54 protein-coding genes (1 of these 54 running past the window's edge) are annotated in these 57,671 nt (G+C 42.3%); 6 read left to right on the top strand and 48 right to left on the bottom strand.

Annotated features, from left to right (window positions below; all coding sequences use genetic code 11):
• Nucleotides 1-173, bottom strand: the 5' portion of a protein-coding gene (locus tag LFUMFP_RS03655) for a PTS sugar transporter subunit IIC (RefSeq protein WP_025083421.1). The gene continues 1,147 nt to the left of window position 1, outside the view; only the first 173 of its 1,320 coding nucleotides appear in the window; the start codon lies at nt 171-173; its stop codon lies beyond the left edge, outside the window.
• 148 nt (nt 174-321) lie between these two features.
• Here LFUMFP_RS03655 and LFUMFP_RS03650 point away from each other — a divergent pair, with 148 nt between their 5' ends.
• The 3 genes from LFUMFP_RS03650 to LFUMFP_RS03640 all read left to right on the top strand — a co-directional run bounded on the left by LFUMFP_RS03650 (nt 322) and on the right by LFUMFP_RS03640 (nt 3,034).
• A complete protein-coding gene (locus LFUMFP_RS03650) occupies nt 322-732 on the top strand; it encodes a peptide deformylase (protein WP_106483081.1) in 411 nt (136 codons plus the stop codon).
• A gap of 1,086 nt (nt 733-1,818) precedes the next feature.
• On the top strand, nt 1,819-2,403 hold the full coding sequence (gene clpP, locus LFUMFP_RS03645) for an ATP-dependent Clp endopeptidase proteolytic subunit ClpP (RefSeq protein WP_025083419.1): 585 nt from the start codon (nt 1,819-1,821) through the stop codon (nt 2,401-2,403).
• Between the two features lie 109 nt (nt 2,404-2,512).
• Nucleotides 2,513-3,034: a DsbA family protein gene (locus LFUMFP_RS03640; protein ID WP_025083418.1), complete on the top strand. Its 522-nt coding sequence runs from the start codon at nt 2,513-2,515 to the stop codon at nt 3,032-3,034.
• A gap of 68 nt (nt 3,035-3,102) precedes the next feature.
• On the opposite strand, the gene LFUMFP_RS03635 is transcribed toward LFUMFP_RS03640, so the two are convergent.
• The 35 genes from LFUMFP_RS03635 to LFUMFP_RS03465 form a co-directional block, all read right to left on the bottom strand.
• Entirely contained in the window at nt 3,103-3,555 is a 453-nt protein-coding gene (locus LFUMFP_RS03635; RefSeq protein ID WP_106483080.1) for a MarR family winged helix-turn-helix transcriptional regulator, read from the bottom strand.
• A gap of 95 nt (nt 3,556-3,650) precedes the next feature.
• Nucleotides 3,651-4,595 carry a DNA-binding protein WhiA gene (whiA, locus tag LFUMFP_RS03630; protein ID WP_025083416.1) on the bottom strand — a complete coding sequence of 315 codons (945 nt, stop codon included), beginning with the start codon at nt 4,593-4,595 and terminating at the stop codon, nt 3,651-3,653.
• A gap of 2 nt (nt 4,596-4,597) precedes the next feature.
• Nucleotides 4,598-5,632, bottom strand: coding sequence for a gluconeogenesis morphogenetic factor MgfK (locus LFUMFP_RS03625; protein ID WP_025083415.1), 1,035 nt, complete (start codon nt 5,630-5,632; stop codon nt 4,598-4,600).
• Complete coding sequence (gene rapZ / locus LFUMFP_RS03620) at nt 5,629-6,513, bottom strand: RNase adapter RapZ (RefSeq protein ID WP_025083414.1); 885 nt, start codon at nt 6,511-6,513, stop codon at nt 5,629-5,631. The genes LFUMFP_RS03625 and rapZ overlap by 4 nt, the downstream gene beginning before the upstream one ends.
• A gap of 132 nt (nt 6,514-6,645) precedes the next feature.
• Nucleotides 6,646-7,203, bottom strand: a complete 558-nt coding sequence (locus LFUMFP_RS03615; RefSeq protein ID WP_025083413.1) for a GNAT family N-acetyltransferase — start codon at nt 7,201-7,203, stop codon at nt 6,646-6,648.
• Nucleotides 7,204-7,303: 100 nt separating this feature from the next.
• A complete protein-coding gene (locus LFUMFP_RS03610) occupies nt 7,304-7,840 on the bottom strand; it encodes an HdeD family acid-resistance protein (RefSeq protein WP_025083412.1) in 537 nt (178 codons plus the stop codon).
• Between the two features lie 73 nt (nt 7,841-7,913).
• Nucleotides 7,914-10,763 (bottom strand): excinuclease ABC subunit UvrA, encoded by a 2,850-nt coding sequence (uvrA, locus tag LFUMFP_RS03605; protein ID WP_025083411.1) that lies wholly within the window; start codon nt 10,761-10,763, stop codon nt 7,914-7,916.
• Between the two features lie 12 nt (nt 10,764-10,775).
• A complete protein-coding gene (uvrB, locus tag LFUMFP_RS03600) occupies nt 10,776-12,779 on the bottom strand; it encodes an excinuclease ABC subunit UvrB (RefSeq protein WP_025083410.1) in 2,004 nt (667 codons plus the stop codon).
• Between the two features lie 138 nt (nt 12,780-12,917).
• Complete coding sequence (locus tag LFUMFP_RS03595; protein ID WP_025083409.1) at nt 12,918-13,556, bottom strand: YfbR-like 5'-deoxynucleotidase; 639 nt, start codon at nt 13,554-13,556, stop codon at nt 12,918-12,920.
• Nucleotides 13,557-13,662: 106 nt separating this feature from the next.
• Nucleotides 13,663-15,387, bottom strand: a complete 1,725-nt coding sequence (locus tag LFUMFP_RS03590; protein WP_025083408.1) for a phospho-sugar mutase — start codon at nt 15,385-15,387, stop codon at nt 13,663-13,665.
• Between the two features lie 327 nt (nt 15,388-15,714).
• Entirely contained in the window at nt 15,715-16,635 is a 921-nt protein-coding gene (gene trxB, locus LFUMFP_RS03585) for a thioredoxin-disulfide reductase (protein ID WP_025083407.1), read from the bottom strand.
• Between the two features lie 85 nt (nt 16,636-16,720).
• The gene (locus tag LFUMFP_RS03580; protein ID WP_025083406.1) at nt 16,721-17,131 is read right to left on the bottom strand and encodes a tetratricopeptide repeat protein; all 411 of its coding nucleotides are present in this window, start codon (nt 17,129-17,131) and stop codon (nt 16,721-16,723) included.
• 365 nt (nt 17,132-17,496) lie between these two features.
• Nucleotides 17,497-18,519: an NAD(P)H-dependent glycerol-3-phosphate dehydrogenase gene (locus tag LFUMFP_RS03575; RefSeq protein ID WP_025083405.1), complete on the bottom strand. Its 1,023-nt coding sequence runs from the start codon at nt 18,517-18,519 to the stop codon at nt 17,497-17,499.
• 18 nt (nt 18,520-18,537) lie between these two features.
• Nucleotides 18,538-19,368 carry a prolipoprotein diacylglyceryl transferase gene (gene lgt / locus LFUMFP_RS03570; RefSeq protein WP_025083404.1) on the bottom strand — a complete coding sequence of 277 codons (831 nt, stop codon included), beginning with the start codon at nt 19,366-19,368 and terminating at the stop codon, nt 18,538-18,540.
• Between the two features lie 116 nt (nt 19,369-19,484).
• Nucleotides 19,485-20,423: an HPr(Ser) kinase/phosphatase gene (gene hprK, locus LFUMFP_RS03565; RefSeq protein ID WP_025083403.1), complete on the bottom strand. Its 939-nt coding sequence runs from the start codon at nt 20,421-20,423 to the stop codon at nt 19,485-19,487.
• Between the two features lie 663 nt (nt 20,424-21,086).
• Nucleotides 21,087-21,437 carry a phage holin family protein gene (locus tag LFUMFP_RS03560; RefSeq protein WP_025083402.1) on the bottom strand — a complete coding sequence of 117 codons (351 nt, stop codon included), beginning with the start codon at nt 21,435-21,437 and terminating at the stop codon, nt 21,087-21,089.
• Nucleotides 21,437-21,727, bottom strand: coding sequence for an SND2/TMEM208 family protein (locus LFUMFP_RS03555; RefSeq protein WP_025083401.1), 291 nt, complete (start codon nt 21,725-21,727; stop codon nt 21,437-21,439). The genes LFUMFP_RS03560 and LFUMFP_RS03555 overlap by 1 nt, the downstream gene beginning before the upstream one ends.
• Complete coding sequence (locus tag LFUMFP_RS03550) at nt 21,727-21,963, bottom strand: PspC domain-containing protein (RefSeq protein ID WP_025083400.1); 237 nt, start codon at nt 21,961-21,963, stop codon at nt 21,727-21,729. Before LFUMFP_RS03550 ends, LFUMFP_RS03555 begins: the two co-directional genes overlap by 1 nt.
• A 25-nt stretch (nt 21,964-21,988) precedes the next feature.
• Nucleotides 21,989-23,473, bottom strand: coding sequence for a daptomycin-sensing surface protein LiaX (gene liaX / locus LFUMFP_RS03545; RefSeq protein ID WP_025083399.1), 1,485 nt, complete (start codon nt 23,471-23,473; stop codon nt 21,989-21,991).
• A gap of 224 nt (nt 23,474-23,697) precedes the next feature.
• Nucleotides 23,698-24,375, bottom strand: a complete 678-nt coding sequence (phoU, locus tag LFUMFP_RS03540) for a phosphate signaling complex protein PhoU (protein WP_035439089.1) — start codon at nt 24,373-24,375, stop codon at nt 23,698-23,700.
• Nucleotides 24,376-24,392: 17 nt separating this feature from the next.
• Entirely contained in the window at nt 24,393-25,151 is a 759-nt protein-coding gene (gene pstB, locus LFUMFP_RS03535; protein WP_025083397.1) for a phosphate ABC transporter ATP-binding protein PstB, read from the bottom strand.
• Between the two features lie 20 nt (nt 25,152-25,171).
• Nucleotides 25,172-25,981 (bottom strand): phosphate ABC transporter ATP-binding protein PstB, encoded by an 810-nt coding sequence (gene pstB, locus LFUMFP_RS03530; protein WP_025083396.1) that lies wholly within the window; start codon nt 25,979-25,981, stop codon nt 25,172-25,174.
• Between the two features lie 9 nt (nt 25,982-25,990).
• Nucleotides 25,991-26,875, bottom strand: coding sequence for a phosphate ABC transporter permease PstA (gene pstA, locus LFUMFP_RS03525; protein ID WP_025083395.1), 885 nt, complete (start codon nt 26,873-26,875; stop codon nt 25,991-25,993).
• On the bottom strand, nt 26,875-27,798 hold the full coding sequence (gene pstC, locus LFUMFP_RS03520; RefSeq protein WP_025083394.1) for a phosphate ABC transporter permease subunit PstC: 924 nt from the start codon (nt 27,796-27,798) through the stop codon (nt 26,875-26,877). The genes pstA and pstC overlap by 1 nt, the downstream gene beginning before the upstream one ends.
• 10 nt (nt 27,799-27,808) lie before the next feature.
• A complete protein-coding gene (locus LFUMFP_RS03515; protein WP_056950083.1) occupies nt 27,809-28,669 on the bottom strand; it encodes a phosphate ABC transporter substrate-binding protein PstS family protein in 861 nt (286 codons plus the stop codon).
• Nucleotides 28,670-28,765: 96 nt separating this feature from the next.
• The gene (gene pnpS / locus LFUMFP_RS03510; protein WP_106483079.1) at nt 28,766-30,430 is read right to left on the bottom strand and encodes a two-component system histidine kinase PnpS; all 1,665 of its coding nucleotides are present in this window, start codon (nt 30,428-30,430) and stop codon (nt 28,766-28,768) included.
• Nucleotides 30,423-31,130, bottom strand: coding sequence for a response regulator transcription factor (locus LFUMFP_RS03505; RefSeq protein WP_025083392.1), 708 nt, complete (start codon nt 31,128-31,130; stop codon nt 30,423-30,425). Before LFUMFP_RS03505 ends, pnpS begins: the two co-directional genes overlap by 8 nt.
• A 20-nt stretch (nt 31,131-31,150) precedes the next feature.
• Nucleotides 31,151-32,287, bottom strand: coding sequence for a PDZ domain-containing protein (locus LFUMFP_RS03500; protein WP_025083391.1), 1,137 nt, complete (start codon nt 32,285-32,287; stop codon nt 31,151-31,153).
• Between the two features lie 169 nt (nt 32,288-32,456).
• Nucleotides 32,457-33,344 (bottom strand): permease-like cell division protein FtsX, encoded by an 888-nt coding sequence (ftsX, locus tag LFUMFP_RS03495; protein ID WP_025083390.1) that lies wholly within the window; start codon nt 33,342-33,344, stop codon nt 32,457-32,459.
• Nucleotides 33,334-34,011 (bottom strand): cell division ATP-binding protein FtsE, encoded by a 678-nt coding sequence (ftsE, locus tag LFUMFP_RS03490; protein ID WP_408609870.1) that lies wholly within the window; start codon nt 34,009-34,011, stop codon nt 33,334-33,336. Before ftsE ends, ftsX begins: the two co-directional genes overlap by 11 nt.
• Nucleotides 34,012-34,147: 136 nt before the next feature.
• Nucleotides 34,148-35,264, bottom strand: a protein-coding gene (prfB, locus tag LFUMFP_RS03485) for a peptide chain release factor 2 (protein ID WP_106483077.1) whose coding sequence is annotated in 2 segments (ribosomal slippage) — nt 34,148-35,191 and nt 35,193-35,264 — 1,116 coding nt in all. Because the reading frame shifts where the segments join, the coding sequence is not laid out codon by codon here.
• 75 nt (nt 35,265-35,339) lie between these two features.
• Complete coding sequence (secA, locus tag LFUMFP_RS03480) at nt 35,340-37,703, bottom strand: preprotein translocase subunit SecA (protein ID WP_106483076.1); 2,364 nt, start codon at nt 37,701-37,703, stop codon at nt 35,340-35,342.
• Nucleotides 37,704-37,934: 231 nt separating this feature from the next.
• On the bottom strand, nt 37,935-38,480 hold the full coding sequence (gene hpf, locus LFUMFP_RS03475; protein WP_025083386.1) for a ribosome hibernation-promoting factor, HPF/YfiA family: 546 nt from the start codon (nt 38,478-38,480) through the stop codon (nt 37,935-37,937).
• Nucleotides 38,481-38,605: 125 nt separating this feature from the next.
• On the bottom strand, nt 38,606-39,289 hold the full coding sequence (locus tag LFUMFP_RS03470; protein WP_158697719.1) for a ComFC family protein: 684 nt from the start codon (nt 39,287-39,289) through the stop codon (nt 38,606-38,608).
• Nucleotides 39,277-40,611, bottom strand: coding sequence for an ATP-dependent helicase ComFA (locus LFUMFP_RS03465; protein WP_106483075.1), 1,335 nt, complete (start codon nt 40,609-40,611; stop codon nt 39,277-39,279). Before LFUMFP_RS03465 ends, LFUMFP_RS03470 begins: the two co-directional genes overlap by 13 nt.
• 57 nt (nt 40,612-40,668) lie before the next feature.
• Here LFUMFP_RS03465 and LFUMFP_RS03460 point away from each other — a divergent pair, with 57 nt between their 5' ends.
• Nucleotides 40,669-41,328, top strand: coding sequence for a YigZ family protein (locus tag LFUMFP_RS03460; protein ID WP_025084004.1), 660 nt, complete (start codon nt 40,669-40,671; stop codon nt 41,326-41,328).
• 17 nt (nt 41,329-41,345) lie between these two features.
• Here LFUMFP_RS03460 and LFUMFP_RS03455 read toward each other — a convergent pair whose 3' ends face one another.
• From LFUMFP_RS03455 to LFUMFP_RS03400, 12 genes are all read right to left on the bottom strand, one after another.
• Nucleotides 41,346-42,440 (bottom strand): glycosyltransferase family 4 protein, encoded by a 1,095-nt coding sequence (locus LFUMFP_RS03455; protein ID WP_025084003.1) that lies wholly within the window; start codon nt 42,438-42,440, stop codon nt 41,346-41,348.
• A gap of 150 nt (nt 42,441-42,590) precedes the next feature.
• Nucleotides 42,591-44,153 (bottom strand): ribonuclease Y, encoded by a 1,563-nt coding sequence (rny, locus tag LFUMFP_RS03450; RefSeq protein WP_025084002.1) that lies wholly within the window; start codon nt 44,151-44,153, stop codon nt 42,591-42,593.
• Between the two features lie 284 nt (nt 44,154-44,437).
• The gene (gene recA, locus LFUMFP_RS03445) at nt 44,438-45,475 is read right to left on the bottom strand and encodes a recombinase RecA (RefSeq protein WP_025084001.1); all 1,038 of its coding nucleotides are present in this window, start codon (nt 45,473-45,475) and stop codon (nt 44,438-44,440) included.
• Nucleotides 45,476-45,726: 251 nt separating this feature from the next.
• Nucleotides 45,727-46,311, bottom strand: coding sequence for a CDP-diacylglycerol--glycerol-3-phosphate 3-phosphatidyltransferase (gene pgsA / locus LFUMFP_RS03440; protein ID WP_025083828.1), 585 nt, complete (start codon nt 46,309-46,311; stop codon nt 45,727-45,729).
• Between the two features lie 27 nt (nt 46,312-46,338).
• Complete coding sequence (locus LFUMFP_RS03435; protein ID WP_025083829.1) at nt 46,339-47,271, bottom strand: helix-turn-helix domain-containing protein; 933 nt, start codon at nt 47,269-47,271, stop codon at nt 46,339-46,341.
• A gap of 80 nt (nt 47,272-47,351) precedes the next feature.
• Nucleotides 47,352-48,083 (bottom strand): elongation factor P 5-aminopentanone reductase, encoded by a 732-nt coding sequence (ymfI, locus tag LFUMFP_RS03430; RefSeq protein WP_106483074.1) that lies wholly within the window; start codon nt 48,081-48,083, stop codon nt 47,352-47,354.
• Nucleotides 48,083-49,387 carry an EF-P 5-aminopentanol modification-associated protein YfmH gene (gene yfmH / locus LFUMFP_RS03425; RefSeq protein ID WP_106483073.1) on the bottom strand — a complete coding sequence of 435 codons (1,305 nt, stop codon included), beginning with the start codon at nt 49,385-49,387 and terminating at the stop codon, nt 48,083-48,085. The genes ymfI and yfmH overlap by 1 nt, the downstream gene beginning before the upstream one ends.
• Nucleotides 49,377-50,648, bottom strand: coding sequence for an EF-P 5-aminopentanol modification-associated protein YfmF (gene yfmF, locus LFUMFP_RS03420; RefSeq protein ID WP_106483072.1), 1,272 nt, complete (start codon nt 50,646-50,648; stop codon nt 49,377-49,379). The genes yfmH and yfmF overlap by 11 nt, the downstream gene beginning before the upstream one ends.
• A 175-nt stretch (nt 50,649-50,823) precedes the next feature.
• Nucleotides 50,824-53,175 (bottom strand): FtsK/SpoIIIE family DNA translocase, encoded by a 2,352-nt coding sequence (locus LFUMFP_RS03415; RefSeq protein ID WP_106483071.1) that lies wholly within the window; start codon nt 53,173-53,175, stop codon nt 50,824-50,826.
• A 155-nt stretch (nt 53,176-53,330) separates the two neighbouring features.
• Entirely contained in the window at nt 53,331-53,732 is a 402-nt protein-coding gene (locus tag LFUMFP_RS03410; protein ID WP_025083834.1) for a DUF1149 family protein, read from the bottom strand.
• A gap of 11 nt (nt 53,733-53,743) precedes the next feature.
• A complete protein-coding gene (gene trmL / locus LFUMFP_RS03405; RefSeq protein WP_025083835.1) occupies nt 53,744-54,253 on the bottom strand; it encodes a tRNA (uridine(34)/cytosine(34)/5-carboxymethylaminomethyluridine(34)-2'-O)-methyltransferase TrmL in 510 nt (169 codons plus the stop codon).
• Between the two features lie 252 nt (nt 54,254-54,505).
• Complete coding sequence (locus LFUMFP_RS03400; protein WP_106483070.1) at nt 54,506-55,342, bottom strand: methyltransferase domain-containing protein; 837 nt, start codon at nt 55,340-55,342, stop codon at nt 54,506-54,508.
• Between the two features lie 87 nt (nt 55,343-55,429).
• Between LFUMFP_RS03400 and LFUMFP_RS03395 the strand changes: the two genes are divergently transcribed.
• Both LFUMFP_RS03395 and LFUMFP_RS03390 read left to right on the top strand, forming a co-directional pair.
• Nucleotides 55,430-56,383, top strand: coding sequence for a magnesium transporter CorA family protein (locus LFUMFP_RS03395; protein ID WP_056950678.1), 954 nt, complete (start codon nt 55,430-55,432; stop codon nt 56,381-56,383).
• Nucleotides 56,384-56,526: 143 nt separating this feature from the next.
• Complete coding sequence (locus LFUMFP_RS03390; RefSeq protein ID WP_106483069.1) at nt 56,527-57,504, top strand: GMP reductase; 978 nt, start codon at nt 56,527-56,529, stop codon at nt 57,502-57,504.
• The last annotated feature ends 167 nt before the right edge of the window (nt 57,505-57,671 follow it).

Raw genomic sequence — 57,671 nt, 5'->3', positions numbered from 1 at the left:
TGAACAGCTGTATTGGAAAAAATAAGAGCATTCAGTAAAACCATCAATGACGCCGCCATCACAAGTGGCATGGTCACAATAAAACTATCTCGAATTGCGATTAAATGGCGCTGGTTATTAAGTTTTGATACAAGTGGTAATAATTTCTCCGATAATTGATCTACAACTTTCACAAAAACATCTCCCTAATGACTATAATTGAACCGATTCAATTTTATATATTAGCATGCTTAATTATAATTTGCAATAGCGCTTTCATTGACTTGTAATTTTATTTTTAATTCTGCATACTAATTATAATGACATTTAAAGGAGTTCCCCATGATTAAACCCATTATGCACGACCCGACTTTTCTCGCTCAAACAGCGACACTAGCGACTGTTGATGATAAACAAGTCATCACTGACCTACTCGATACATTAGCCGCTAATACTGAACGCTGTGTCGGGATGGCGGCCAATATGATTGGTGTCAACAAACGCATTATCGTTTGCCAAATGGGCCCGATTGCGCTGCCATTAGTCAATCCAACGATTATCAAAAAAAGCGCCCCCTACGAAACTGAAGAAGGTTGTCTCTCTTTAACGGGTCAACGCGCAACCACCCGCTACGATCAAATTACGGTTCGCTATCAAGATCGTCAGTTTAAAACGCAGGAACAGGCTTTTACCGGTTGGATCGCCCAAATTATCCAACACGAAGTCGATCATTGCGAGGGCATTTTGATTTAAATTAAAACAAAGCTGGTTAACCTAAAATCACCAATTATCTTAAAATCAAGATAACTGGTGATTTTCTGTTAATGCTCAGTTGCTGAACGCAACGCAACACACTTAGTTTTTTAACGTGCTTTTGAGTTGCAACAACTTCCGCTTAATCTAAAATAACCGATAATCTTAAGAACGAGATTACCGGTTATTTATAATTAATGCTCAGTTGCTAACCGCAACTCAACACACTTAGTTTTTTAACGTGCTTCTGAGCTAGCTTCTTCCGTCTAGCTACGATTAGCAAATCATGACCAAACTCCGGTCATAATTCACTAATCTAGGCTATACTCAGAAGCTGACCAGCTCAGTCAGCACTTCGATCTTAACGTGCTAACCCAAGCAGACATTTCCGCCTAACTACATAATTGCCCATACGATTAAACTTCAAATCGTATGGGCAATTCTTAGGTTATGCTCAGGGTCAAACCGCTTGTGTGAGCACTTCGACCTTAATGTGCTTCTCAGCCAACTTCCTCCGTCTAGCTACGAATCGCAAATTATGACTAAAACCAGTCATATTTCACAATTCTAGGCTATACTCAGAAGTTCCCGGCTGATCAGCACTCATTTTTTTGACGCTCTAATTGACGAAAGCCACCCATTACTGGGTGGCTTTCTAATTAATTTCGCATATTAAATTGTAACATAATATTCTGGGTATCAAGCTTGCTGATACCACCATTAAACACGTTGGTTTAATGTTCGGGGCAACTTCACTAGAGTTGCATGATTTTAATTTGATTCGATTATGTTTAATTCTTGTGGTTCTAAATATTTTCTCGTTTAAACAGCGTAAGCCGCCTCTTTACACTACTTGTAACTCCAGGGTTACTCCAGTTTGATTAAAGTCTTCAAATAATACTTGATTCTACAGTGATAAGTGCTGATTAACTGTTAACAGTATAACATATTTTAAAGTTTGACGCAAAATCACTAAATATTTTCAGAAAAGAGGCTTTCCATTTGACCAAAATTGACCTTTGCTGTAAAATTTGATTTATAGATTTCAGAGTGCTTAAACTCTGGTTCATATAAGGAGGCAATTCAATGTTAGTACCTACAGTTATTGAACAAACGTCACGTGGCGAACGTTCATACGATATTTATTCACGTCTATTAAAAGACCGGATTATTATGCTATCTGGTGAAGTCAACGATCAAATGGCGAACACCATTATTGCACAATTACTTTTCTTGGATGCCCAAGATTCTGACAAAGACATTTCAATTTACATCAACTCACCCGGTGGTTCTGTGACCGCTGGTTTAGCGATTATGGATACGATGAACTTCATCAAATCTGATGTTCAAACCATCGCAATGGGCATGGCTGCATCAATGGCGAGTGTCTTATTATCAGCTGGGACCAAAGGCAAACGTTTTGCCTTACCTAACTCAACCGTCTTGATTCACCAACCTTTAGGTGGCGCTCAAGGCCAACAAACTGAAATCGAAATTGCTGCTCGCGAAATTTTGAAAACTCGGAAACGTTTAAATCAAATTTTAGCCGACAATTCTGGTCAAACGTTTGAAAAACTACAACAAGATACTGATCGTGATAACTACATGACGGCTCAAGAAGCCAAAGATTATGGTTTGATTGACGATATCATGGTTAACCAACCTAAATAATCACTATAAAAAGTCAATTCTTCGCGGAATTGGCTTTTTTAGTTCATAATTTTTTAAGGCAATCCCCATTTTTGCTATACTTGGTTAAGAATCAAAGGAGGCTTTTAAGATGGATATTAGTGTCATTAAAGCAGACAAAGTCACGATCGACGGCGGCATTGTACTGGGGGCCGAATCAGCGCCGATTACGACCGTCGAATTTCTAAATTTAGCTTGTCCCTATTGTCGTAAATGGTTTTATCGTTCGGATCAACTCTTAACCCAAGCCGTTAAAGAAGGGCGCGTCCGGCGGATTATTAAACCCTTAAACAAGGATAAAGATGATTTACAACTGGGTAATTTAGCCCACACCTATTTACCGTTTGACCAACCGGAAACCGCCGTCAACGCGATTCGTTTTCTATACGCACACCAACCCACTTGGCGCCCCGACTTAGCGCCCAATGAACTTGATCTGTATCTCAAACAGAATCTAAAATTGACCCCTCAAAATAATCAAGCGGCCTTAGCTGCGATTGAACACGAAGCACAGACGGCCAATATTCAATTTGTCCCCACGATTATTCTCGGCCAACATATTTTTGATGAATCAATTGATCTGACCGAATTAGAACAATTAATTTCGCAATAAGCACCAAAAAAGGGTCTAACCAGAGTAGTCAACTACTGATCTGGTTAGACCCTTTTTATAGCGACCTATTAGAACTGGCCTTCTTCAACCTGAATCGCATTTAAATGACGTTCGACTTCGTTCATACTTTGCCGTAATTCATGATATTTATCGCTTGAAAAATCTAAATAGTTGGTACAACCGCCAACGCGTTCGTAGATTTCATCTTTTTGATCTTCAGCTTTTTGCGTTAATGAGACATCAACGCGGCGTTCATCATCAGCTGCTCGGTTACGATTAACCCAACCATCAGCTTCTAGACGTTTCAATAGCGGTGTTAAGGTGCCACTATCAAGTTCTAGATGATGTCCCAACTCTTTAACCGACATCGTGCCATGTTCCCATAACGCTAGCATCGCGATAAATTGTGGGTACGTTAAACTAAACGGTTTTAAAACCTTTCCGTAAAAGTGATTGTACGCCTTTTGCGCACGATAAATTGAAAAGCATAATTGTTCATCTAATAAAACTGGTTCAACCATATTTCTTCCTCCAATTAATAGTGTCCACTGGTAAGCATATCATATAGAATTAAATTGCATAAGTCAATCTGGACCAACAATTAAATTGTACACCTTTATATGACGCCTTGCTGATAATTTTCTGCTAATTGATTTAATTTTCTTAAGCGGTGATTAATGCCAGATTTAGAAATCGCCCCACTTGGCATCCGTTCGCCAAGTTCTTTGAGCGTAATATCTGGGAATTCCAAACGTAATAACGCAATCTCGCGGAGTTTAACCGGTAGATTGTCCAAACCGATAGTGTCTCTTAAATATTCGATATTTTCGATTTGTTTCGTCGCTGCATCGATTGTTTTATTTAAATTGGCCGTTTCACAATTAACTAAGCGATTCACCGAATTCCGCATATCTCGGACAATCCGGATATCTTCAAACTTCAACATTGCATTCGTCGCGCCCACTACCTGTAAGAAATCCGCAATTTTTTCGGCCTCTTTCAGATAAGTAATGTAACCACTCCGACGTTCCGTGGTTTTGGCGTTCAATCCAAAGCGATTCATCATCTGTGCAATATCTTGATTATGTTCTTCATATAAAGAATAAATTTCCAAATGATAACGGCTGGTTTCAGGATTATTGACCGAACCGCCTGCCAGAAATGCCCCTCTTAAATAAGAACGAACCCGTTGATCCTCGTTAATGACATCCTCCGAAACCTGAGTATGAATCGTAAAGCCATCAGCTTCAACAATGTTTAAATCGTTGAGCACTTTATTCGTTCCGTATTTCAATCGTACGATATATTGATTATTTTTCTTTAACTTCATCTTACGGCGCACTAATAGTTCTGATTCAATCTGATAATTCTGCCGTAATAAACTATAAATCCGGCGAGCGATCGCCGGATTTTCAGTCTGAACATTTAAAACAAATTGATGATTCATTAAACTTAACGAACCATTCATCCGAATCAAAGCCGCTAATTCTGCCCGTGCGTGTTCTGGATGTACTTCTAACTGAGTTAATTCCTTCTTTACTTCACTAGCGTAGGAAGCCATCCTTATTCACCTCGTTTAGCTGTATTCACCTGAAAAGCCAAGTTCATAATTTCTTGAACGACTTTTTGACCATTATGAAAAACGCCATGGTTGCGTAATTCCAAAAAATTATCGGAAATGACCCGACAACCCAATTGGCGTAATCCTTTAAAATCATGTTCAACCGGCCATAAAATTTCATCATATTTCTGATGATCTAAATAATTTTCTGGCACGCGGCCGGTATTGACTAACACGGTATCCACAAAATTCTGTTGCAAATGTTCATTTAATATCCGAACATGATCAGCATCCGTAAAACGTTCGGTTTCACCCTTTTGGGTCATGATATTACAAATATAGATCACTTCTGCCTTTGTTTGGGTAACGGCTTGTCCTAAGTTTTCAATCATCAAATTCGGCAAGATACTCGTAAACAAACTCCCCGGACCTAAAACAACCACATCAGCAGCCATGATCGATTCAATAACTTCGGGCATCGCCGTTGGTTGGCCTTCACCGTCATCAGCGGTCTTCGTCACCCAGACGTGTTCAATCTGTTTGCGCGCGGCTGAAATTTCGGATTCGCCCACTAATTGCGTGCCATCTGTAAACCGGGCATTCAACGATAATGCCACATTGGCGGCCGGATAAACGTGCCCATCAACTTCCATCATTTCAGATAACCGTTGTACCGCATCGAATATGCCGGATTCCATTTCGGATAACGCCGCAATAATCAGATTGCCAATCGCATGGCCCGAGAAAAAGGCATCGTGTGATTTAAACCGATATTGAAAGATATCCAAGGTTAATTGTGGTAAATCTGATAAAGCGACTAAGACATTCCGAATATCACCCGGTGGCACGACGTTGATGTAATCCCGAATGACGCCAGACGAACCGCCATCATCAGCGACCGTCACAATCGCAGTCGCATCCGCGTTTTGTTCCCGTAAACTCTTCAAGATAACGGGGAGTCCGGTCCCACCACCAATGACAACCACTTTAGGCTGACGACCTTTAATCACCCGAATAATGCGATTTGCGGCTGTCATGACCGATTCACCGTTTCCTTTCGTTTCTTCATATCCCGATGGGTCACATCAACTGGGTAGTCGACAGCTAAATCATCGGCCAACCGTTGTGCTAACGCGACAGAGCGGTGTTGCCCACCCGTACAACCAATCGCGATGGTCACACTGGTTTTACCCTCTTCTAAATAGCCGGGCATGATATCTTTCAACATCCCGCTCAGTTGTTGATAAAACTTCTCGGTTGCGGGTTGCGCCATCACATAATCACGCACTGGCGCATCTAAGCCGTTTAATTCTTTAAATTCAGGCACGTAATAGGGATTGGGTAAGAACCGGACATCCATCACAATATCGGCGTCAATCGGTAACCCATATTTAAAGCCAAACGACATGACTTCAATATGGAATGAGGGATTGTCACTGGTTTTAAAAACGTGAAAAATTTGTTCGCGTAATTGACGTGGTGACATCGCTGACGTATCGACCACCATCTGCGCACGGTTTCGAATTTCAGTCAATAGGGCGCGTTCTTTGCGAATTCCGTCCATTAACCGACCTTCCATCGCTAACGGATGAGACCGGCGCGTTTCTTTATACCGTGAGACCAATTCTTCGTCTGACGCATCTAAGAAAAGAATTTTAGTGGTGACAAACTGGGTATTGTCCAGATTAGCTAACATTTCAATAATTTCATCATAAAAAGCACGCGACCGTAAATCAATGACGAGCGCAATTTTAGTGACCTTACCCGATTCTTTAACCAGTTCCCAAAACTTGGGTAACAAGGTTGGTGGCATATTATCCACACAGAAATAACCTAAATCTTCAAAACTTTGCATGGCAACGGTTTTACCGGCGCCGCTCATTCCTGTAATCACGACTAAGTTCAATGTATCTGTCATCTTACCACTCCTCATTTATCGCTTTGCTCATTGTAACATTCCTGGTGTGTCTTTGAAAGCGAACACACCTTATTTAGCCATGTTAATCAATAAAAAAAGTTAGCCAACAGGTAGACCATTGACTAACTTTTTTTATTGATTTTTCTGTGTTAACCATTGTTTCTTGGTTAGTTTCGTAAAATGTTCCTGTCTGGTATCGTCCAAGATTGGATTATACATTTCATCAATCGTCAGGGCTGGTTGAAAGCCAAGTTTAGCTTGAGCCCGTTCTGATTGGTGATTACCGTCATAGTAACCACACCAAATATTAGCTAGGTTCAAAGTCTCGAAACCATGTTCAATTAAGGCCGCCATCGCTTCAGGGATTAACCCCTGACCCCAGAATGGCACGCCGATCCAATAACCAATCTCAGCATCATCGGCGCCCATAAAAGGTTGGCCATCGCCGGCGCTAATCAGTTCTAACCCGACACTGCCAATAGCTTCGGTTGGATTGGCTTTTAACGTAACAGCATAGACCTCTGGTTTCATTAGATATTGTTCAATCAACTGACGGCTATTGGCCACGCTGGTGTGCACCGGCCAACCCGCAATCGGCCCAATCTTAGGATCTTTCGCATATTGATAGATGGCTGACGCATCATCTGGGGTGAATGGTCTTAGTATTAACCGTTTAGTTTCAATGATCATGTTTGTTTTTCCTCCGTTTTAATGAGTTGTACGTTTTCAATTAAAAATCATTTAAAAAAATCGGTCTATCCCGCAACTTAGGGATAGACCGATTTTAAATTTACATCCGTCGCGCAAAAGCAATGACGATAGCGTTAACCCCTAGAATGGCAAAATAGAAACCAACTAAAGTCGCTAACGTGACCGCTGTCACAACTGGATTCATCAAGAGCAATAAGCCGACGACAATCCCTAAGATATCTAAGATTATTGAAACGACGTATAAAAACAGATTGAACTGTTTTAAATGACCAACGTTTAATAAACCAACAATCGCATCCACTAGGAACCAAGCCGCAAAGACGTAGCTAATACTAATAATGCCGACTGGCACGTTGAAGATGAATAGGAACCCTAGAATAATATCCAAAATGGCATTAATCAACATCAAGGTTGCCCGAATGCCGGTATCTTCACGTAAATGACGATACGCGCTCAACTTGGCAATCCCACGAATAATCGCAGCAAGTGCAATCACCATCACAAAACCAGATAGAGCAACGCCTGGTTTCTTAAATAAGAAATAAGCCACTACTAGAAAAATCACACCAGTCATCAGTTCTGACCAATCAAATTCCCAATCATTCTTTCTAAACATATGCTTCACCCCATACAAATTGATACCCTTATCATACTTTTTTTAACGCAAATGCTCAAGTCAGAGTGTTAAATTATTGATCTGCTAATGTTCGTTGCATGTCGCGTTTTAGAATTGGCTTTAAATATTGCCCTGTATAACTATCGGCTACTTCGGCAATTTCTTCCGGTGTCCCAGTCGCGACGATTGTCCCGCCTTTGTCGCCACCTTCAGGGCCTAAGTCAATCACATAATCGGCAGTCTTGATTACGTCTAGGTTATGTTCAATCACTAAAATCGTATTGCCTTCGTCAACTAACCGTTCCAAAACAACTAATAGGCGTTTGATATCATCGGTGTGCAAACCAGTGGTCGGTTCATCCAAGATGTATAAATTTTTACCTGTTGATTGTTTTTGGAGTTCCGCTGCTAACTTCATCCGTTGGGCTTCCCCACCGGAAAGTGTCGTGGCCGATTGACCTAACGTCACGTACCCTAAACCGACATCGACAATGGTTTGTAATTTACGCGCAATCTTCGGAATGTTTTCGAAGAAGGCCGTGGCTTCTTCAACTGTCATCGCTAAAATCTGCGCGATATTTTTACCTTTGTAAACGACTTCCAACGTTTCAGAATTATAACGGCTACCATGACAAACTTCACAAGGCACGTAGACGTCTGGCAAGAAATTCATCTCAATCTTAATAATCCCGTCACCCTTACAAGCTTCACAGCGACCGCCTTTAACGTTAAAACTAAAGCGGCCCTTCTTGTAACCGCGTAACTTTGCTTCATTAGTTTGGGCAAATAAGTCCCGCATGTTATCGAAGACACTCGTATAGGTTGCCGGATTACTCCGCGGTGTCCGACCGATTGGACTTTGATCGATATCAACCAATTTTTCAATATTTTGATAACCGGTCAGTGTTTTATATTGACCCGGTTTCGCCGAATTGCGGTTAATCTTTTGCGCCAATGCTTTCTTTAAAATCGTATTCACTAACGTTGATTTACCAGAACCGGAAACCCCCGTGACCGCAATAAAATCACCTAACGGAAAATCAACGGTTAAGTCTTTCAGGTTATTTTCAGCCGCACCGGTCACCCGCAATTTCTTCCCGTTGCCTTTACGGCGCTTCAACGGTACTGGCACGTATTCTTTACCCGCTAAATACCGACCCGTTAACGACTTCGGATTTTGTTCAACCTCGGTTGGGGTCCCCGCAGCCATCACGTGACCACCCAATTCACCGGCGCCGGGTCCGATATCAATCAGATAATCGGCTGCGCGCATCGTATCCTCATCATGTTCAACGACGATTAACGTATTCCCTAAATCACGCATCTTCTTTAATGAACCAATTAATCGGTCGTTGTCGCGTTGATGCAAACCAATCGACGGTTCATCTAAGATGTAGAGTACACCGGATAAGTTAGAACCGATTTGAGTCGCCAAACGAATCCGTTGAGCTTCCCCGCCGGATAACGTCCCAGCCGAACGACTAAGCGTTAAATAATCCAAACCAACATTCATCAAGAAGGTCAAGCGATCGTGGACTTCCTTCAAAATTGGTTTCGCAATCATACTATCTTTTTCAGATAATGTTAAAGCTTCAAAGAATGGTAACGCCTCTTTAATCGCATTCGCAGACACGGCCGCAATATCTTGACCACCAACCTTAACCGATAAGGCTTGGCGATTTAAACGCGCGCCATGACAAGTTTGGCAAGTTAATTCAGTCATGTAGGTCCGCATCTGAGTCCGCGTGAAATCACTGTTAGTTTCGCGATAACGCCGATTAATATTACTGATGACCCCTTCAAACGGCACATCCACATCGCGAACGCCACCAAAATCATTTTCATAATGGAAATGGAATTCTTTGCCTTGGGAGCCGTTTAAAATGAGCTCTTTTTGTTTGGGCGTTAACTTGCTAAATGGCCGATCCATATCGATTTTAAACGAGGTACACGCCTGTTCTAACATCTGTGGATAATATTGGGAACTAATCGGATTCCACGGTGCAATCGCGCCTTCTCGCAACGTCTTAGTGGTATCTGGAATCACTAAATCAGTATCAACTTCTAGCTTGAGGCCCAAACCATCACATTCAGGACACGCCCCAAACGGTGCGTTAAATGAGAAGAGTCTTGGTTCTAATTCACCCACCGTAAAGCCACAGACTGGACACGCATAATGTTCAGAGAAGAGTAGTTGTTCACCATCAATCACGTCCGCAGTCGCGTAACCTTCAGATAACCGTAAAGCCGCTTCGAACGAATCAAATAAACGAGAACGAATGCCCTCTTTAACGACAATCCGATCCACGACAATATTGATATCATGTTTTTTATTCTTATCCAATTCAATCTCGGTACTAACGTCCATGACTTCGCCGTCAACTTGAACCCGCACATACCCTTCACGTTGAATCTTTTCAAAAACTTTTTTATGTTGACCTTTTTTAGCGCGAATAATCGGCGACATAATCTGTAACTTCGTCCGTTCAGGCAATGCTAAAACCCGATCAACCATCTGTTCAACCGATTGACTGCTAATTTCAGTGCCATCGTTGGGACAGATTGGATGACCGACCCGCGCCCACAACAAACGCAGATAATCATTGATTTCGGTCACTGTGCCGACCGTTGAACGTGGATTTTTGGAGGTCGTTTTTTGATCAATTGAAATCGCTGGACTCAACCCATCAATCGAATCGACGTCCGGTTTATCCATCTGACCTAAAAATTGACGCGCATACGCTGATAAACTTTCAACGTAGCGCCGTTGTCCTTCCGCGTATAAGGTATCAAACGCCAAGGAACTCTTCCCTGAACCAGATAAACCGGTAATGACGACCAGTTTGTCCCGCGGAATCGTGACATCAATATCCTTTAAATTATGCGCCCGCGCGCCGTGAATAACGATCTTATCGTTTGCCATATTCTACCTCTTTTAATCAATTTCACTCTTTAATTCTAGAATCGTATCCCGCAAAGTAGCGGCTTGTTCAAAGTCGAGTTTCTTAGCAGCCGTTCTCATTTGTTCCGTTAAACGTTCAACCATTTCACGTTTTTCAGCCTTCGACATACTATCGAAATCAACCTCATTGGTCATCTTAATATCTTCAGGATGATCGACCGATTGCACAACTGAAATCGCATCACGAACCGGTTTAATGATCGTAGTTGGTGTCACGTCATGTTTTAGATTATAAGCTTCTTGAATTTCACGGCGCCGTTTGGTTTCACTAATCGCCCGTTTCATTGAATCTGTCACTTTATCCGCGTACATAATCACTTCACCATGCGCGTTTCGAGACGCCCGCCCAATGGTTTGAATCAAGGAACGATCACTGCGTAAGAAGCCTTCTTTATCCGCATCTAAAATCGCGACTAACGACACTTCAGGCACGTCAATCCCTTCACGCAACAAGTTAATCCCGATTAAGACGTCAAACTTGCCCAAACGTAAATCGCGGATAATTTCAGTTCGTTCTAAGGTTTTAATATCACTGTGTAGATAACGGACTTTAACGCCTAACTCTTTCAGATAATCGGTTAAATCTTCGGCCATCTTCTTGGTTAACGTCGTAATAAAGACCCGTTCATCTTTTTCAACTCGCTGATTAATCTCGCCGACTAAATCGTCAATCTGGCCCATAATTGGCCGGACCTCGATATTCGGATCTAATAAGCCGGTTGGTCGAATAATCTGATCGATTTGCAAATCGGTTTGTTCCGCTTCGTAAGGTCCTGGCGTTGCGGAAACGTACATAATCTGATTGACGTGTTTCTCAAATTCAGGCAAGGTTAATGGCCGATTATCCAACGCACTTGGCAAACGAAAACCGTAATCGATCAACATCTGTTTCCGCGCGCGATCGCCGTTATACATCCCACGAATCTGCGGCATCGTCACATGCGATTCATCAATCATCATGATGAAATCTTTGGGGAAGAAATCGATCAAGGTATAGGGTGGTTCGCCAGCTTGGCGGTCTTCCATATGGCGTGAATAATTTTCAATCCCGGAACAATAACCCATCTCTTGCATCATTTCTAAATCATAATTAGTGCGTTGTTCGAGTCGTTGGGCCTCCAGTAATTTATTTTCAGCATTCAACGCTTTCAAACGGTCAGCTAACTCCGCCTTAATACTCTCAATGGCTCGTTCCATTTTTTCATCATTAGTCATAAAATGGGTCGCTGGGAAAATCGCCACATGCTGGCGCTCCCCTAATACTTCACCGGTCAAGGCATCCACTTCAACGATCCGATCAATCTCATCGCCAAAGAATTCAACGCGCATGGCGTGATCATCACGCGATGCTGGGAAAATTTCAACAACATCACCACGGACCCGGAAGCGGCCCCGTTGGAAATCGATATCATTGCGTTCGAACTGAATATCGACTAATTGGCGCAATAAATCGTTACGTTCAATCGTCATCCCCGGCCGTATCGATAAAACATGATCTTGATATTCTTTAGGATCACCCAAACCAAAGATACATGAAACCGACGCAATCACAATCACATCGTTGCGTTCCAACAATGAACTCGTGGCTGAATGGCGCAATTTATCAATTTCATCATTGATGCTCGAATCCTTTTCAATATAGGTATCACTGGAAGGTACATAGGCTTCCGGTTGATAATAATCATAATAACTCACGAAATATTCGACGGCATTATCCGGGAAGAATTGTTTAAATTCACCGTATAGTTGGCCGGCCAAAGTTTTATTATGCGAGATAATTAGCGTTGGCTTATTTAAATTCTTAATCACGTTCGACATTGTAAAAGTCTTACCAGTCCCAGTTGCGCCCATCAACACTTGCGCCTTAGCACCCGCTTCAAAATTCTTAGTCAGGGTCTCAATGGCCGCCGGTTGGTCCCCAGCTGGCTCATAAGGGGCCACTAATTTAAATTGGTTATTCTCTTGTCGATCAATCATCAAAAGCCTCCAGTCCAATTATGCTCGCGACAAAAGAAGTTTGGACAATAAATTGCCCAAACTCTCCTTAAATCGTCTGATGTTCTTTAAGTCATTCACTATTCTAACATACCGAACATATTTTCGCCACACTTACGATTAAGCCTGGTTTGATAGGGTTTGACGGACCAATTGGGTTAACTTACCGCGGTCCGCAAAATCCTCACTCAAGAGATCAGGTAGCATTTCTTGAATGAAATAACGCGCGCTGGCGAGTTGTTGATAACGCATAATCGTTTTAAGACTTTCCGCAAAAATTTCGAGGAAGGCATTTTCTGGATTACCCTTTTCAATTTCGCCAAATGACTCGTATAAGAGATCAATTTTATCAGCGACTGATAGGAGTTGGCCTTCTAAAGTTTCATCTTTACCTTCGCTCAAACGTCGGCGATACCGTTCTTGTAAAAAATCTGGAATTTCATTATTGATAAAGTTATCGGTTAACGAACTTTCAACGTTCGCTAACATTTGTCGCAATTCTTGGGTCGCATATTTAACCGGCGTCTTAATGTCACCGATGAAGCGTTCCGTATAATCGTGATTCAAAGCCCGTTCGTACAACACTTGCCATTTCACTTCTTGGCCGCTTTCTTCTTCGATATCCCCTAAGAGTTGCGCAATTTCAGCGACTTTAAAAGAATGCGATGCAACCGAATGTTCTTGGTACTTAAACAACCCTGGTGCCCGTCTGATGGTCTCTAAACTATTTAACCCTTGTAAATACTGATGCATGCCCATTCTTAAATTCCTCCATTCTTACAAAAATAGACCGACTCATTATGCAGTCCGCCTATTCGTTGAATCTATTATAGATAATCTGACATTAAAAGTAAATCAGTAACCCTTATTTAACGAGTTTTTGAATCGCTTTTTCAAAGTTGGCTAATTTCAAATCGGCCGTTGCTTCATCATCCGCTTGTGTCCCGACATAGAACTTCACTTTAGGTTCAGTCCCACTAGGGCGAATCGCAATCCAAGTACCATCTTCAAGATGATATTTCAAAACGTTTGAACTTGGTAAGTTGATGACTTCACTGTGACCATCCGCAAACGTTTCGGTTTGTGCTTGGAAGTCTTCAGCAGAAGCCACTTTAATCCCAGCAAATTCAACCGGACTTTCTTGACGGCATTTAACCATCAAGTTGGCCATTTGTTGTGGGCCGTCAACGCCTTCAAAATCAATGGCAGTCGTTTGTTCAGCGTAGTAGCCATATTCAGCATATAATTCTTGAATACCGTCATACAACGTCTTACCGTTTGATTTATAGTAAGCGGCCACTTCAGCTAACAAGACCAACGTTTGAATCGCATCTTTATCACGTACGAATGGTTTAACTAAATAACCGTAACTTTCTTCAAAGCCAAACATGAACGTATTCTCGCTTGTCTCTTCAAAATGTTGAATTTGTTCAGCAATAAATTTGAAGCCCGTTAAGACATCAATCATCTTGACGTTGTAACTAGCGGCAATTTTAGTCGCTAATTCAGTTGAAACGATTGATTTAACAGCGGCCGCGTTAGCGGGTAGTGTCCCCGCATCTTTGCTGGCTTGTAAAATATAGCGCAACAGAACTGAGGCAATTTGGTTCCCCGTCATCAATTGATAACTACCGTCTGGTTGGCGCACAGCGGCCCCTAACCGGTCAGCATCGGGATCAGTGGCAATCAATAAATCGGCTTGTTGTTTCTGGCCAAGTTCAATCGCCATATCAAACGTTTGTGGAAATTCAGGATTAGGGAATGGCGTTGTTGAAAATTCAGGATCAGCAATCGCTTGTTCTGGCACCATCGTGAATTGTTCAAACCCAGCTTGGCGTAAGGCCCGTTCGCCTAAGACTTTCCCAGTCCCGTGGAGTGGTGTGTAAATTAAAGACATCGTTTTACCGACTGTATCGACTAATTCTTGGTTAATCGTGACTTTCTTGACTTCAGCTAAGTACGCTTGATCGACATTTTCACCGATTAACGTCATTAACCCGGCTTCGCGTAGTGGTGATTCATCCGCTACTTCAATCGCGAATAAATCGGTCACCTTACGGATATAATCCGTAATCATGTCGGATTCTTTAGGTGGCATTTGGGCGCCATCTTCGCCGTAAATCTTGTAACCATTATATTGTTTTGGGTTATGACTCGCCGTAATCATGATGCCGGCATAGGTGTTTAAATGCCGAACAGTAAATGATAGTTCTGGTGTTGGACGAAGCGCATCAAAGACAAACGAAGGAATTTGATGTTGGCCTAACACGCGAGCTGCTTCATGTGCAAAGGTTTCTGATTGGTAACGTGAATCGAAACTAATCGCCACCCCGCGTTTTTTAGTCGCATCAGGTAAAGTTTCCATAAACTGCGCTAAACCCTCAGTGGCTTGGCGGACAGTGTAGATGTTCATACAATTAATCCCAGGGCCTAAGAGTCCCCGCATGCCGGCTGTTCCGAATTCCATTGGCACACTAAAAGCACGTTCGAGCGCTTCTTGGTCGTTCGCCATTTCAGTTAATGTTTTTTGTAACGCTAAATCCATGACAGGTTGTTGCTGCCAAACTGCATAATTATCTTGCCAACTCATGTTGTAACCCCCGAATGTAATCTAAAATATCGAATTAATTATACCATAATCAACCGCTTTCCTCTGCCACTAGCCCTAATTTAATCGAACTTTTACTTTCTGAACACCTAGACCAATCAAAAAAAGCGGCAAGCCTCTTAATGTTAAGAGACTTGCTGCTTTTTGTTAAGAGACTTGCTGCTTTTTGTTAATGCTCAGTTGCTGATTGCAACCCAAGCTGACCTTTCCGCCTAACTACAAAATTGCCCACATGATTAAAATTCAAATCATATGGACAATTTTTAGGTTATGCTCAAGGTCAACCTGCTTGGGTGAGCACTTATTTTATTAGATACTTTGAATATATTTAAAGACTTCTTGGCCTGCTATGCCGCCGTCACCTACTGCTGTTGTGATTTGACGGAGGTCTTTTTCGCGGACATCACCAATTGCGTAAATGCCAGGGACTTTTGTGGCCATGTGGTCGTCCGTTTTAATCCAACCCGCATCCGTTAAAATACCTAAATCTTTAAAAGCGGACGTCATTGGTTCGATACCGACATAGATGAAAACGCCGCTAGCATCGATTTGACGCGCTTCGCCAGTTTCTTTATCAGTATAAGTCACGCCACTGACTTTCTTATCATCGCCCTCGATAGTTTGCATTTGAGCGTTCCAGATAAAATACATCTTATCATTATCAAAAGCACGTTGTTGCAGAATTTCTTGCGCGCGTAATTGATCACGACGGTGAATCACAGTGACTTTGCTTGCCAACTGCGTTAGGTAAATCCCTTCTTCAATGGCTGAATCCCCGCCACCAATGACAACGACTTCTTTATTCTTGAAAAAGGCACCATCACAAACCGCACAGTATGATACACCACGGCCACTATAAGTATCTTCACCAGTTGCCCCTAATTTTTTATGTTCAGAACCCGTTGCAATAATGATCGCACGGCCTTCAAAATCACCTTGATCAGTATGCACTAGTTTAGTCTCGCCTTGGTCTTCAATACTCGTGACCGTGCCGTAACCATATTCAGCACCAAATTGTGTTGCACTGGCGTACATTTTTTCGCCTAATTCGGGGCCTAAAATTGATTTAAAGCCAGGATAATTCTCAACCTCAGCGGTGTTATTCATTTGACCACCATAAATCCCGCGGTCTAACATCAATACTGATAAATTCGAACGTGACGCGTATAGCGCGGCAGTCATCCCACCAGGCCCTGCACCAATCACAATTACATCATAACTTTTAGTCATCTTAATAATCCCCTTACTTTTCAGAAGTGTTTATTTACTCTAAGCTAATCTTACCCGCTCTTAAAAAAAAAGTCCACCAAACTGTTTACCAGTTTGACGGACTCGTCTTTTTCAACTCTTGCAACAAGTCAGTTGCTTCAGTTGCAAAATCTAAATCACCACTCTGCAGATAGGCCGTTGCGAGTTGAAAACTAGCCTGCATCTGATCTAAAAATGCATAAGCCGTCGCCAGAAAATATTGAATCTCCGGATGACTTTGGTAATTGGCGACTGGAATTTCTTCCAGTGCCGCCACCGCATTCTGATACTGACCGACCGACTCCAAACAAATCGCTAGCTGACAAATAACAAAGATATAATCATCTTTCGTTTTTGCTAACGTTTTGGCTTGTTGCAAACAATTTAAGGCTTTCGTGTACTGAAACCGTTCAAAAGCTTGCATGCCACGGTCAAAATAAAATTCACAAGTTGGTCTGATTGTTACCAAATCACCCATAAAGTAATCGGTTCTCCTTTAGTCCATTTCGTTCAACTAAAGATTATAATAACACAGATTTTTAACGAGCGCGATACAGATTTAAGATGATTCCGGTTTCTATTTGCACGCACTTAAAAATAAACTGGGCATCGTGAGTAAAGAACACTCATAACACCCAGTTCAGAAGCTACCCGTGAACTCCAGCACTTCGATTTTAACGTGCTTCTCAGCCAACTTATTCCGTCTAGCTACAAATCGGGAACTATGACTAAAATCCGTCATACTTCCCGATTCTAGGCTATACTCAGAAGTTTAACGGCTGAGTTAGGCACTTCGATCTTAACGTGCTTTTGAGTTACAACAACTTCCGCAACTCAACACACTTAGTTAAAGTCTATTTCTGGTTTGCCTGAGCGTTGCATTAAATTGCCAATTTCAGTTTTAATATCACAATCACGATATAGGACATTATAAATCGCTGTCGTGATTGGCATTTCAACTGAACGTTGTTGGGCTAATTCGTAGGCCGCTTTACAGGTTGCAACCCCTTCGACGACCATGCCCATATTTTCAAGGACTTCTGGTAGTTTTTGGCCTTGGCCTAACGCGTTACCCGCACGCCAGTTACGGGAATGCACACTAGTCCCAGTGACGATTAAATCGCCAACACCTGATAACCCGATAAAGGTTAACGGGTTAGCGCCCATCGCGACACCAAGACGAGAAATTTCAGCTAAGCCCCGCGTCATTAGAGCGGCCTTCGTGTTGTCACCATAACCTAGGCCGTGTAACGCACCGGCGCCTAGCGCAATCACGTTCTTCAAAGCCGCACCCATTTCAACACCAACAACATCGGTATTGGTGTACAAGCGGAAATAATCGTTCATAAAAATTTCTTGAACCCATTCAGCTTGCGCAAGATCAGTTGAAGCGGCCGTTAACGTTGTAATATCTTTCATCGCAACGTCTTCCGCATGGCTAGGACCTGATAAAACGACAATTCCGTTACGAACGTCTACCGGAATCGTTTCCGTCAAGACTTCAGAAATCCGCTTATGCGTCCCTTGTTCTAGGCCTTTAGAGGCCGTGACAATCACTGGTTTAACTTGTTTAGCTGCTAAAACAGGTGCAATTTGTTCAGCTACTTGTCGGATTACTTGCGTTGGGATGACGAATAAAACAACGTCAACTTGTTCAAACGCTTCATCCAAATCTAAAGTAGCGTGTAGTTGTGGATTAATTTTAAAATCGGGTAAATAATGTTTATTCGTATGTTGCTCATTAATTTCAGCCACTTTTTCAGCGTCGTTGCCCCATAATTCAACGTGATGGCCATTTTCGACTAATAAATTGGCTAAGATTGTGCCCCATGAGCCGGCACCTAAAACTGCAATATTAACTGTCATAATTTAATTTTCTCCTCTTTAATATCTCTGCGTTAAATTGCCGGCTAAATAGTCAGGCACTTGTTTTTGACGGCGCCGCCAAATCCAAACCGCGATTGCGCCAATTAATAAGACAATCGACACAATTTGAGAAACTCTTAATGGTCCTAAGTATAAACTATCGGTCCGCATCCCTTCAACAAAGAAGCGACCAAACGCGTACCACATAATATAACTGAGTAAAATTTCACCTTGTTTAAACCAACCGGTCCGATGACGAATACTCATTAAAATCGCAAACCCAATGAGGTTCCAGACCGATTCGTATAAGAACGTTGGTTGTCGATAACTGCCATCAATTAACATCTGTTGAATCAACCAATTCGGTAAATGCAATTGTTGTAAGAAGTGTAATGACGTCACGCCACCATAGGCTTCTTGATTCATAAAATTACCCCAGCGTCCAATTGCTTGGGCCAACATAACCGTTGGTGCGGCGATATCTAAAATCAACCACGCCGACAACGCATGATTCCGACAATAAATAATGAAGACAATCGATGCCGCAATTAAACCACCATAAATCGCAATACCACCGTGCCAAATCTTAATAATTTCGCCCGGATTAGCTTGATAATAAGGCCATTCAAAAATAACGTAGTATAGACGCGCGCCAATTAATGAAAAGGGTAACGCCCATAAAATCAAATTTAAAATATCATCTTCACTCACTCGGCGACGCTTTGCTTCTTGCAAGGCTAATGCCACTGCCAAGACAACCGCAGTCGCAATAATCACGCCGTACCAATGAATCTCAAGTGGTCCCAACTGTAGCGCAATCGGATTCAATGCACCTACTAATAAATTCAAAGTCATCGCTCCTTAATCCACAAAAAAACTAGATTGATTACTGTTTCTTTTAACAGTATAGCTCAATCTAGCCAATTGACCTACCAAAATAGGTCATTTTTTCTATTTTTTAAAGTCTAATCTTCATCAGAATTGGATTCAATTAACTTCCCTAAATTCGCTTCAAAGGTCTTCGTCGCATCATAGCCCATTGAACGTGCCCGGAAGTTCATCGCAGCCACTTCAATGATGATTGCCAAGTTCCGACCCACTTTAACGGGAACGGTAATCTTAGGCACTGGGACATCGAAAATCAATTGTTCTTCGGTATCCGAACCTAAACGATCATATTTCTTATCTTGATCCCAGTTTTGAAGATTAACAATCAATGAAATGGACGTTTCGGCACGCACTGCACCGGCACCAAAGAGGTTCATGACATCGATAATTCCAATCCCACGAATCTCTAATAAGTGTCGTAAAATCGCAGGGGCTTCGCCGACGACCGTTTGTTCATCTTGTTGGTAAACATCAACACGATCATCAGCAATCAATCGGTGGCCCCGTTTAACGAGTTCCAAAGCGGTTTCACTCTTACCAACACCAGAGTCACCCGTAATCAAAACGCCAAGACCATAAATATCGACTAAAACACCGTGCATTGAGCGCCGTTCAGCCAATTGACCATCTAAATAATCCGTGATTAAACTCGATAACCGGGTGGTTGGTAATGACGACCCTAAAACTGGAATCCCAACTTCAGCCGCTGCTGTTAACATTTCAGCAGGCGCCTCTAAACCCCGAGAAATTAGAAAACAAGGCGTGTCTTCAACTGACATCCGCCGCATAATCATTAACCGCTCTTCCGGTGTCATATTCTTCGTAAATGAGACTTCAGTCCGGCCAAATAATTGCACCCGTTCATGTGGGTAATAATTGAAATAACCCGTTAATTCTAGCCCTGGACGCGAGATATCACTCAGAGTCACAACGCGGTCTTTTAAATGATCTTCACCTGAATAAACCTGCAGTTTAAGATCCTTTACTAATTTTTCAATTGAAACACTATCAGCCATGATGTACCGTCCTTCTCTTTCACTTATACCTACTATCATATTGCTTTTAGGTCCTTTTTTCAACATTAATGTAGGCGTTTTCTAAAAGTTATTTAAAAGTGTCTGTCTCATCTGGTATTAAATGCCAGTCCAATCTAAAATGTAATTGATAACGTGCTTCTCAAGTAACCTTTTCCGGTTAACTACAAAATCAGCGTTATGATTCAAAGTACAAATCATAATGCTGATTTCTAGGTTAATCCTCAGAGCCTGACCAACTTGAGTGAGTACTCAGACTATAACGTGCTTCTACCGATAAGTTTCTGTGCTTAGCTACGTCTGGCAAACAAAGTCCATAGTACGGCCTTTATTCACCAGACTAGGCTAATGCTCAAAACTTGAACATCGGTAGTTAGCACTCATTTTAAATAACGTGCTTTTGGGCTGCAACAACTTCCGCTTAACCTAAAATTCCCAATTATCTTAAAAACCAAGATAACTGGGAATTTTCTGTTAATGCTCAGTTGCTGACCGCAACTCAACGCACTTATTTTGTTTAACGTGCTTTTGATTGCAACAACTTCCGTCTAATCTAAAATTTCCAATTAATCTAAATTCTGATTAATTGGAAATTTTTATTAGTACTCAATTGCTAAACGCAATCAAGTCAGCACTTATTTGAACTTAATATCGTTCTCTTGAAAATTGATTGGTAATAATCGTATTCGCAAGTGATAAAATAATCGCCACGATAATCGACGCTCCGAAACTGGGGAAAACAAACCCAGTGACAAAAATCGATGTCAACTGAAGCATGATGCCATTAATCACAACGCTAAACAACCCAAGGGTTAAAAAGGTGATTGGAAATGACAACAAACTTAAAATCGGTTTAATTAAAACGTTTAAGACTGATAAGACGATACTCGCGATTAACGCGACCCAGATATTGCTAACAAAGAATAGGCTAGGCAATAATCCTGAAATCGCAATAAACAATAAGGTGTCAACTAAAACACGTGTCCAATAACGCACTAGAAATCACTCCAGTCATCATCATCCACCTTGACGTCGCGTGCTTCTTTACGCTGCCGACCACTGCTCGTTGGACGTGCTGCTGGTCGTTGCGTATGCGCATACCAATCACTTGATTGATCATGACGGTGGTGATGTCTTGGCCCCGCAATCACTCGGTAGATGACCCAGATGATTAACAAAGGCACGGCTAATTTAAAAACTAGAAAAACGGAACCGATTAATAAACCAATCAGGGCGATCCCGATTATCAGGATAATTAACGGCCATAGTAGTAATAGAAATGGCATTAGAACTCACTCCATTCATCATGAGAATCATAATCGGATCGACTTGGCTTTTCAGGAATGACTAACGCCAAGATAATGTACACAATAATCCCTGGGAATGCGGCTGAGAAAAATGAGAATAAGAAGTAAATCACCCGAACCAACGTTGGATCAACGTTGAAATATTCAGCAATCCCACCCATTACCCCAGAAATCATTCTGTTATTTTTGGATTTATATAGTCTTCTGTCTGCCATAATGTCACCATTCACTCTCTTTTAATTAATTATCGTTATCTTTTAATAAAATATTACCCGTCGTGGTACTTAAGGTCAATTGTGCAACTTCTGGCGCTTCAAAGCGCGTTAGTTGTAGCATCTGACTACCAGTACTTTGACGTTGATCAACCGTTTGAGTATTCGTCAAACGATTTTTAATCGCCCCAAACCGGGTCCGGGACTCAGCCGTTAAGCCGAGGGTTGCTGGTAAACCTAATTTAACATTACCATTAACCGACTTCGCCTTTAAATGTTGTAAACTATTTTCAGTTAATGTCGCCTTAACATCGCCATTAACAGTCGAGACACTCGCATTTAGAATTTGTGCTTTTAACACGATATTACCGTTAACAGTCGTTGCTAAGATGTCGTCATAACGGCCTTGGGTCATCGTAATGCCCCCGTTGACGTTCTCAGCTTCAACCATCGCCGCGTTGGTACTCATTAAGGTTAATTGTCCGTTAGTCGTCTTGACGTAGATGTCACGGCCTGTAAAGCCGTCTAATTCAATATCCCCGTTTAAAACCTTAACGTTGGTTTGTTGATAATTATTCGCTGGTAAGTAGAAAATTAAATCGGCTTGGATCCGTTTATTCGGCACTTGGAACACTAAGTCATCCTCAGTCACACTGATTTGGCTCCGTGCTTCAAAGGCGTCAATGGCCGTTTCTTCAGCCATCTTACCATATAGTTTGATTTGCGCCGTCACTTTAATTTCGGGTTGATCCCAAATTCTAAAGTTAACACTACCGTTAGCAACCTTGACGTTAATCATATCTGGGTGCACGTTGGGATAAACAAAATCATGTGTGAACTTTTCAGTTGCTAATCCCGGTACGCGGAAGTTAACGTCTTTCCAATCGACATTATCCATGACCGTTTTAGCGGTATTCTTCATGAATTTGCCGAATTGATTGCCGGCTTCGCCGAGTTTATCACTCAATTCATCAAACGTTTCACTGGCATTTTCTTTCCAGTCATCCGATAAGCCAAGCTTTTCGGACCATTGATTTTTAGCCATCTGGCGGCGTTCTTTTTCCAATTGATTCAATTCATCAGTCAACGTCTTGCGTTGTTCTTCTAATTCGTCAATCTGAACTTGTTTTTGTAGAATAGTGGCTTTTAAGGTTTGACGTTCGCCAGCTTTTTCGGCCGTTAAACTGTCTAAATCTTCCATCGTATCAAGTACAGTCACTTGTTCTTGATCGGCGTGCAGTCCTTGTTTTAAATCTTGCAATTGGCGGTTAACACCTGATAAAGCGACCGTTAATTCGTGCGCCTGTTCTTCAACCGCTTCTTTTTGTTTATCTTGTTTTTCTTGATTTTCTGCTGATGTTTCAGTTTCCGTTTCCGTTGGTTGGTCCTGCGTTACTGTACTTGTCGCTTGACCTTGATCGTTTTTGGCTAAATTTTCTAATAAAACTAACGCTTCTTCTGAAGTAATAATCCCTTGATTCACTAAGTCTAATATTCTTTGACGTTCATTCATTGTTTTGACCTCCATTGATCTAAAAACTGCCAACATTTTTGTTGCACTTGACTATGGTTCTATTATGCCCAGTTTCCAGTGAAATGTCATAGGTCCAAAGGTTGATTTTTAATTAGGTATCCAGCGGTATAAAAAGCCATCAAAAAAATCCGATTATCCCTAAATTCAGGATAATCGGATTTTTCTGTTAATGCTCAGTTGCTGCCCGCAACTCAACGCACTTCTTAAAAATCGTCTTCTTTAGCGTTTGAATTTAATTCGACCACTTTACCCGTTCGTAAGTAAATAATCCATTCACAGATGTTCGTCACGTAATCACCAATTCGTTCTAGATAACTAGCGACTAGCATGTAATCCATACTGCCGACGACCGTTTCTGAATCACGTTGCATTTCTTGAATACAATCATCATAGATATTATCTGAATAAGCATTGATGGCAACATCTTCTTTAGCAATCGTTAAAGCCCGTTTGCGGTCTTCTTTAACGTAAGCGTCCAATACTTCTTCAACCATCGTCTTCACTTTTTCAGCCATATCCGCGATATCTTTTTCAATATCTGGCACACGGGTATTGCCTTTGACCCGGATGGTTGATTTCGCGATGGATACCGCGTGATCGCCCATTCGTTCCAAATCAGAACTAGCCTTCATAATCGTCACAATAATCCGTAAATCGGTTGAAACCGGTTGTTGCAAAGCAATTAACTCAAAACTTTTACGTTCTAAATCCGTTTCACGTTCATTAATCTTGTAATCATCATCAATTACCTCATGGGCCAATTGCTTGTCATGATTAATAAACGCCTTAACGGATTTATAGATGGCTTCATTGACCATCATCCCCATTTCAGAAAAGCGGACATGGAGATCGTTTAGTTCATCTTCAAAAAGTCTTCTCATAATGTTTCCCTTCTTTCTTAGCCGAATCGGCCACTGATGTAATCTTCCGTTTGTTTTTCGGATGGGTTTAAGAAAATTTTCTTGGTTGGTGCGTATTCAATTAATTCACCTTGTAAAAAGAAAGCCGTCTTGTCCGAAATCCGGGAAGCCTGATGCATATTATGCGTCACCATTATAATGGTATACTGTTGGCGCAATTCTAGCAACATATTTTCAATTTTAGCACTCGAAATTGGATCTAATGCTGAAGTTGGTTCATCCATTAAGATCACTTTAGGTTTAACCGCCAAGACGCGCGCGATACACACCCGCTGTTGTTGACCACCTGAAAGTGATAATGCACTTTCGTGTAACTTATCCTTCACATCATCCCAAACAGCGGCTTGTTTCAAACTACTTTCGACCGCTTCGTCCAAGATGCGATGATCTTTAACACCGGCTAACCGCAACCCATACACGACGTTATCGTAGATTGAGAACGGAAAGGGATTGGGTTGTTGAAACACCATTCCAACCTCTTTACGTAGTTTAACGGTATCCATTTCTGGTGCGTAAATATCTTGACCGTTTAATAAAAATTTGCCAGTTACTTTGGCCGAATCAATCAAATCATTCATGCGATTTAAGCACCGCAAGTAAGTTGATTTACCGCAACCAGATGGGCCAATTAAAGCCGTAATCTCATTTTCATTAAAATCAATGTTAATGTCTTTAAGCGCCTCGTTCTTACCATAAAAAAGATGAACATCCGAGGATTCAATAATCTTATTTACCACTAGGTAAACCTCCCTAATTTCTAGCCGAAATGACCAGAAACGTAATCTTCTGCTGCTTTAATCTTAGGCCGCGTAAAGATCTTACGGGTTTCATCGAATTCCAATGCATGGCCAGAATGGAAAAAGGCCGTATAGTCACTAATCCGCGCTGCCTGTTGCATATTATGCGTGACAATGACGATTGTAAATTTTTCTTTCAATCGAATTAAGGTCTCTTCAACGGTATTCGTTGAAATGGGATCTAAAGCTGATGCGGGTTCATCCATTAACAGAATATCGGGTTTCATCGCAATTGCCCGGGCAATACAGAGCCGTTGTTGTTGGCCACCGGATAACGCCAAAGCACTCTTACCGAGCGAATCTTTGACCTGATCCCATAACGCTGCTTGTTTTAACGAGGTTTCCACAATTTCATCTAAGTATTTCTTATCCTTTTGACCGTGTTGCTTGAGGGCAAACGTGATGTTATCGTAAATTGATTTAGCGAACGGATTGGGGCGTTGGAAAACCATCCCGATATGTTCGCGCATTTTATAGACATCCACTTCGTCACTATTGATATCCACGTCACGATACATAATCTTTCCGGTCACTCTCGTGTTAGCAATATTATCATTCATGCGGTTCAAACTACGCAAGTAAGTCGACTTGCCCGAACCAGAAGCACCGATTAACGCTGTAATCCGGTAACGTTCGAATTGTAAAGATGCGTCAAACATCGCCTGTTTATCGCCATAGTAGACGTTTAAATTTTCAGTTGATAACGCAATTTCATGTTTCGTTTCCGAAAATTGTTTAATATGTGTTTTAGTTAAATCATAATCTGCCATTTATTTCTCCTATGATGCTGTCATTTTACGGTAAACATGTTTGCCAATCACACGGGCCAACCAATTGAAAAGGAGTACTGCGATGATTAAGACCGCTGAAGCGCCGGCTGAAACGGCCGAAGCATCGGGCATAATCCCTTCTGAATTAATCTTCCAGATATGGACCGCCAGGGTTTCAGCTGGTCGCATTGGATTCAGTGGACTCGAAATGTTCGCTGGATTCCAGTTCGTAAAATCTAAAACCGGGGCACTTTGACCAGCAGTATAGATCAAAGCGGCGGCTTCACCGAAAACCCGACCCGCACCCAGAATCATCCCGGTAATAATATTTGGTAAAGCTTCTGGAATAATGACGTGTTTCACCGTTTCGTAACGGGATAACCCTAAAGCAAGTCCCGCTTCTCGTTGTGTGAAATGAATTGATTTTAGGGCATCTTCGACGTTCCGGGTTAATAACGGTAAATTAAAGACCGTCAACACTAACGCCCCTGCTAAAATTGAAAAGCCAAATTTAAATTGGATGACAAAGACTAAGAAACCGAATAACCCAACCACGACCGATGGCAATGAGCTCAACACTTCAATTGCCGTCCGAATCACATTGGTGACCCAATTCTTAGGCGCGTATTCAGCCAAGTAAATACCGGCACCAATTGATAACGGTACTGAAATAATCATTGATAAGAGCAATAAATAAAATGAATTAAAGAGTTGAATCCCGATCCCACCGCCCTTTGTAAAGGTTTGCGATGGTTTAGTCAAAAAGCCCCAAGTCACGTGTGGCAAGCCTCGAACTAAGATATAGCCGAGCAGACTAGCCAATAATAAGACGATAAAGCCGGCAATTGCCGTTAATACGCCTGTTGCAATTTTATCCCATTTTTTAGCATCCATTAGCGACTAATTGCTCCCTTCCGACCGATTAAACGAACCAGTAAGTTAAACATGAGTGACATTAATAATAAGAGTAAAGCTAATGACCATAAAGCGTTATTAGCGAGTGAGCCCATAACCGTGTTCCCGATTCCCATGGTCAAGACACTGGTTAGCGTCGAGGCTGGTGTAATCAAGTTGTGCGGTAACAAGGCCGCATTCCCAATCACCATTTGAACCGCTAACGCTTCACCAAAGGCCCGCGCCATCCCGAAAACAACCCCGGTTAAAATACCAGGTGTCGCTGCACGTAAGACAACTTTCCACGTTGTTTGCCAACGCGTTGCCCCTAAGGCCAACGATGCTTCTCGATAATAACGTGGGACGCTCTTGAGCGCGTCGACCGTCATCGACGTCACCGTTGGTAAAATCATCACGAATAAGACGCAGGTTCCGGCTAAAATCCCAAAACCACTGCCCCCAAAAACCGTTCGGACAGCGGGAACAATCACTGATAACCCAATGAACCCGTAAACAACGGATGGAATGCCGACTAGCAATTCCATGACGGGTTGTAAGATTTTTTCGCCCCGTTTAGGTGAAATTTCAGTCATGAAGATTCCGGCACCAATCGCAAACGGTGTCGCTAATAATGCCGCTAAGAAGGTGACCCCAAATGAGCCTAAAATCATGGGTAATGCGCCAACTTCTGGCCGACCATGACTATCTTTCAGACTTGGATTCCAACTACTCTGTGTTAAGAATCGGCCTAGGTTGACCTTGTCATGAAAGAACGTTGCTAACCCTTTAGACGCCACAAAATAGAAAATGGCTAATACGATAAAGACAATCAAGCTAATGCAAAACAAACTCAATAGTTTCCCACGCGTTTCACTTTTAGCCGCTCTTGATTTTTTTAATAAACTTGCTTTAATTGGATCCATCTTCGACCACCTACTTAACCTTCGTAATTGTGCCAGTCACTGACCGTTCAACTTGCATCTGTGAAACAGGAATATAACCCATCTTACCGACTTGTTTGTTCTGCACTTCATCCGATAAAACGTATGCCAAGAATTTCTTCGTTAAACCAGTTGGTTGGCCCTTTGTATAAACATGTTCATACGACCAAATTGGCCAAGCATTCTTAACCACGTTGGCATCGGTTGGCGCGATGCCGTCTAACTTAAGAGTCGCGACCGTCTTATCCACGTAAGAAAAGGCTAAGTAACTGATTGCCCCTGGCGTATTGGCCACGATTGACCGCACCATCCCAGTTGAATCTTGTTCTTGAGCTGGTTTCGTTTTACGTTTTTTCATGACCCATTGTTCAAACGTCGTCCGCGTGCCGCTACCCTGTGCTCGGTTAATAATCACGACCGCTTGATTGGGGCCACCAACTTGTTTCCAGTTGGTAATTTCACCGCTAAAAATTTGGGCTAATTGTGTCAACGTTAAATTCTTAACCCCTAATTGTTTATTGACGACTGGTGTAATTCCCACAACCGCCACTTTATGATCGACTAATTGATCGGCCTTAATCCCGGCCTTTTCTTCTGCAAATAAATCTGAATTGCCCATTTGAACGGCGCCTTCTTGAATCTGGCTGAGGCCAGTGCCGGAACCGCCACCTTGGACGTTAATAAATTGACCTGAATGTTGCGCACTATATTCTTCAGCTAGCGCTTCAATTAAAGGCTGCAATGCTGACGAACCAACCGCCGTAACTGATTGGCCATTTTGTTTTGATTGGCATCCCGCCAGTAGCATCAAACTGCAAGCTACTAAAAATCCAATTACACCACGTTTGCGCATCATAAATCCTCCACGAATTCCATTTAAAACATCGATATCTTTATTATAAAAAATGATTGTAAAATCTAATACCGCTCAATGTAAATTTTGTGTAAATCACTGATTGGGTAACGTTAAAATAAATTCACTACCGACGCCTAGTTGGCTTTCAACCGTCAACTGACCGCCTAGACTTTCCGTTAGTTCTTTGGCAATCGCTAACCCTAAACCGGTCCCACTCTTATGGGTCGCACGAGCTTGATCGACTCGGTAGAAGCGTTCAAAGATTCGATCTTGTAAATCACTCGGAATCCCCTGACCAGAATCGACCACCCGAATCTCAATTTGCTGCATGGCATTTTGTTCAGCAGTAATCACGAGCGAACCGGCTGGTTTATTGTACGTAATGCCGTTCGCGATTAAATTCTTCATAATCTGGTTAAATTTCATTTTCTGAATCCGAATTTGTAAATCGGCCGGTATTTCAACCGAGACGTGTAACGCTTTTTTCTGAATCTTTTGTTGGAGCAATAATAGGTTTTGTTCAATCACTGGTTTAATCAATAGCGGTTGCGCCTTAATCTGTTCTTTTTGATCTAAATGCGACAACGCTAAAATATCCTGAATCAACGCCGTTAGACGCGTACTTTCGTCATAAATAATCTGCAAAAATTGTTGTAAGGTGGCTGGGTCATCCTTGGCCCCCGCTAACAAGGTCTCCGCAAAACCAGTAATCGCGGTCACCGGTGTTTTCAATTCATGACTCACATTGCTGACAAAATCGAGTTGCATCTGTTCAACCCGCCGGATATCGGTTAAATCGTACAGGATGACCAACGCTTGAAATTTAGACTTAACGGTATTCAGTTGGACCACGTTCGCGTCAACAAACCGTTCCTGGTTTTGAATCAATTGAATCTCTTGATGATGGCTACGCCGATGTCTGAAAGTATGTTCAATCATCCGCGTTAATTCATACGTTTTAATATCATCAATATACGGGTGTTTCCGATCCTCAATCTGCGTTTCTAACAGTTCGCCAATCGCTTCGTTGTGTAAGACGACCTGCCGCGCTTCATTAATCACCATGACGCCAACCGGCAGATGGTCGATTAACCGGTCAAAACTGCCCTGTTGAATCGCAATTTTTTGGCGCATATGGCGCATATCACCGTTTAATTTATTAATCTCGTCCGCTAAAACATATAACGAGGCGTCTCGCTGGAAAATAATCGGTTCTGGTAACTCCTCATGTCGGATATGGTGAATATTGGCCACCAGAATTTTCAAATGCGTTGCAAATCGGCGTCGATGTTGCCAAAACTTCAATAAGATTAAACCGCAAATGATGAGATACAAACTCGTCAACGTCAACGCAAAAGTGGGCCAAGTCTGCCAAAAGCGGTGTTGTGCGGTCACTAGGACAAAGGCCGTCTTTTTAGTTTGATACCGGTAGAATAGGTAAGATTGCCCACTGACTTTTTGAACCATTTGGGTATCCTCGGTCGATCGCTCCCGATTTAAAATGTCATTGGCAGTTTTTTGCAGTTTTGTTTTTTGTGCAGATTGTTCCGTCACCACTTCTAACTGGTTTTGAACCAACCATTTTTGGGCCTGAAAATCTGGTTGTTTATGTAACAGGGCATAATCCGCCCCTCGTGCCGCTAAAGTGGTCATTTGTTGGCGTTTGACTACCGAATTAAACGTCATCATTAAAGCTATGTAAATAGCCACTAAAATCGTGGCTATTCTGTAAAATCTGATTTGATCATGCTTAGTCATGGTTGGGATCCTCCAATTGATAACCAAAACCACGGACTGTTTTTAAGTAACCGGGATGGCGCGGATCATCTTCTATTTTTTCACGTAAATGACTGACTTGAATATCGACCATGCGCGTTTCTGCTGGATAATCGAACCCCCAAACCGCATTTAAAAGCTTCTCCCGACTTTGAACCTTATTGACTCGGTGCATAAAATACGCCAATAATTCAAATTCTTTCGGGGTTAAATGTAATTTATGATTATTCTTTTTGGCAATCACTTCGGTTTCATCGACCGTTAAAGTGCCAACTTGTAAAATAGTCGCAACTGGTTCATCGGTCGGTTGCGCGGTAGTTTGCGTCCGCCGTTCAATCGCCCGAATCCGCGCGATAATTTCCCGGGGGCTAAACGGTTTAGTGACGTAATCATCAGCACCAATTTCTAGGCCAACAATCTTGTCCGTTTCGCTATCTTTGGCCGTCAAAATCATAATTGGGGTCGCTAGTTTGGCTTCCCGAATCTTTTTGGTGACGGCAATCCCATCTAATTTAGGTAACATTAAATCCAAAATAATGAAATCAAACGGTTGTTGCAACGCCATCTCGAGGGCCATTGCGCCGTCGGTTGCCGTCATCACCTTAAAATGCTCTTGTTCCAAATTATATCTTAATAACGTCAAGATTGCCGGTTCATCATCTACGACTAAAATATTTTTCATCAAGTCCACCCTTTATCTACTTAATTCTCTGGGAATAAAATAACACCTAATTCGTGTGGCGCATCTGCAAAGACCGCACTCTCCGTAATTCGGTACTCACCTTGCAAGTCTTGAACCTTCAAATGACAATAGGTTGGTTGACTTTGAATTGCTTGATAAAAATTTTCGTTATTTGAAACCGGTAACCCATTACATTCAACAATCACATCACCAACCGTCAATTGCATTTTAGCAGCGGGGGTTGCTGTTTGAACCCCTAAAACCCGAACGCCTTGATACGGTTTGGTGAAATATAACCGTTTTTCACCTGCTTTTAGTTTACCTAAACGCCATTGTAAAACAAAACCACCTAACAATGCAATCATGACGGCCCAGATTGCAAACTGCGGTACGACGACACTGATTAGGCCTAATATGAGACTCAGCACGCCCAATTGGATTTGGCGTTTAACCGAACGTTGGACTAAAACAGACATTAAGACTTGGACCGCTTTAAACGAAAAACCCAATAATAACGGCAAAATCACAATGCTATAAGTCGTTTGTCCAATATGTAAAACCGGCCAGAAAGTCCAATCTGGTAAATTCAAAGTCCCTGGGACGAGAAAGAAGACGGGGGCTAAATAAACTTGCCGACTGGTAAAAATTGCCGTCAACCGGCCCCGTTGACTCTCAATCACGTTGGGGGTCGTCAGTTTGCCGGCGTCTTTTCTTTGTAACCAACCGGTGGCAAAAGCAACCAAGCCGATGACGATTAATAATTCGGCTAATAATTGATTGGTATCGGCTGATTGGTATTGGGGCCAAATCAGTGGCAATCCCCAATAAACCACCGCACTCACCAATAAAATTGTCGTGGCGTTTAAGCGATGACTGATACCCATCAAGGCGATAATGGCAATAATCTGATAGACTAACCACCATTCTAGATTAACCGCCACTCCCAATAACAGCGTGACACAACTAATCCCTAATCCCGCTAATAAACCATGCCCTATGAAATAACGGACTTCCGACCACCGCGGATTAATCGCCATTCTGAATACACGTCGTTCGGCACGCACCCGATAGCGGGCCAAGCCAATCGCCATGATAATCGTCAACCATAACAACGGCGATGTGAGTAATACCCATCCAATTTCACTTAGTGTCTCCATACCCTCTAAACCTCCAACCGGTCATTTGGTGCCATTTAAGTTGCTATTCTTCATTAGTATAGCATTTTGCCCCCTTAACTGCCTAGTGCTCGCTGAAATCTTCGTATTAAAAACAAATAGCGTCACATCCCTAACCTAGGATACGACGCTATCATATTAACTATATAATCTAAATTTTAAGGAATCGACGCATTGAGATGACAGAACCTAAGGCCCCAATCACAATCCCAATCACAGCCATCGTCAAATCAAGTTCAAATAGGAACATCCCTGGTTTCAACAACGAATAGCCGGCTGAAGCCATGCTGATCGCCATATGCCGGTAAACCCAACCGTAACCAATATCGACCACTAGAATCGGAATAACGACCCCTAACAAACCAGTCCAAGCCCCTTCCAAAAGGAAAGGCCAGCGAATATAACTGTTAGTTGCCCCAACCAAGCGCATAATTCCAATTTCATCACGTCGTGACAAAATCGTGATCCGAATCGTATTGGAGATTAAGAAGACTGCGACAAACAATAAGAGAATTGTAAAACCAATCCCCCAACGACGAACACCAGACATGACGCTAAAGAGTTTCTTCGCGTTATTGCCACCATAAGTCGCATCGTAAACGTGTTTTAACTGTTTCGCTTTCTTAGCAACTTTAATTGTTTGTGTTGGTTTAGTCGTGCTAACCGTATAGACATCGTACAATGGATTGTCGTCACCGGTGAACATCTTGAATGATTGACCGTAACTGCCAACTACTTTATTTAATTCTTTTTTACGACTTGAATAGGTCACGTCTTTAACGGAAGCCATCTTTTCAAGTTTCTTTTGCAATTGATCTTTTTGTTTCGTTGTCGTACCACGTTCAATCATGACCCGAACGTGAACGTCATTTTCAATATCTTTAGAAATCTTATTGAAGTTGAAAATCATGGCGAAGAAAATCCCGACCAATAATAATGTCACTGTTACGGCACTAACTGCGGCAACTGACATCCAACCATTTCGTCTTAAACTTTTAAAACTATCATCTAAATGGCGCTTAATTGTTCTAGTCTTCATAGCCATATTCACCTTCTTTTTCATCACGAACTAAACGACCATCTTCGATTGCAAGCACCCGATGCGTCCGTTCATTGACCATTTGTTTATTGTGGGTTGCCATTAAGACAATGGTCCCTTTTTTGTTGATGGCTTCTAAGATATCCATAATGCCTTCTGATGTTTCGGGATCTAAATTACCGGTTGGTTCATCGGCAATCAAGACTTCTGGCCGGTTGACGATGGCGCGAGCAACGGCTACCCGTTGTTGTTCCCCACCAGATAATTCATTCGGAAAACGTCGAATTTCACCCTTTAGGCCGACCATTTCAAGCACTTCTAGAACCCGTTCTTTAATTTCTTGAGGTTCCACTTCAATTACTTCCATGGCGTAAGCAATATTTTCAAAAACCGTTAGACGTGGTAGTAATTTGAAATCTTGGAAAACGACACCCATCTTCCGACGAAGATAGGGAACATCACGATCCTTCATAGCAATCAAATCGAAACCGGCGACACTAATTGCACCGCTAGTTGCTCTTAACTGATGGTACAGCATCTTAATGAATGTTGATTTACCCGCACCACTTGGGCCGACAATGTAAGTAAATTCGCCGGGTTCAATGGTTACTGATAAATCTTTAATCGCCGTCACACCGTTTGCGTATTTCTTTGACACATGCGTCATTTGAATCACTGGGGGACACTCCTTTAATATTTGTCAATTAATTTCTACTGTGGAAATCACAATCTATTATATTATAGCATGCTTAATAACCGAATAATCACAATTTGATTACAATTACATGTCAATTTCTTTGCAACTAATCCGGATTACGTTGGCTGAGTTGCCATTGTAAATAAGCATCCATAAATGGATCTAAATCACCGTCCATCACCGCTTGCCCATTACCCGTTTCATAATTAGTCCGGTGATCTTTGACCATTGTATAGGGATGGAAGACGTACGAACGAATCTGTGAACCCCAACCAATTTCGAGTTGTTCACCCTTAATCGCGGCCGCTTTCTTCGCTTGTTCTTCTTGTTCGCGTTGATATAGTTTAGCTTTCAACATCCCCATCGCCGTTTCACGGTTCTGCAATTGTGAACGTTGCGCCTGCGAGCTAACCACAATACCGGTTGGCAAATGGGTTAAACGGACAGCTGAAGAGGTCTTATTAATATGTTGACCACCAGCACCACTTGAACGAAAGACGTCGACCCGTAAATCTTCAGTCCGGACTTCGATATCAATTGAGCCATCCAATTCAGGCATCACATCGACCGAACAAAATGACGTATGACGCCGACCTGCTGAATCAAATGGTGAGATTCGAACTAGACGGTGTACACCTTTTTCGGAACGTAACAAACCGTATGCGTTATGGCCTTTAATCATCAACGTGACACTCTTAATACCGGCTTCTTCACCGGCTTGGTAATCTTCCGTTTCGACCGTAAACCCGTGTGAATCGGCCCAACGCAGATACATCCGTAGCAACATGGATCCCCAATCTTGGGATTCCGTGCCACCAGCACCCGGATGTAGTTCGACAATCGCATTATTGCCATCATATTCGCCCGACAATAATTGGCCGAGTTCATACTGTTGCATCTGCGCGTTAAGCACTGCGAGATCGGCTTCAAAACTAACTTGCATCTCTGCATCCGGTTCTTCTTGCAACAACTCTAAGGCCACACTGAGGTCCTCGTATTGCGCTTTTAATTGGTTAAATGAATCGTATTGCGCTTTTAACGCGTTATTTTGGTCAATCACGACTTGGGCTGCTTTTTGGTGGTTCCAGAAATCAGGTTCTGCCATTTGCGCTTCATTTTGCGCAATGCTTTCTTGCAGGCCTTCTAAGTCAAAGCGACCCCCTAAAATGCGTAATTTTTTGTTCAATATTTTCTAGTTGATGTTTAGCGACACTTAATTCCATTTGATAAGACCCCTTCACGATTTAATGCCATTAAAAAATGGCCCAGATAACGAACTACCCCGGCCATTTCCTAAATTAGCGACGAATATTTTGGCGAATTTCAGCCTTCATGAATAGACGCGTCGTATCATAATCGATACTACTAATCATCTCTTCAAACATTCTGTAGCCTTCTTCTTGATATTCAACCAATGGGTTCATTTGACCGTAGCCCCGTAACCCGATTGAATTACGTAATTGATCCATGGCATCGATATGATCGGTCCAACGTTCATCAACTACTCGTAAAATAACCACTTTTTCAAATTCTAGCATCTGATCCGTATCAGACAATTGTTTTTGTTTCGTGGCGTAATTCTTTTCAGCAAAGTCCATCAATAATGATTCAATTTCTGCGGCATCTTTACCTTGTAATTTTTCTAATGGTAATTGTTCTTCACTCACCATCGAAGTCGTTGCAAAATCATGGACGGCTTCTAATTTCCAGTCCACCATTTCACCTTGGGTGTGTAATTGCACGATTCGTTTAACGGTCCGTGAAATCATTGGCATAATCACTGATTTTAAATCTTCTTCAGCCATGATGACTTGCATCCGTTGTTTATAGATGACTTCACGTTGTTCACGCATCACATCATCATATTGCAAGGTTTGTTTCCGGGTATCGTAGTTATTCCCTTCGACCCGTTTTTGAGCGGCTTCGACTTGACGGGTAATCATACTACTTTGGATGACTGCATCGTCATCTGAAATCTTCATCCGGTCCAAGAATGCTTTGATACGTTCTGAACCAAAACGTTTCATCAAATCATCTTCAAGTGACATATAGAATTGCGTCACCCCTTGGTCCCCTTGACGACCTGAACGACCCCGTAATTGATTATCAATCCGGCGTGATTCATGACGTTCAGTCCCAATGACAGAAAGGCCGCCTAATTCAACAACACCAGGTCCTAATTTAATATCGGTCCCACGACCCGCCATATTGGTGGCAATCGTTACGGCACCGCGTTGACCGGCATTCATAATAATTTCAGCTTCTTTAAAATGGTTTTTCGCATTCAAGACAGCATGGGGCACGTTATTTTCATCCAATAAACGTGACAATAATTCTGACGATTCAACGGCCACTGTCCCGACCAAGATTGGTTGGCCTTTAGTGTAACGTTCTTTAATGTCTTCAACGACTGCATTGAACTTACTTTCAAGTGTTGGGTACAACACATCCGGTTTATCCAAACGCGCAATTGGTTTATTGGTTGGAATTGAGATAACTTCCATGTTGTAAATTTCGCGGAATTCTTCTTCTTCGGTCTTAGCCGTCCCAGTCATCCCAGAAAGTTTATTGTACATTCTGAAATAATTTTGGTAGGTAATGTTGGCCATGGTTTTAGTTTCATCTTGAATCTCAACGCCTTCTTTGGCTTCGATTGCTTGATGTAACCCATCTGAATAACGACGGCCATCCATGACCCGGCCCGTAAATTGATCGACGATTAAGACTTCACCGTCTTGGACCACATAATCAATGTCTTTCAACATGATGAAGTTGGCCCGTAATGATTCGTCCAAATGATGCGTTAACGCCGTGTTTTCAGTATCGTATAAGTTATCTAAGCCAAAGTTTTCTTCGGCTTTTCCGATACCCTCTTCAGTTAAACTAATTGTTTTAGTTGGCCAATCAATCTTATAATCGGTCTCTTCTTTTAAGGTCTTGACGAAACGATCAGCACGCACGTAAAGTGCAGTTGATTTTTCAGCTTGTCCCGAAATAATCAATGGTGTCCGCGCTTCATCAATTAAAATTGAATCGACTTCATCGACGATTGCAAAGTTTAAGGGACGTTGTACCATTTCTTCTTTGTAAACCACCATGTTATCCCGTAAATAATCAAACCCGAGTTCACTATTGGTTGAATACGTAATATCGGAATTATAAGCATCCCGTTTTTCTTCAGCGGTTTTAGCATTTAAGTTTAAGCCAACTGATAAACCGAGCCAATTATATAATTCACCCATTTCAGTCGCATCACGACTTGATAAGTATTCATTGACCGTGACAACGTGAACCCCTTTACCAGCCAATGCGTTTAAATAAACGGGCATTGTAGCCGTCAAGGTTTTCCCTTCACCCGTTTTCATTTCGGCAATATTACCTTCGTGTAACGTAATCCCACCAATAATTTGAACGCGGAATGGGAATAAGCCCAAGACACGCTTAGCGCCTTCACGAGCGACCGCAAAAGCCTCTGGTAAAAGATCATCTAACGTTTCGCCATTTGCAACTCTGGTTTTAAATTCAGGTGTTTTTGCTTGCAATGCTTCATCTGATAAATTGCTGTATTCATCTTCGTATTGTTGTACCTTATCGGCAATTTTGCCCATGCGGGTAACTTCGCGTTTATCGCTTTCTACCCATGTTTTTAGAAAGTTTGCCATCGATTTATAATTCTCCTCTAGAAATCTTAATCAGTCATTTTTAATCTAAATTATGGTGCTAATCGTGGTTCTTAACAATTCATTCTAACATTTATTACAATCAAATAAAACCCCGTCAGAGCCACAAATGGCCAACCCTTCGATTAATAGTTAATATTGTTGTTTATTTTTAATTAAGCTAAAAAAAACGTTTGGACAATAATCATGTCCAAACGTTTACGAATAAATTAATTATTCGTCAGTTTCAATCAAACCATAGCGTCCGTCTTGACGCTTATAAACAATGCTTGTTCCGTTGGTTTCTGAATCTTCAAAGATAAAGAATTGATGGCCCAACATATTCATTTGTAATATCGCTTCTTCACTATCCATTGGTTTCAATGAAAGACGTTTTGTCCGAACCACTTGCATTGAATCTTCTGGTAAAATTTCTGCCTCTGGGACAACTAATTCGATATCTTTAATGCCCCGTTCACGTGATTTACGGTTAATCTTAGTTTTAAATTTACGAATCTGACGTTCTAGTTTATCGGTCACAAGATCAATACTACCGTACATATCTGATGAGGTTTCTTCAGCTCTTAGTACGAGATAAGGTAATGGAATGGTGACTTCGACCTTAGCGGTTTTATCTGGGTAGACTTTCAAATTAACATGGGCAGTTGCAGTAGCCGACTTGTCGAAATATTTCTCAAGTTTGCTGATTTTCTTCTCAACATAATTACGAATGGCTTCTGTAACCTCGATATTTTCTCCACGAACATTAAAACTTAGCATATGACTTCTCCCCTTTCACAAATATCCACTGTGGATACTTGTCCTCGACTGTTAAAAATGGCCAAGGCTTTTGTTACTAAACTCATTATATATAATATCCGGCAGACAAACAAATAAAACGGTTTCTAACGTGCTAATGTAATTGATTTTATTGGAATCTTAAGAAAATGAGCCCGTAAACATTGTTGTGCGTGCCAAAGCGTCCGCCCCGTCGTATAGATATCGTCTAATAGCACAATCTTACGTGGTAATTGGCATTCAGTAGTCGCTTGATAATCAAAAAACTGGGGGCTCGCTAATCGTTCGGCGCGTGTTTTTTGTGATTGTCCCTGTTGCGTTGGTCGTTTAGTCAATAAAGTCGTCAACGGAAAACAATCTTGATACAACCCCAACACCGGATCAAAACCGCGCTGTTCATAATGGGCACGCGCCGTCGGTATCGGGACGTACCAAGTCTTAGCTTGCACCGGCCATTGATTTTGAATCTCACTTTGCAATAAGCACCGGAGTTGATAATCGCCTTGTCCTTTATAGCGTTGGAAATACAACCGCATCGCCTCGTTATAAGTAAATAAAGCCTGATTTTGAAACGTTTGCTGGGGATATAACGCTTGCCATTTCTGACAATCTGGACAAACCCTCGACTTAATCAGGGAGCGACCACACCCCTGACAACGTTGTGGCCCAATCCGCTCGAAAGTCCGCAAACAAGTTTCGCAAATAAACGGTGGATAACGACGTTGAACGCCGATTAACATCCATAAGCTCGGCACTTGAATAATCGGTTGTTGACACATTAAACATCGCATTTTAATCGCCGTCCTTTTTGATTTTGATGCCGAATTTGCCGACAAGCGCGCTGAATCGCTAACGTGTAATCTTGATAATAAAAATAAACTGGATTATCGGGATGCGCTTTTTGCCGACCAGCCCGCCCCGCAATCTGAACCAGCGTCGCCGTTTTAAAAATACGATGATCCGCGCCTAACACTAAGACCCCCACGTTTTGAAAGGTGACCCCGCGTTCCATGATCGTCGTTGTAATCAACACTTGAACCGATTCTGCCCGAAATGCGGCCACTTTCGCAAGTCGGTCGGGGTCTTGGGCGTGGACGGTTAACAGCGCGACGTCTGGTAACCACGCGGTCAGTACTTGTTGAACCGGTTGTAAATCAGCCACTCGTGGCACAAATATCAATAACCGCTGTTGCGCTAAACACCGTCGACAATCTTGCAAAAACCGTTTCGGTAACCGTTGTCGGCTCAATTGCTGCTGCCAACCGCGTAACGGTCGACAATTCGGTTCTGGCAGTAAATAGCCGTGATAGCGTAATGGTAATTCGCTAGTCGTCATCGCTCCTGTTTGGACGGCCTGTTGAATTACTTTAGTGGGGGTCGCGGTTAAATATATCAAGGCTGATTGTGGCCTAACCGCTTGCTTAACCCCGGCCGCTAAGACTGGATTATCCTGAAACGGGAACGCGTCAACCTCATCGACAATCAACACATCGAAGGCCTGATAAAAGTTTAACAACTGATGCGTCGTACAAATCACCAAAGCTGCATCCTTGTAAGGCGCCGTTTGACCACCATACAATAACATGATGGTCTGGTGTTCAAAGGCCGCTTGAATCCGTGGATACAGCTCTAAACACACATCAATCCGAGGCGCAGCAATGCACACCCGTTGCCCATTTTGCATTGCTAATGCAATTCCCGGAAACAGCATTTCCGTCTTCCCGGCCCCCGTGACAGCCGTTAAAACGTGAGTTTGCTGAGTTTGAATCACGTCACAAATCTGTTGAGCCGCTTCGGTTTGTAAGTCGGTTAACTGCCCCGTCCAAGTTAACTTCGCCGTTTTAGCCCCATTTAACGTCACTGCTTGCGCGGGTACGTAAAAAAGATGGTCGCCTTCGACCAAACGACCGAAAACCAAACATTGCCGGCAATAATGGCGACCATCTGGTAATTGCGCCGTCGCCACCTGTTGACACCGTTGGCAGACTAGCACCCCGTTACGGTTCTCAAACGCTGGTCGGTGTTTGAGTTGTGGTAAACTATAATCAGCTTTAATCTGGGGCAGCAACTGTTCTGCCCATTGACGACCGACGCCGGTTGGTTGACTCGTCATCTAATCCCCCCTCAATTAACAACTACCACTTTAAATTGAATTCTCTCGAGGTGTCCTATGGAAACTTATTTTACCGTCAAAACGGACGGCCAATTTGAATTAATCGTTAAAAAATCCCGGTTTATTTGCCAAGTTGCTCGCGTGACTGACGAAAATAGCGCGCAAGCTTTTATTGAACAAGTTCGTAAAAGTCATCCTAAGGCTAACCACAACTGTTTTGCCTATCAACTCGGCCAACAACCACCTATCCAAAAACAAAGCGATGACGGCGAACCTAGTGGCACTGCTGGCGTCCCAATGCTTGAGGTCTTACGCCAAATGCAGTTGACCAACTTAGTTGTGGTGGTGACCCGTTACTTCGGCGGCATTAAACTCGGAACCGGTGGGTTAATCCGGGCATACAGTCACGCTACGTCAAGCGCCTTAACCGAAATCGGCCTCGTTCAAGGCGTTGCTCAGACTGCCTGTCTCGTCACACTCGACTATTCCCAATTTGACGCCTTACAAAATTGGTTGGCGCAAGTCCAGTTAAACGCCACTGATATTCAGTACGCAGCCGATATTCAATTGACTGTTTGGCTCGATACGACTAAACTCGATTGGTTTAAAGCCGCGATTACGGAACAATTAAACGGTCGCCTGACATTCGTTGAAGGACCGGAACAGTTTAACGAAGTCCCAATCAGTCCTCAAGACCTACATGCATTAACCAAATAAAAAAGGAGTAGCCGTGGCTACTCCTTTTTTTGTGAGTCTTTTTTAGGTTTTAATAACCGTTTTAACAAATGCAGTAGTGGCTGGCGGTTATCGCCGACTAACCCAATTGATTCCACGAACAGCTCTAAACCGAACAAGACGGCGACCGTCAAAGCGACGCTCCCCCACAATGTTGATAACGGGTAGAGTAACGAAATCAATGAGAAAACTAACGCTAAACCATAAATCACTAAGACGGTTTGTCGATGTGACAAACCGAGTTGCATCAACCGATGATGCAAATGGTGTTTATCGGCTTGTGAGATTGGTTTTTTATTTAAAATTCGCCGTAACATCGCATAGACGGTATCCGTAATTGGCACCCCTAAGATAATCACTGGAATTAATAAGGTCACAAACGTTACATTTTTTAACCCTTTAAGGGATAACACCGCGATCATGAACCCGATAAACAACGCGCCAGTATCGCCCAAAAAGATTTTAGCAGGATGGAAATTGTGTGGTAGAAACCCGATTAAAGCCGCTGCCAAACAGAAAATCATGATTGAAACGCTGACGTTGGTAATCGCTAAGAAGAAATACGCAATCACGCCCATCGTAAACAACGCGATGATTGAAACGCCCGTGGCTAACCCATCGAGACCATCAATCAGATTGACTGCGTTGGTAATCGCCAAAATCCAAAAGACGGTGATTGGAAAACTGAGCCAACCAAGTTCAAACGTCCCGACTAACGGAATCGTTAAAATATTCATTCGAATACCAGCTAAGAAATAAACCACTAACGCCGCAATTAAAATCCCGAGCATTTTTTGCTTAGGACTTAATTCTTTAATATCATCAATCATCCCGGTAATGATAATCACGCATTCCGCCAAAAAAAGACTGAATAATTCATGCGTTGGAAATTGACCACGCAATAGGACGAAGGTCCCAAAGGTAAAGGCGATAAAAATAGCTAAACCGCCCATTGATGGCATGGCTTTTTTATTGACCCGGCGTGCGTTCGGCTTATCAACAGCCCCTAATACAAACGCTAACCGGCGGACTAGTGGTGTGATGGCAGCTGAAACTAACATCGTTGCAAATAACCCCACTATAATTTTAAACATGGTCATCATTCAAATTGCCCACTTTCTCTAACTAACATTCTCTATATTATACAAATCAAACGGCGCAAACACAATACAGACTTCGTAGCTTAAATAAAACCAAAGAAAAACACTAACCGAATTCAACAGAATCAGTTAGTGTTTTAACGATTATTTGGCGTATTCAATTGTACGCGTTTCACGAATAACCGTCACTTTAATGTGTCCTGGATATTCAAGTTGATTTTCAATTTGATTCTTAACGTCCCGTGCTAAGACCGTTGCCTGATCGTCAGTGACTTGTTCTGGTTTGACAATCACACGTACTTCTCGGCCCGCTTGAATTGCAAAACTATGATCAACGCCGTCAAAACTATTGGTAATGCTTTCTAGTTTTTCTAGACGATGAATATAATTTTCAAGTGATTCTGAACGTGCCCCTGGTCGAGCAGCTGAAATTGCATCAGCGGCCGCAACCAAGACGGAGATAATTGAAGTAGCTTCAATATCACCATGATGAGACCCAATGGCATTGATTACCGTTGCTGGTTCTTTGTAACGGGTTGCTAATTCAACCCCGATTTCAACGTGGGAACCATCAACTTCATGATCCAACGCTTTACCAATATCATGTAATAAACCTGCTCGCTTAGCAAGCGTCACATCTTCGCCTAATTCGGCCGCTAAAATACCCGTTAACTTAGCGACTTCAATCGAATGGTTCAAGACATTTTGACCATAACTTGTTCTGAAATGTAAACGACCTAAGACCTTAATCAGGTCAGGGTGCATCGTATGAATCCCAACATCAAAAATAGCTTGTTCCCCGATTTGACGAATTTGTTCATCCATCTCTTTACGTGACTTATCAACCATCTCTTCAATTCGTGCCGGATGAATCCGACCATCTTGAATTAATTTTTCCAAGGTCATCCGTGCAATTTCACGTCTGATTGGATCAAAGCCACTTAAAACAACCGCTTCAGGGGTATCATCAATAATTAAATCAATCCCAGTCAACGTTTCAAGCGTCCGGATATTACGGCCTTCACGCCCAATAATCCGACCCTTCATATCGTCATTTGGCAACGTCACAACCGTGACCGTTGTCTCGGTAACCATATCGGCCGCACTCCGTTGAATCGCTTCTGCTACTAACGTTTTCGCTGTTCGGTCAGCATTGCGCTTAGCGGACTCTTCACTTTCCTTAATTAAGACGGCTCTTTCATGTTCTAAATCTTGTTTTGTATCATCTAGAATAATCTTTTGCGCGTCATCATGAGAAAGTTCTGCGATCTCTTGCAGTTTTGCTTGTTGTTGCTCGATTAAAGCTGAGATTTCTGCTTGCTTTTCAGTTAATTGTTGGGTCTGATTAGCCAATCGACTTTCGCGTTGTTCCAATGAACGTTCTTTTTTATCTAACGTTACATCTTTGCGATCCATCGTTTCTTCTCTTTGCATCAAACGATTTTCTTGTTTTTGGACTTCACCACGCCGATCTTTCAATTCAGCTTCAATTTCTGAACGGTAGCGATGATTTTCGTCCTTCGCTTCTAAAAGAATTTCTTTCTTCCGCGTTGCCGCTTCTTTTTCGGCTGCTTCAATTATTCCTGTGGCAGTCTTATTTGAACCATCAATTTCACGTTTGTATGCCTTCTTTTGCAGAACGGAACCAACCAGTAAACCAACGATTAACATGATGACTGCGAGGATTAATGAAATACCTAAGATCATTTTCTCACCTCCGCATCATCAAAAATTTTGAATTGCAGTGTTAGCTGCAAATTTTTAAGGATGTTATTATGTTTTAGTTTATCAACACATAGTTATTTTATAGTTTCGTAAACCGCCTGTCAACTTAAACTATCAGCTTTAAAACCGCTTTCTCATTTAAAGCGACCCACTTTATCCTATTAATTAAATAAATCACTAGCCGATTTCAACAAAAAAAGCCAGCTTGTCCCAAAAACGGGCGTTGCTGGCAATCCTGTTAAATTCAGAATTAATCTAACTGCTCTTTAGACATCAAGTTTTGTTTCATCTTTGACTTCAGGGGCATCTTCATCCGGCATACCATAGGCTGCACGGACTTTCAGGCGAATTTCGTCTTGAATTTCTGGATGATCCGTCAAATATTTCTTCGCGTTTTCACGCCCTTGACCAATCCGTTCTTCACCGTAAGAATACCAAGAACCACTCTTATCGATAATATCCTTTTCAGCGGCCATGTCGACAATTTCACCAGTTTGTGAAATCCCGTGACCGTACATAATATCAACTTCAGCAACCTTAAATGGTGGGGCCACCTTGTTCTTAACAACCTTAATCCGAGCCCGGTTCCCGATCATTTCGGTGCCGTTTTTAATCGTTTCGGCACGCCGCACTTCTAGTCGAACGGTTGAATAAAACTTCAACGCACGTCCACCTGGTGTGATTTCAGGGTTACCAAACATAACGCCGACTTTTTCACGGATTTGATTAATAAATAACGCAATGGTTTTGGTCTTATTAATCGTCCCTGATAGTTTACGTAGCGCTTGTGACATTAAACGGGCTTGCAAACCGACATGGGCATCACCCATTTCGCCTTCAATTTCAGCCCGTGGTACTAAAGCGGCCACTGAATCGACCACTAAAATATCAACAGCCCCACTTGAGACTAATGCGTCAGCAATTTCTAACCCTTGTTCACCTGTATCCGGTTGTGATAAAAGTAATTCATCAATGTTAACGCCCAATGCTGTTGCGTATTTAGGATCCATCGCATTTTCAGCATCGATATAGGCAGCCGTGCCACCTTGTCGTTGAACTTCAGCGACTGCGTGTAAGGCAACCGTCGTTTTACCTGAACTTTCAGGGCCGTAAATTTCAACAATTCGGCCTCGTGGATAACCACCTACCCCGAGTGCTTCATCCAATGCTAATGAACCAGAAGAAACGGTTGAAATTTGAGTATCAACCTTTTCGCCCATCCGCATAATGGAACCTTTACCGAAATTCTTTTCAATCTTTTTTAACGCAGCATCCAAGGCTGCTTGTCGATCATCTTTAGTCAATTTAAGTGACCCTCCTTAAAAGAGTTCATTTCATTACCTCTTTAGTTTACAGACTTAAGCGTCAAATTGCAAGCACAAATCGAACAAACGTTCTCAATCTTTTCCCCGCTCATATTAAGATACCCAACCGACACTTATTTTTTTGAGCTACATCAAATTATTGCCAAAATAAAATAGCGAACCATGACTGGGAATCGTCATAGTTCGCTATTTTTATTAATGCTCAGTTGCTGACCGCAACTGGTAGCACTCTATTGTTTGAATGAGTCTGCGAAGACTGTTCTGTTTTTCCAGAAATAATCGACACCTGAATAGATGGTGAAGAATAAGCAGACGTATAACATGATTTGCGCCAATGGTAAACCGATATTGGCGAAGAAGACGTTGTTTAGCAATAACAAGATAATGGCTAACATCTGTGTCGTTGTTTTGATTTTACCAGGCATTGCTGCGGCCATCACTTCGCCGCCTTGACTCAACAATAACCGTAACCCAGTCACCGCTAATTCGCGCCAAATAATAATCGCAACGACCCAAGCGGGTGCTTGGCCTAACGTCACTAAGAAAATAAACGCAGTCATGACCAATAGTTTGTCGGCTAATGGATCAGCAAACTTCCCAAAGTTAGTCACTAAATGTTGTGAACGCGCAATTTTACCATCCAATAAATCGGTTAAAGAGGCAATGATAAAAATAACAGTTGCAATGATTGAGCTGACTGCAATCTCAGTACCCGCAACTGAGACCATACTACTTGGTAAGTTAAACACTAATATAATTGTAAAAACCGGAATTAAAATAATCCGGAACATCGTTAATTTATTCGGTAAATTCATAACAAAAAGACCTCCAAAGGTTAATTACTACTTCGCTAATGTTGCTGTAAAACTAATCGTCCGTACAAAAGTGGTTTCGTTATTAGGACTTAAATTAATTTCAGTATCATTAATCTTCATCTTAGTAGCAGGTGCATTCCCAGTTTGGATTGAAAAGGCGGTCGTTCCAGCTGGTAATTCCGTTGATTGGCTCGCGCCAACCGCAACTGATCCTTGCCAAATTGTTGAACCATTAACCGTTAAACTGACCCACGCTGCTGAATTTTCGGCAGAGAACGTTAGTGTGTTGGCTTTATTAGGTAAATTTTTAACGGCAAAGGCTTGTTGTGAACCACTAATACTGGTCATTGAAGCGGATAATTTTTGTGATTTTGCTTTTTTAGCCGCTTTTTCACTCGCCTTTTTCGCTTTAGTACTTTCACTCGCTGCTTTCTTGCTGCTATCGTTTTTAGCGGTTGAAGTTGAGCTGCTGCTATCTTGATCCTTTGTATCAGCCTTATCACCTGAAACAGTCACTGAAGAACTCGATTCATTCAATGGTTGTTTATCCGTCCCCCGGTGGCTCAAAGCAATCCCGTAAACAATCCCGATAATCACAATCACAACTGCGACAATCGAAATTTGTGGCACCATATTACGCCATTTCGACCATTTGGAATCAGTCGTCTCACGCGTTAAACGTGTTTGATTTTCAACTGATTTTTCAACGTATTCTTCTGGTTTTGTATTGGGTAAGGTATCTTGATATTCCGCTAATAAAGCTTCGCTATCAAGGCCAACCGTTTGGGCGTATTGTTTGATAAACGCACGCACGTAAAAGCTGCCAGGTAAGGCATCAAAATTACCCTCTTCAATCGCGATTAAATAACGCTTTTGAATCTTAGTAATTTGTTGTAAATCATCCAGCGTATATCCTTTTTCAATTCGTGCTTCACGTAATTTTTGACCAATTTCATTCATATTAATCCACCCACTATTATCCCATTATCATTATTCAATATTATAGCATATTGCCCCTATCGGCAATCTTTAAGATTTGTTTATTTTAACCAACCACCGTTAACGTATAACGTCTGACCCGTTAAGTAATCCGCTTCAGGCGCCAACAAACTCTGGACCCAATACGCAATCTGGTCCGTCGTCGCAAAAGCCCCGTTAGGAATATCCGCGGCAATTGCTTGTTGTTCTTCCGGCGTAAATTGTTGGTTCATTTTGGTCGCAACTGCGCCAGGCGCAACCACGTTGACCGTCATCCCTAACGTGCCGACTTCTTGAGCGTAGGCGTTCACAAAGGCCGACTGCGCCCCTTTAACCGTGCTATAAGGGACTTCCATCGCGCTCCCCCGACCGCCATAGATTGAACCAATAAAGACAATCCGACCTAAATCACTTTGGGCCAGTTTCGTCTGTAACTGTTGCAAAATTTGAATTGGCGTCTGAACGTGGACCAGCCACAAGCGATTAATCGCTTCAACCGGAATTTCATCCAATAAACCGTAAGTCGTCATCCCCGCCGCAAAAATCACCGCGTCCACTTGGAATAACTGGTCAATCGCTGTTCGGATCACCGCTGGTTCCGCCGTTAAATCTAATTGACACGTCAAAAAATCCTGTTGTGGATATTCTTGACTCAGTTGTTGTTGAAGTTGGCCAATCCGTTCACCATTTTGATAATAATGTAAGTATAGTGACCAACCCGCTTTAGCCAACCGTTGGGCACATCGCATCCCGATATCACCTGAAGCGCCAATCACCAAGGCTGAATGTCTCATTAAGCTTGTTCCTCCGGTAAAATATGGCAAACCGTCATGGCTTCAATCTTAAAGAAATCGGCCGCGACTTGTGCCAAATCGGCTAGCGTCACCTGTTCAATCAAACCAAGCACATCAAACGGACTAACCTCGTTAAAGAATTCATCACTGTACTGGTTCGCAATCGCTTCTAGTGAATTGAAGGCTTGTAAGTATTCGCCCAACGCCGCTTTTTTGACCAACGCCAAATTAGCTTCCGTAAAGTCGGGGCTGTCTTGATAATGTTCTAAAATCGCAATCAATTGATCCGATAGGCCTTTAGGATCGTCCGTATCGCCACCTAAAGTCACAAAATTAAAGGAACGTTGAATCGCGTATTCATAACCGAAGCTATCGTCCAATAATCCCTGTTCATAGAGGCGTTGAACCTGGGTTGATGAATCGCCAAATAGAACTTCCAATAATAAGTTCATCTTTAACTTAGCGACCAATCCGGCTTCACCCGTTCCAAAGTCGGTTAAGCCTTTGACACCAACCATGCTCTTGCTACGAACCACCGGCATCGTCATCGAACGATATGGAATGATATCACTACCATCTTCTGCTTCAGCCGGCAATGACCGGACAATCGGTTGGGGCTGGTCAAACTCTTTCGCCGCTTGATTAGCACTCACCCAATCGAGAACTTCTTGCGGATCATCGATTTGACCGACAATAAACAAGCTCATATTACTAGGTTGGTAGAATGTTTTTTGAGCTTGATACAAGTCATCCGCCGTAATTTTAGCGATACTATCGACTGTTCCGGCGATATCAATCCGCACCGGATGTTGTGGGTATAAATTACCAACAACCGTATAAAATAAACGCCAATCAGGTTCATCATTATACATTTGGATTTCTTGACCAATAATCCCTTTTTCCTTATTAACCGTTGCCGGTGTAAAATACGGTTCTTGGACAAAATCCAATAAGATTTCTAAATTAGCCTGTAAATGACTCGTTGTTGAAAATAGATAGCTGGTCCGCGTAAAACTCGTGAAGGCGTTGGCACTCGCACCGTAAATTCCGAATTTTTCAAAAGCATCATATTCCGCTTTTTCGAATAATTTATGTTCTAAGAAATGGGCGATTCCGTCCGGTAACGTCACATATTCATTTTCACCAATCGGCATAAACGTATTATCAATCGATCCATAATTAGTCGTCAAGATGGCATACGTTTTATGATAACCACTTTTAGGGTATAGCTTAACCGTTAATCCGTTGTCTAATGTTTCTTCATAGAGCGTCTCACCTAAGCGGGGATTTTGTCTAAGCTTCATTTGTATCGACCCCTTTCAGGAAGTAAATTGCTTGTAACCGCATGTTCGCAGCTTGTTCTTGGACGGCTTGTTTCGTGACCGCTAAAACTTGGTCGGTAAATTGGTCAGCATCAATCTCGGTTTCGGGCACAAATAGTTGATTCAGTTGTTGTTGGCCCAAATAAGCCGCGTTATCTAAACTTGATTTAAATTGGTTAATTAAGGCTAATTTCGTTTGTTCAAAAACAGCTTGTTCAAACTGGCCCTCGATGATGGCTTGGCGTTGCTCTTCAATAATCGCCAATACCCGGTCTTTTTGTTGACTTTCAATCCCGGTTTGGACCGTAATCACACCCCGAAAAGGATCTAAACCACTCGATGCATAATAGGCCAAGCTCGCTTTTTCGCGAACATTGGTAAATAGCAATGACAACGGTGTGCCACCAAATAAGGCGTTGGTGACTAACATCGCGTAATAATTCTGTTGATAAAAATAAGTGGGAATTTGATAGGCTAAATTCAACTTGCCCTGTTGAACGGGTTGTTCATCTGTCGCTTCACGAACCGTTGCACTCAACGGTTGTTGATAAAAAATAGCGGGTAGTTGACTGTCACGGGGCGCAAACGTTAATTGCGCCAAATCAGCGTGGGCTTTATCTTCATCAATATTGCCTACCAAGGTCATTTGGACGCGATCATTGTTTAACATCGCCTGATACGTTTCGTATAAATCCGTCGCAGTGACGACCGCTAAATCCGTTGCATCCCCGAAATTAGGGGTTTGTTGCGTCTCATCCGTGAAATATAAGTCGCGTAACGCCAACGACGCCATCGTCTGTTTATCATCAGCAATGCTGGCAATATAGCGGGCCATGTTTTCTTTTTCCCGTTCAAAAACGACGGGGTTAAACTGTTGGTCCACCAAATCCGGCTTAAATAATAACCGACCGATGAACGCAATCGCCTGTTGTTGTAAGTCTTGAGGGTCGCGTAGATATTGCGGACTCACAATGCGCATTGAGACGTTAAAAATGGCTAACTGACCTTGTCGGTAAGCGTTCATGTTAAAACCAGCCCCATACATCGCTTGTAACTCATTCGCGATTGCGACTTGATCCCGATAATCCTGACTACTGGCCGATAAGACACTCGCCAAAAGTGAGCGTTTAGTTAAGCCCACTTTAGTCGCTGGTGCGATAAATTGAATTGATAATCGAATTGTTTTAAATTGTTGGGTTTGTAAGATATTTAAATAAACACCATCTGTTATTTTTTGATTCATCATGACGCTCCTCACCGGTTTAACAGCTAAAATACCGTTTTTAAATCCCGGCTATTTTAATCGTAATCACACGCATTCTATCATACCAAAAAAATAAGGTAAACTCAAAAAGCCAGATAGTGCTGCCCAAGTGACTGACAACACAATCTGACTTCTAATCAATGATTGATTCAATTTATTCTGGTGGATTTTCATCTTCCGGCGCACTTTGGACTAATACTTTACGTGGTTTGCTACCTTCTGATGGGCCAATAATCCCACGGTCCTCAAGTTCATCGACCAGACGCGCGGCCCGATTATAACCGATTCTAAAGCGGCGTTGCAGCATCGAGACACTCGCCGTTTGTTGTTGCACCACTAAATCGACCGCGTCTTGATAGTATTCATCTTCGGGTGCTTCACTTGGTCCCTGTTCTTCAGCAGTCGTCGGAATCATCTCTTCATCGTATTCCGCTGTTTGTTGAGCTTTGATAAAGGATACAATGCTTTCGACATCTTGACTCGAAATAAAGGCGCCTTGGACCCGGGTTGGTTTGCTGACCCCGATTGGCATGTACAACATGTCGCCCCGACCCAATAGTTTTTCAGCCCCACTACTGTCTAAAATAGTACGCGAATCAATCCCACTCGATACAGCAAAAGCAATTCGCGATGGAATATTGGCTTTAATTAAACCGGTAATGACATCGACGGAAGGCCGTTGAGTCGCGACAATCATGTGAATGCCGGCAGCCCGCGCCATTTGTGCGAGTCGAATAATCGCGCTTTCGACTTCGTTACTGGCGACCATCATCAAATCAGATAATTCATCGACAATCACAACAATGTACGGTAACGGTGTGCCTTTAATCTCACCGTCTTCATTATGACCTTGAATATATTGATTATATTCCACCATATTCCGCTGACCGGTATCGGCAAATAATTGGTAGCGTCGTTCCATTTCTTTAACGACTTTATTTAACGCGTTAGCCGCTTTTTTAGCGTTGGTGACCACCGGAATCAATAAATGGGGCACGCCGTTGTAGACGTTTAATTCGACCATTTTCGGATCAATCAACATCAGTTTAACCTCGTGCGGTTTAGCCGTCATTAAGATACTCGTAATAATCCCGTTGATTGCGACTGATTTCCCACTACCGGTTGAACCGGCAATTAACAAATGCGGCATCTTCGACAAATCAGACATGATGACTTTACCGGAGATATCTTTCCCCAATGGCACGGCTAACGGTTTACCCGGATGAGGGGGTTCTTGTTCAATCATTTCACGGAAGGAAACGGTTGAGACCGTCTTGTTCGGCACTTCAATCCCGACATACGGTTTGCCCGGAATCGGCGCTTCAATCCGGATGTCCTTGGCCGCAAGTGCGAGTGCCAAGTCATCCGCTAAATTAACAATCTTTGAGACTTTAACGCCGACGGCGGGTTGAATTTCATATTTCGTCACGGCTGACCCTAGACTGGCGCTTTTAACCACCACATCGACGCCAAAGGAATCAAACGTTTGTTTGAGCACTTGTTGATTCTTTTCAATCGTCTGATATTCTTCACTTTGATCAGACTGCGGAATCTGGGTTAACAATTCTGGTGTCGGTAATTCATAATCATCATCCGTTGCATTCTGACTCGCCAATTCGGCCATATCTGGTACTTGTTCTTCGGTCTCAGTCTCAGCTTTGGCTGCTTTAGTTACTTCAGCCGTCCGACTCGCAATTGGTTTAGGCAATTGTTTGGGCCCATTAATCGTAAAGCCTTCATCCGGCACCTTGACCTTCGGCGGCGTTGCAACAGGTGCTTTAGGGGTCTGTTTAGTGGCTGATTCACCGGAATCTTCGTCCGTTTGGGCTTGTGCTTGTTCTTTTAGAGCGGCCAGTTGTTGACGACTCTTATCCGAAACGTGTTGGAAACCGCGTTTGGTATAACCGCTGACTTTCAGAATTCCTTGAATGAAATGCTGACAGCTCTTAATCACCACACTAAATGAGATATCCAGAAAGATAAAGACGCCGACAATCATCACTAAGACGGCAATGATGTAGGTCCCTAATTGCGCAAACAGAAAATGGGCACCGCTGTATAACGTCGCGCCAACTAGGCCACCACCGACATCCGTGGTAACGGCCATCTTCTGAAAATCTTCAAATAATTGTTGCCAGGTCGCCGACATAAAATGATTATTAATCGCTTGTTGATGCAGTACAAACGCGGATAACCAAATCAAAACACCGACATAGGCCACGCTAAAACCAAGCGTTTTACGTTGAAATAATGGCGGTTGTTTGCCGTAAATCATTAGGTAAAAACCAAGTAGGGCAAAAAGAATCGCGCCTAGCACGTAGGTGTCTCCAATAAATAAGCGGAAAACATTCGCAAATAAAGCCCCGATAAACCCTAATTTTAAACCAGCAAAAAGGCTAATTAAAATAAAGATAAAGCCGATAATATTTACGGTGTAGTCAACGGTCGCTTGTTTCTTTTTCGTTGTTTTTGCACGTGGTTTACTTTTTTTTCGTTGAGTTGCCATAAAATCTCCTTCAAAACTGTCTGACCTTCATTATACACGAACTTTTGTTCCGGGTGACTGTCATTTAACTAAAAAGTCTGGCTTAATAAATAAACGCCTAATCCCAACAATGGATTAAGCGTCTATAACGTTTAAACGGTGACTAACCCGCTTAACTAGTCTTCAGTTAATGCGGCGGTAAATTGTAATTGGACGCCACGGTTTAATGCGACCGTCGTGACTTGATAAGTCAAAGTTTCGATGTATTCAATTAATGGTCGCGATAATTTTTTAAGTTCTTTTTGATCAATTTCTTCCGGTTTACCGAAGAAATCTAATAGTTGAACGACTCGGGATATCTGACCAGAGACGGCAAAACCACTCTTTTCAGGCACCACTTGGAAAGGCGTCACAATTTGATAAATATTGCCAGCTGCTAAATCAGCTTCTTGCAAATATTGATCATCCGCTTCAATCGCCAATAAGCTGACTTGAATATTTTGTTGGGGTTCGGTTTCTAACGCAACGCGGTCAAAATGAAACGCATCAACGCTGATGGGGTCTTTTTTTGTTTGCATCATAATTCTCCCTATTTTAATTTATCGTGATCGTATAAATGACTCTTTTCTAAACCCGGGAAATCTTGTTGGCGTAACGCATCAAAAATCACTAATGCCGCACAATTCGATAAGTTCAACGCCCGAATATTTTCGGACATTGGAATGCGCAAACATTTATCCTCATTATCGCGCATAAACGTTTCAGGTAAGCCGGTTGTTTCCTTGCCGAACATGAAATAATGATCAACACTCGTGTCGGTCACATCCCGATCCGAATAAGCTTCCTTGGCGAATTTCGTAATTAAATAGAGGTATTGTTGATCCGGAACGGTGGCTAAAAAGGCTTCTAAATTTTTATGATAATGAATGTTGACCTTGTCCCAATAATCGAGTCCGGCCCGTTTCAGATGTTTATCATCCGTTTCAAAACCTAAAGGTTCAATTAAATCCAAGACCGTATTGGTACCGGCACAAGTCCGGGCGATGTTTCCCGTATTAGCGGGGATTAGTGGTTCGTATAATACAATATGATTAGTCACAATTTTACTTCCCTTAAAAAAGATTCAGTAGCTTAAGTATACAACATTTACGATCAAAGCTCTACTGTTGCTTGAACCATAAAAAAACGTAGCTCCTCGGTTATTCACGGCGAGAAACTACGTTAGTGTCATTTCATCACTAGCTTTTATCAAAAATAATTCTGATAAAAGTTAGGGAAAAAATTCCTTGCACTCATTATAACGCCCTTTATTTGGACTTGCAATCAGATTTATTAAAATTACTTTAGTTTCTCATTGTTTCCCCACTAAAATCGTGACATCCAACGAAATCTCTGGTAATTGAGTCAACGTAATCGCCGCTAATTGGGCTTTTGTCGCCGTCCAAGTCAGTGGGGTCATCGCCAATAAATCCGTTAAAGTCGTTTCAGTTAACGTCATCGTTTGTTGAACTTGATAGGCCTCAAACGTCTCAAAGTGTTGTTCAAATAACGTCAACACCGGACCGTGGTCATAGCTTTCTTTAGCTTGGCCTTGGTATAATAATTCACGTAACTCGTGTAGATACCCTGCATTCGGAATGACTTTAATTAGTTGGCCACCGGGTTTCAACACCCGTTTAAATTCTTGATATTGCGAAGGTGAAAAGATATTTAACACCGTATCCAACTGCTGATTAGCAAATGGCATCCGCGCCAAATCGGCGACACAAAACCAACCGTCTGCATTATAATCACTCGCTAATTGGATGGCCGGTTTCGAGATATCAAAACCGATATAGTCCGCTGCGACTTGTTGATTCAATTGTTGAATCGGTGTCCCTTCCCCACAGCCGACATCCAAAATCAGACTATCAGGCGTTAAATGTTGCGCAATCGCCGTCAGAAACGGCTGGAAGAAACCGGCTTGCAAAAAAGCGCGCCGGTGTTCTAGCATTTCCTTCGTGTATTCAGATTTCATTTGTTTTTGTAGGAAATAAAGGGTGCCGTTCTTCGCTAGATCAAAACTGTGGCCACTCTGGCACGTTAAACTGTTCCCCGCCAACGTCACTAATGCCGCCTGACAAAGGGGGCATTGCAGTGCTGCTAGATGCTGTTGTAGAAATTGTTTTGCTAATTCAATTTTTTTCAAATTCTAATTCTCCTGACCTGCTACTTTACATTCTAAGAATATTCAGTAGACTTAACATTAGATAATTTTTTTAAAGGAAGTGACATGATGTTTACAACTTACCGGTTTGATGAAACCAAACAAAAAATCGCTAAATTCGACAAAGTTCAACCGAATAGCTGGATTAACGTAATCGATCCGACCCCCATTGAAATTGAATCGTTAACTAAGAAACTACATTTACCAGCCGATTTTATTTATTACAGTTTAGATGCCGATGAAAGTGCCCGTGTGGAACACGATCCCGACTACAACGCGACACTCATTATTTTTGATATGCCGAACTTGGAAAAAGATCAACAACATCCCGATAAATTCCGTTACAAAACGAGTCCTCTAGGCATTATTGTAACAGATTCTGTGATTCTGACCATCAATAAAACGCCGGTTAATTTTTTGCAGAGTTTTGTCGACAATCAAATTAAACATTTTAATCCCCAAAACCAACGCCGGAGCGTCTTACAAATTATGTACCGGATTTCCACCATCTATCTGCAATACTTACGCGACATCAACCGTTCCCGCGAACGAATTGAAGCTCGGTTGCAAAATTCACTGCGCAATGAAGAACTTTTCGATTTAATGGCCATTCAACGGGGCTTAGTTTATTTTATGATGTCGCTTAAAACCGACAAAATGGTCTTAGCCACGTTGGTCCGCACGAACTTTTTGAAACTGACTGAAGATGAATTGGATTTACTCGATGATATCCAAATCGAAAATCAACAAGCCATCGAAATGGCCGAGATTTCGAATTCAATCATCAATGAAACGGCCGATACCTATTCGTCCATTATTAATAATAACATGAATGGCGTCATGAAGTTTCTCGCATCGTATTCCATTATTCTGACCATCCCCGGTCTCGTCTTTAGTTTCTACGGAATGAACGTCGCCCTCCCCTTAGCTGATTTTAAACTAAGTTGGGTGGTTACCATCATCATTTCACTGATTGTTGCAGCGGGACTCATCTACCGCTTCTGGCGCAAACGCTACTTCTAATATTACGAAAGCCTATTTTAATCGAGATATCGGTTAAAATAGGCTTTTTAAGTTGACTTCCCCTTCGAATCCCGTTAATATACGTAATGTACGAATTTATTCGTATGATTAAAAATAAATGTTCGTGTTTAAGGAGAATTCCAATGGACGTATTTGATTATGAAGATGTGCAACTTATTCCTAATAAGTGTATCGTTAAAAGCCGCAGTGAGATTGATACCACGGTCCGCTTCGGCAATGAAACGTTCAAAATTCCGGTTGTCCCTGCCAATATGCAAACAATTATCGATGAACCACTAGCCTTTTGGTTAGCTGAAAACCACTATTTCTACGTCATGCACCGTTTCCAACCCGAAAAACGGGTTGCCTTTATTGAAAAAATGCATGCTAAAAACTTATTTGCATCAATCAGCGTCGGTGTTAAGACCGATGAATTTGATTTTATCAATCAACTCGCCGAACAAGATCTGATTCCTGAATACATTACCATCGATATCGCCCACGGCCATTCTCAAGTCGTCATCGATATGATTCAACACATCAAAAAGACCTTGCCAAAGAGTTTCGTGATTGCGGGCAACGTTGGGACTCCTGAAGCGGTCCGTGATTTAGAACGCGCGGGTGCCGATGCGACTAAAGTTGGGATTGGTCCCGGTAAAGTCTGCATCACTAAAATTAAAACCGGTTTTGGGACCGGTGGTTGGCAACTAGGCGCACTGCGTTGGTGTGCCAAAGCCGCGACTAAACCGATTATTGCTGATGGTGGCATTCGGACCAACGGCGACATCGCCAAATCAATTCGCTTCGGTGCTAGCATGGTCATGATTGGTTCCCTATTTGCCGGTCATACCGAATCCCCTGGTCAATTAGTCGAAGAAGATGGCCAACAATATAAAGAATACTTTGGCTCCGCCTCTGAATTTCAAAAAGGCACACACCAAAACGTCGAAGGCAAACGGATTTTAGCCCCTTATAAAGGCGCGATTAGTGACACACTAACTGAAATGCGCCAAGATCTCCAGTCATCGATTTCTTACGCCGGTGGCAAACGACTCTCCTCACTACGGAAAGTCGATTACGTGTTAGTCCGTCATTCCATTTTTAATGGCGACGTCCTTTAGTTCCGCCAAGCTGTGACAAAACTCGGTTATCAATTGAGTATCAAGTTGAAAAATGTGGTTATCCCGAACTGAACTGAACCCCAATTATTGGAGATAATTTTATACAGCTAACTGGCTGGCAAGATTCCGGTATTGTACCGGTGTTTTGCCGGCCAGTTTTGTTCTAA

The organism is Latilactobacillus fuchuensis (assembly GCF_900258455.1).
Taxonomy (GTDB): domain Bacteria; phylum Bacillota; class Bacilli; order Lactobacillales; family Lactobacillaceae; genus Latilactobacillus; species Latilactobacillus fuchuensis.
Note: the sequence above shows the minus strand (reverse complement) of the source record. Positions and strands in the feature narration are given on the sequence as shown.

Coding starts and splice junctions, on each gene's coding strand:
- trxB (WP_025083407.1), bottom strand. CDS start 16,635: ATGACTAAAAGTTATGATGTAATTGTGATTGGTGCAGGGCCTGGTGGG.
- LFUMFP_RS03590 (WP_025083408.1), bottom strand. CDS start 15,387: ATGAGTTGGCAAGATAATTATGCAGTTTGGCAGCAACAACCTGTCATG.
- LFUMFP_RS03390 (WP_106483069.1), top strand. CDS start 56,527: ATGGACGTATTTGATTATGAAGATGTGCAACTTATTCCTAATAAGTGT.
- LFUMFP_RS03615 (WP_025083413.1), bottom strand. CDS start 7,203: ATGATCATTGAAACTAAACGGTTAATACTAAGACCATTCACCCCAGAT.
- ftsE (WP_408609870.1), bottom strand. CDS start 34,011: ATGACGCATGTGTCAAAGAAATACGCAAACGGTGTGACGGCGATTAAA.
- LFUMFP_RS03460 (WP_025084004.1), top strand. CDS start 40,669: ATGGAAACTTATTTTACCGTCAAAACGGACGGCCAATTTGAATTAATC.
- ftsX (WP_025083390.1), bottom strand. CDS start 33,344: ATGAAGACTAGAACAATTAAGCGCCATTTAGATGATAGTTTTAAAAGT.
- secA (WP_106483076.1), bottom strand. CDS start 37,703: ATGGCAAACTTTCTAAAAACATGGGTAGAAAGCGATAAACGCGAAGTT.
- LFUMFP_RS03455 (WP_025084003.1), bottom strand. CDS start 42,440: ATGTTTAAAATTATAGTGGGGTTATTTGCAACGATGTTAGTTTCAGCT.
- hprK (WP_025083403.1), bottom strand. CDS start 20,423: ATGGCTGATAGTGTTTCAATTGAAAAATTAGTAAAGGATCTTAAACTG.
- LFUMFP_RS03550 (WP_025083400.1), bottom strand. CDS start 21,963: ATGGCAGACAGAAGACTATATAAATCCAAAAATAACAGAATGATTTCT.
- rapZ (WP_025083414.1), bottom strand. CDS start 6,513: ATGACAGATACATTGAACTTAGTCGTGATTACAGGAATGAGCGGCGCC.
- hpf (WP_025083386.1), bottom strand. CDS start 38,480: ATGCTAAGTTTTAATGTTCGTGGAGAAAATATCGAGGTTACAGAAGCC.
- LFUMFP_RS03610 (WP_025083412.1), bottom strand. CDS start 7,840: ATGTTTAGAAAGAATGATTGGGAATTTGATTGGTCAGAACTGATGACT.
- LFUMFP_RS03640 (WP_025083418.1), top strand. CDS start 2,513: ATGGATATTAGTGTCATTAAAGCAGACAAAGTCACGATCGACGGCGGC.
- uvrB (WP_025083410.1), bottom strand. CDS start 12,779: ATGATTGATCGACAAGAGAATAACCAATTTAAATTAGTGGCCCCTTAT.
- liaX (WP_025083399.1), bottom strand. CDS start 23,473: ATGAATGAACGTCAAAGAATATTAGACTTAGTGAATCAAGGGATTATT.
- LFUMFP_RS03415 (WP_106483071.1), bottom strand. CDS start 53,175: ATGGCAACTCAACGAAAAAAAAGTAAACCACGTGCAAAAACAACGAAA.
- pstB (WP_025083396.1), bottom strand. CDS start 25,981: ATGGCAGATTATGATTTAACTAAAACACATATTAAACAATTTTCGGAA.
- LFUMFP_RS03395 (WP_056950678.1), top strand. CDS start 55,430: ATGTTTACAACTTACCGGTTTGATGAAACCAAACAAAAAATCGCTAAA.
- ymfI (WP_106483074.1), bottom strand. CDS start 48,083: ATGAGACATTCAGCCTTGGTGATTGGCGCTTCAGGTGATATCGGGATG.
- LFUMFP_RS03580 (WP_025083406.1), bottom strand. CDS start 17,131: ATGGGTGATTTGGTAACAATCAGACCAACTTGTGAATTTTATTTTGAC.
- yfmH (WP_106483073.1), bottom strand. CDS start 49,387: ATGAAGCTTAGACAAAATCCCCGCTTAGGTGAGACGCTCTATGAAGAA.
- uvrA (WP_025083411.1), bottom strand. CDS start 10,763: ATGGCAAACGATAAGATCGTTATTCACGGCGCGCGGGCGCATAATTTA.
- LFUMFP_RS03435 (WP_025083829.1), bottom strand. CDS start 47,271: ATGAATGAAATTGGTCAAAAATTACGTGAAGCACGAATTGAAAAAGGA.
- LFUMFP_RS03555 (WP_025083401.1), bottom strand. CDS start 21,727: ATGCCATTTCTATTACTACTATGGCCGTTAATTATCCTGATAATCGGG.
- whiA (WP_025083416.1), bottom strand. CDS start 4,595: ATGGCTTCCTACGCTAGTGAAGTAAAGAAGGAATTAACTCAGTTAGAA.
- rny (WP_025084002.1), bottom strand. CDS start 44,153: ATGATCTTAGGTATTTCATTAATCCTCGCAGTCATCATGTTAATCGTT.
- LFUMFP_RS03635 (WP_106483080.1), bottom strand. CDS start 3,555: ATGGTTGAACCAGTTTTATTAGATGAACAATTATGCTTTTCAATTTAT.
- LFUMFP_RS03650 (WP_106483081.1), top strand. CDS start 322: ATGATTAAACCCATTATGCACGACCCGACTTTTCTCGCTCAAACAGCG.
- LFUMFP_RS03595 (WP_025083409.1), bottom strand. CDS start 13,556: ATGGGCATGCATCAGTATTTACAAGGGTTAAATAGTTTAGAGACCATC.
- pstA (WP_025083395.1), bottom strand. CDS start 26,875: ATGGATGCTAAAAAATGGGATAAAATTGCAACAGGCGTATTAACGGCA.
- pstC (WP_025083394.1), bottom strand. CDS start 27,798: ATGGATCCAATTAAAGCAAGTTTATTAAAAAAATCAAGAGCGGCTAAA.
- yfmF (WP_106483072.1), bottom strand. CDS start 50,648: ATGAATCAAAAAATAACAGATGGTGTTTATTTAAATATCTTACAAACC.
- pnpS (WP_106483079.1), bottom strand. CDS start 30,430: ATGACTAAGCATGATCAAATCAGATTTTACAGAATAGCCACGATTTTA.
- LFUMFP_RS03505 (WP_025083392.1), bottom strand. CDS start 31,130: ATGAAAAATATTTTAGTCGTAGATGATGAACCGGCAATCTTGACGTTA.
- LFUMFP_RS03625 (WP_025083415.1), bottom strand. CDS start 5,632: ATGACAGCCGCAAATCGCATTATTCGGGTGATTAAAGGTCGTCAGCCT.
- LFUMFP_RS03410 (WP_025083834.1), bottom strand. CDS start 53,732: ATGCAAACAAAAAAAGACCCCATCAGCGTTGATGCGTTTCATTTTGAC.
- pgsA (WP_025083828.1), bottom strand. CDS start 46,311: ATGAATTTACCGAATAAATTAACGATGTTCCGGATTATTTTAATTCCG.
- clpP (WP_025083419.1), top strand. CDS start 1,819: ATGTTAGTACCTACAGTTATTGAACAAACGTCACGTGGCGAACGTTCA.
- LFUMFP_RS03470 (WP_158697719.1), bottom strand. CDS start 39,289: ATGCGATGTTTAATGTGTCAACAACCGATTATTCAAGTGCCGAGCTTA.
- LFUMFP_RS03515 (WP_056950083.1), bottom strand. CDS start 28,669: ATGCGCAAACGTGGTGTAATTGGATTTTTAGTAGCTTGCAGTTTGATG.
- LFUMFP_RS03465 (WP_106483075.1), bottom strand. CDS start 40,611: ATGACGAGTCAACCAACCGGCGTCGGTCGTCAATGGGCAGAACAGTTG.
- LFUMFP_RS03500 (WP_025083391.1), bottom strand. CDS start 32,287: ATGGAGACACTAAGTGAAATTGGATGGGTATTACTCACATCGCCGTTG.
- LFUMFP_RS03575 (WP_025083405.1), bottom strand. CDS start 18,519: ATGACAGTTAATATTGCAGTTTTAGGTGCCGGCTCATGGGGCACAATC.
- phoU (WP_035439089.1), bottom strand. CDS start 24,375: ATGAGAAGACTTTTTGAAGATGAACTAAACGATCTCCATGTCCGCTTT.